The following is a 57,671-nucleotide window of genomic DNA, read 5'->3' as shown; positions in this document are numbered from 1 at the left end:
AGCGCGACCGCCGTGCTCATGGCGAGCCCCTCAAGCGCCGAGCCCGACATCGGGCCCCGCTCCATGACCGCGCGGTACAGCGTCGGCCCCGGCACGTACTCGGTCACGACGTACGCCGTCTCACCGTCCACATCGGCCTCGAGCACGGGAGCCGTGGAGAAGCGGGCGACCCGCCGCGCGGTCGCGACCTCGCGGCGGAACCGGCGGCGGAACTCCGGGTCACCCGCGAGGTGCCGGTGGATGACCTTGATCGCCACCGGTCTCCGCGCACGGCCCTCCGCGAGGTAGACGATGCCCATCCCACCCTCGCCGAGCCGGCGGATGATGCGATGGCCGCCGACCCACCGGGGGTCGTCGCCGGTTCTCCTGTCCACCGCGTCGCCGTGCTTGGTGCCGTGTGCCATCGCCCGCCCATCTGGAAAGACGCCGGGGTCCTCCTGAGACCTGAACGCAACAGGACTTCGGCAAGAGGTACGGCTCCGGCGGCACCCGGGTTCAGGTGCCACCGGTAAGGGGCGTGGTCAGTCCACCTCGATCGGCAGCTCGTAGATCTCCGAGGTGGGGTGTCCAGCCTTCTCGTGCACCCGCTGCACCGCTTCCTTCGACGGTCCGGACGACAGGCAGAACACCTTGCCGGACTCGGGGTCGAGCCAGGCGCGCTCGAAGTGCACGCCCTCCTCACCTTCGACCGCGAGGTCGCGCTCGTGAGCCTCGCGCAGCTGCTCCTCGGTGACGCCCACGAACCCGCTGTGCACATCCATGAACTTCGCCATCGTGAACTCTCCCTCGGTCTCCCCTTCTCTGCTAGGAGGGCGTTCCATCCCGTTCCATCGCCGTCCGGTCCGGAGCGCGCAGGACACAGCGGACGAGGTGCTCCTCTCCGTACACAGGAACCTCGCCGCCGCACGCGTCGGTGGCGTACGGGCAACGGTTGCGGAACAGGCACCCGCCTGCGAGGGGTGGCCCGTTCCTGCGCTCCTGCCGGGGTGGCCGCTCGCCCTCGTGCGCCGCCCAGGGGTCGGGGGCGGCCTCGGCCAGCAGCCGGGTGTACGGGTGCTCCGGCGTGAGGATGACGTCGTCGGCCGGGCCGCGTTCGACGATCTGCCCCCGGTACATGACCATGATGTCGCGGGCGAAGTGCCGGGCGGTGGCCAGGTCGTGCGTGACGTAGAGGACGGCCAGGTCCTCCTCGCTCTTGAGCCGGTCGATCAGGTTGAGTATCTCCAGCCTGATCGACACGTCCAGCATCGAGACCGGCTCGTCGGCCAGCAGCACCTTGGGGCGCGGGGCCAGCGCCCGGGCGATCGCCACCCGCTGCCGCTGGCCGCCGGACAGCTCGTGCGGATATCTGCGGGCGAACGCGGCGGGCAGGTTGACCCGTTCCAGAAGCTCCTCGGCCGTGCCCGGCGTCTTGTGGATCTCCAGGGGGCGGCGCAGGTGGTAGCCGATCGTGTGGGCCGGATTGAGCGACGCGAACGGGTCCTGGAAGACCATCTGTACGTCTTTGCGGTAGTTCGAGGTCGCCAGCAGGATCTCGCCGGAGGTGGGCGTGACGAGCCTGGCCAGCATGCGGGCGATCGTGGACTTGCCGCTGCCGCTCTCCCCCACCAGCGCGGTGGTCTCGCCGGAGCGCAGCTCGAAGGAGACGTCGTCGACCGCCCTGAGGCGCTCCTTCCGGTTCAGTTTGAAGGTCTTGCTCAGGTGGCTGACCGTCATCGGCGTCACGGGGTCACCTCGTACTCGAAGCGGCGTTCCAGCAGGCGCCGGTCGGGGCGGGCGGGGTGCAGCCTGCGGTCGTACTGCAGGCAGGCCACGAAGGAGTCCTGGATCGAGTCGAGCTCGGGCTCGTACTTGTGGCAGCCCTCGAACGCGTACGGGCAGCGGGGGGCGAACGAGCAGCCCGTCACCTCCTTCGACAGGTCGGGCGGGCTGCCGGGGATGCCGTGCAGCGCCTGGCGTTCGCCGCGCAGGCTGGGGAAGGAGTTGAGCAGGCCCACCGTGTAGGGGTGGCGGGGCTGGAGGAGGGTGTCCTTGCTGGTGCCGTACTCGACGATGCGGCCGCCGTACATGATCGCGAGCTGGTCGCTGATCTCCAGCAGCAGCGACAGATCGTGGGTGATGAAGACGACGGCGAAGCCGAACATCTCCCGCAGCCGGTCGATCTCCTCCAGGATGTCGCGCTGCACCACCACGTCCAGCGCCGTGGTGGGCTCGTCCAGGACGACCACGTCGGGGTTGAGCGCCATCGCCATCGCGATCAGCACCCGCTGGCGCATGCCCCCCGACAGTTCGTGCGGGTAGGAGCCGATGCGTCCAGGGTCGATGCCGACCAGCTTCAGCAGTTCGCGGGAGCGCTCCTCCCGCTCGCGCTTGGACATCGACGGCTCGTGGGTGGTGAACACGTCGTGGAGCTGGCGCCGGACGCTGAGCACGGGATTGAGCGCGTTCATGGCGCTCTGAAACACCATGGCCACCCGCCGCCAGCGGAAGCGCCGCAGCGCCTCCCCGTCCAGGGCGAGCACGTCGATCGGGTCGCCGTCCTGGGGGTGGAAGACCACCTCGCCGGCGGTGGTCCTGCCGGGTGGCTGCAGCAGCCGGTTGATCGCGTACGCCAGCGTCGACTTGCCGCAGCCGCTCTCGCCCGCGATGCCGAGGACCTGGCCCCGGCCCAGCTCGAAGCTGATGTCGCGGACCGCGCGGGTCTGTCCGTAGGCCACGCTCAGGTTGCGTACGGACAGAACGGTGTCGTTCATGCGGCCGCCTTTCGCAGTCGCGGGTTCATCAGTTCGTCGATGCTGAAGTTGATCAGCGAGAGTCCGGTGCCGAGCGCGGCGATGCACAGCCCCGGCGGAACGAACCACCACCAGGCGCCCAGGGAGAGCGCGGAGCCGTTCTGGGCGAAGTAGAGCATCCCTCCCCAGGACGTGACGGAGCCGCCACCCAGGCCGAGCGCGGACAGTCCCGACTCGGTGAGGATGGCCCCGATCACCGCCCAGACGAACCCGGAGGCGATGACGGGGGTGAGGTTCGGCAGGATGTGAAAAATCATGATCCGCCAGCCCGGCTCGCCGCTCACCCGGGCCGCGTCCACGTAGTCGCGGTTACGCAGCGACATGACCTGCGACCGGATGACCCGCGACGGGCCCGCCCAGCTGATCAGGGAGATGATCAGTGCGTAGGTGACCGGGCCGCTGTCCTCGACGTAGTCGGCGACCACGATCAGCAGCGGCAGCGTGGGGATGACCAGCGTGACGTTGCTGAGCAGGGAGAACGCCTCGTCCAGCCAGCCGCCGACATACCCGCCGACGACGCCGACGATCAGCGAGGCCGCCGTGGCCAGCACCCCGGCGACCAGGCCGATCAGCATCGACCCGCGTGTGGCGTGCAGCAGCTGGGCCAGCACGCTCTGCCCGGTGTCGGTCGAGCCGAGCCAGAGCTGCGCCGACGGCGAGTCGAGCCGTCCGGCCACCAGGGCCTCGGGGTCGCCGACCAGCAGGGGCCCGATGACGGCGAGCAGGGCGAAGAAGCCGACGATCGCCAGGCCGGTGACGAGCTTGCCCGATCTCGGCAGGCCGAGCAGCCGGTCCCGGGGAGCGGCCAGGCTTACAACGACGGTCACGGCCTCAGCCCGCCTTCCGCACTCGGGGGTCGATCAGCCCGTACAGCAGATCGACCAGGAGGTTGGCGGCCAGCACGGCCGCCGAGATCATGAGGAAGAGGCCCTGCATGAGCGGGTAGTCGGCGCTGCCGACGGCCTGCAGCAGCGCGAAGCCCACGCCGGGGTAGGAGAAGACCACCTCGGTGGCGACCTGGCCGCCGACGAAGAAGCCGAGCGTGATCGCGAACCCGGTCACGCTGGGCAGCACGGCGTTGCGGGCCGCGTACGCGATCATCACCCGGCGCGGGCGCAGCCCCTTCGCCCGCGCCATGACCACGTAGTCCTCGGCCATGGTCGAGACCATCATGTTGCGCATGCCCAGCAGCCACCCCGCGACCCCGGAGATCACCAGCGTGAGCGCGGGCAGCACACCGTGGTAGAGCACACTGCCGATGAACTCGCCGGTGAGGCCCATGCGCACGTGGGCGTAGTCGTAGGCGCCGTTGAGCGGGAACCAGCCGAGCCCCCCGCCCAGGAGGAAGAGCAGGAGCAGCGCCAGCCAGAAGTACGGGATCGCGGCCAGGAACGTCGTGGACGGGATGAGATTGTCCAGCCAGCTCCCCCGCCGCCACCCGGCCACCATGCCCAGCCCGACGCCCAGCGCCATCGTGATCAGCAGCGAGATCGAGACCAGCCCGAGCGTCCAGGGGATCGCCTGGCCGATCACGGTGGTCACCGGGGCCGGGTAGTAGGTGACGGAGGTGCCCAGGTCGCCGGTGGCCAGGTGGCGCAGGTAGGCGAGGTACTGGATCCACAGCGGGTCGTCGTTGACCCCGAACATGACCTCCAGGGTCCTGCGGAACTCCGGTGGCGGCGGTTGCCTGGTCTGGAAGCGCGCCAGGATGATGTCGACCGGGTTGCCCCTGATGAGGCGCGGGATGAGGAAGTTGATCGTCAGTGCCGCCCACAGCGCCACCGCGTAGAACCCGAGCTTGCGCCAGAGATATCCCATGTGATTACTGCGCCGGCTGGAGGTTCTTGGCCACGATGCCGTTGTCGGGGTGGGAGAACGGCAGGCCGAGCGCGTACGGGTTCTGCTCGGTGGGCCACCCGGTGACGTTGGTGGTCCGGAACTCCGCCAGGGAGCTGGACTGCTGCAGCGGGATGTAGGGCAGGTCGGCCACGACCGCGTCCTGGATGGCGTAGAGGGCCTGCTTGATCGTGTCCGCCTGCTCCGGCGGGGTGTTGGCGACGAGCTCCAGCGCCTCGTCCACGGCCGGGTTCTTGTAGCGGGCCATGTTCTGGTTGGCCGGGGGCACGCTCTTGCTGTTGAGGATGTTGTTGTACATCTGGAACGGGAGGGGGCCGCCCCAGGCGTTCCACAGCATCGCCTGGAAGTCGCCCTTCTGCTGGATGTCGACGAAGGCGTTGAAGGAGACCTCCTTCGCCTTGAACTCGATGCCGACCTCCTTGAGCTGCTGCTTCATGACCTGGGCGGCGGAGATGTAGTCGGTCCAGCCGGTCACCAGGTGGCAGGTGATGGACAGGCGCTTGCCGTCCTTGGCGTAGTAGCCGTCGCCGCCCTTGGTGTAGCCGGCCGCCTCAAGGAGCTGGCGGGCCTTGTCCTGGTTGTACTCGAGCTTCAGCGAGGCGTACTTCGGCGAGACGTAGTCCTGGAAGAGCGGCAGCACCAGGCCCAGCGGGCTGACCGGCTTGCCGAGCCCGGCGAACGCCAGGTCGATGATCTTGTCGCGGTCGAGCGCGACGTTGACGGCCTGGCGTACGGCCAGGTCGTTCAGCGGCGCCTTGGTGAGGTTCGGGATCAGGTTGGTGATGTAGAGGTGGGCCTCGTTCTTGTACTGGTTGTGCTGCGGGTCCTTGGCCACGAACTGCTTGTCCGGCTCGGGCATGAACATCCCGGCCCAGTCGAGCTGCCCGGCGACCAGCGCCTGCATGGAGGCGTCGTTGTTGTTGTACGTCCAGAACCGCAGCCCAGCGATCTTGGGCTTGCCGGTGTCCCAGTGCAGCGGGTTCTTGAGGAAGGTGTAGCTCTGCGGTGTGAACTCGCCCACCATGAACGGCCCCGTGCCGACCGGCTTGGGGTTGGTCTCCTTGCTCGGCTTGTCGATCTTCTCCCAGATGTGCTTGGGCACCATGTAGGTGGGGGCGCCCGCGACGTCCGAGAGCTTGGTGTACATCCGCTCGGTGAAGGTGATCTTCACTTGGGTGGGACTGAGGACCTGCGCGTCCTTGATGTTGGTGCCGGCCGCGTTCAGGTCCTTCTTGTCCCGGCGGTAGAGGAAGTTGAACGCCACGTCCTCGGCGGTGAACGGCTTGCCGTCACTCCACTTCACGCCCTCGCGCAGGGTGAAGGTGAGCGACCTGCCGTCGTCGCCGAACTCGTACTTGGTGGCCAGCAGCGGCTGGACGTCGCCGGACTTGGACTGGTTGAAGAACATCAGCGGCTCGTAGATCATCCCCCACGTGCCCATGAGGTTGGGGACGCCCTGGACCAGTGGGTTGAAGTTCTCGGTGAACTGGCCGGTCGCGGCGGCGACGTTCACCATCACGTCCTTGGCGGCGCCGCCCGGGGCCGACGCGGAGCTGGGCGCGGTGCTGCCGGCGGTCAGCGGCACCCCGCCGCCCGAACAGGCGGTGAGTACGGCAAGCGCGGCGCCTGCCATGATCTGCTTGACTCTCATCTACATCTCCATGTGGGGGGTATGGGCATTCACCCAGGTGATCGGCACACTCATTCCGATGTCGCGATTCAGCCGGAACCGATGGCTCTCGCCGGGCAGCAGCGTGATGAGCTGGTCGTCCACCTCGGCGTCGGGGTGGACCCGGTCGGGGAAGATCGCCAGGTCCCGGACCAGCGTGTGAGCGTCAACCGTGACGTCAAGCCCCTCGACCGTCACCGTGCACCGCCCCTCGGGCAGGTCGAGATCCTTGTCCGGCAGGAAGAACCACAGCGCCCGGCGCTCCCCCGCGCGCACCGCGACCAGCTCTCTGGCGGGGTCGGCCGGTTCGCCCACGCCTAGGGGCACGGTGACCGCGCCGCGCGGCGGCACCTCGATGTCGAAGCTCTCGGCCTGGAGCTCAACGCCGTCCACGCCGAGCCGCGCGGCCACCGCCGTGCTCACCCACGGCTCGTCGGTGTCGTTGACGGCCACCAGGGCCAGGCCGCCATCGCGCGGCTGCATGGTCAGCAGCCGCTCGGCGTAAGCCCGGCGCAGCGCGTGGAACAGCGGCTTCCTGCGCCCGTCGCCGTCGATCGCGGACCACGACGTGACCGGCCAGCAGTCGTTGAGCTGCCACACGATCGTGCCCGCGCAGTGCGGCCACAGGGACCTGAAGTGCTCCACGCCGAGCTGGATCGCCCTGGCCTGGTTGACCTGCGTCAGGTAGTGCCACTCGGCGAAGCTCGTGGGCGGCGGGAAGTGCGGCTTGAGCCCGGCGGCCAGTTTGAGCTCGCCGTCGATCGCCTTCTGGTGGTGCCGCATGCCGGGCGAGTCGGGCGTGAGCGGCTCGTCGCCGATGGCCCGCCTGATGGTCGCGTACGTGGCGGGCCCCTGGAAGCCGAACTCCGAGACGAACCGGGGCCGGTATTCGCGGTAGGCCGTGTAGTCGCGTTCGTTCCAGACATCCCAGATATGAATGTTGTGGTGGTCAGGGTCGTTGGGATGCAGGTCCATCGACCCCGAGTACGGGCTGCCCGGCCAGTACGGCCTGCCCGGGTCGAGCTCGGCCACGATGCCGGGCAGCAGGTCGAGGTAGTAGCCCCCGCCCCAGCTCCGCCCGGCCAGCTTCGCGCGCCAGCCCCAGTCGAACAGGCCCCAGATGTTCTCGTTGTTGCCGCACCACAGGGCCAGGCTCGGATGCGGCATGAGGCGGGTGACGTTCTCGCGGGCCTCGGCCTCGACCTCCGAACGCAGCGGCTCCTCCTCCGGATAGGCGGCGCAGGCGAACGCGAAGTCCTGCCAGACCAGCAGCCCCAGCTCGTCGCACAGGTCGTAGAAGTCGTCGCTCTCGTAGAGCCCGCCGCCCCAGACGCGCATCAGGTTGACGCCGGCCTCGCACGCCTGCGCGAGCCGCTCGGCGTAGCGGGCGCGGTCGATCCTGGCCGGGAAGCAGTCGTCGGGGATCCAGTTGACGCCCTTGGCGAAGATCGGGCGGCCGTTGACCTCGATCGTGAAGGCGCCGTCCGCCGTGTCCAGCTCGACGGTCCGGAACCCGATCTTCGACTGCCACGCATCGAGGTCGTCTCCGAGCGTCACGGTCAGCTCGTGCAGCGGCTGCGCGCCGTACCCCCGAGGCCACCACAGCTCCGGTTGGGAGATTTCGAGCTCAAGCAGCGCTTTGTCCTCTGGGAGCGCTCCCATAACAGACCTGCCGCAGACACTGGCGGTGATCAGCAGGTTCTCCTGTACGGCCCGCTCGACCTCGACGTGCACGGCGACCCGGGCGACACCGTCGGCGACGCTCACCACCGGCCGCACGGCGGCCAGCCGGGCACCGGTCCACTCGTGCAGCCCGATCGGCCGCCAGATGCCGGCCGTGACCAGCGTCGGCCCCCAGTCCCAGCCGAAGTCGCAGGCCATCTTCCTGATGAAGTTGAAGGGCTCCGTGTAGGTGCTCGGCCGGTCGCCGAGCTCGTCCTTCAGCCGCTCGGCGTACTCCCGCGCCGGCCGGAACGTGATCGCCAGCCGGTTACTTCCGACACGCAACGCCTGGCGGACATCGAACCTGTAGGAGCGGTGCATATTGGCGGTCTCGCCCACGAGAACGCCGTTGAGCTCGATCTCGGCCACGGTGTCGAGCCCTTCGCAGACCAGGTCGGTGTGCTCGTGCTCGGTGCCGTCCCACGAGAACTCCGTCTCGTAACGCCACTCGGTACGGCCCACCCAGTCCACGCGGTTCTCGTTGTCGTCGAGGTAGGGATCCGGGATCAGCCCGGCGGCGAGCAGGTCGGTGTGCACGCAACCGGGGACCGTGGCCGGAGCCCGCACGTCGCCGCTCGCCGAGCGGACGGTCCAGGATTCATGCAGGGGGCGGAACGATGTCATCAACCCTCCGGGCTTGAGCAGCGGGGATTGGCTGACATGCCATCACTAAACCCGTTTAGTTGCAATGATTAGTCGGTGAGATTTCCGCTCGGTTACTGAACCGGGTCAGCGCAGGGGGCGGTGCTCCCCCTGTCCACCAGGCGCGGCTCGGCCTGCCGCGAGTCGCCGACCTCGCGGCCCTCGACCAGGTCGAGCAGCGACCTGGCGGCCTGGGCGCCGAACGCGGCGATGTCCCTGCTCACCGCCGTCAGGTGGGGCCGGGACAGCAGGCACAGGGCGGAGTCGTCCCAGGCCACGACGGACAGCTCGGCGGGCACCGAGATCCCCGCCTCGCGAGCGGCGGCGGTGCCCGCCACGGCCATCACATCGTTGTCGTACACGATGGCGGTCGGCCGCCCTGGCCCGCGCAGCAGGTCGAGGGTGATCCGCTCGGCGCTCTCGCCGCTGTAGTCGGCGTACACGGTGACGGCCGCCACCCCCAGCCTGGCGGCCGCCTCCCGCATCGCGCCGGTCCTGACGCGGGTGTGCCTGAGCTCCTCCTGCCCCGCGACCCTGGCGATCCTGCGGTGCCCCAGCGCGGCCAGGTGCTCCATCACGACGCCGATCGCGCCGGCGTCGTCGCTCCAGACGGCGGGCAGCCGCCCCGTCCCCTCCGGTCCGCCGATCACCACGGCGGGCAGCTTCAGCTCCTCCAGCACGGCGATCCTGGCGTCCTCGGCCCTCAGATCGACGACGAACACCCCGGCCACCCGGTGCTGCGCCCACCATTTCCGATAAATCGCGATTTCGTGCTCGGGGTCCTCGGTCATCTGCAGCAGCAGTCCGACGGACGCCGCCGACAGCGTGGCCTCGATGCCGGAGATCAGCTGCATGAAGAACGGCTCCAGCCCCAGCGTGCGCGCCGGCCGGTCCACCACGAGACCCAGCACGTCGGGCCGCCCGTCGGACAGGGCCCGCGCCAGGCTGTTCGGCTGCCAGCCCAGCTCGGCGGCGATGGCCTGGATGCGGCGGCGGGTCGCGCTGGAGACGCCGGGACGGCCGTTCAACGCGAACGACACCGCACCCTTCGAGACACCGGCCCTGCGGGCGATGTCGTCGATCGTGGGTCGCTTCATACGGCCGCCCCTGAATTTACCGGTTCACTTTCGCCGCGCACGCGACCTTACGTGAATCCATCTCAATGAAGGTCGGCCGCTGGCGCAAGCCCTCGGAGGAGGTCGGCGGTGGCTCGGGTGATCGTCCATCATCGCGGCTCCGGGGCGGAGCGGCCTCACGACGGGGCGGCCTCACGACGGAGCGGCCTCACGACGGGGCGGCCTCACGACGGAGCGGCCTCACGACGGGGCGGCCTCACGACGGGGCGGCTTCAGGCGGGGCGAGGCCGGCGAGGGACTCGCGGACCCGGGCGGTCAGCTCCTCGTCGGAGAGGTCGCCGGGCTCGCGAAGGTCCGGGTCGGCCGTGTAGTCCTCCAGGGCGTAGAAGACGTCCAGCAGTGCCCGTTCCAGGCCGTCACGGACCCGATCTCCCTCCTCAAGGGAGCGTCGGCGGGCGGCCAGCCAGGCCGGCGCGAAGGATGCGGCGGGCAGGTCGCCGCACGCCAGTGCCCTCATAAGAGCCAGTTGCTCGGCCACCCCGGTGCCCGGAGCGACCTCGGCCGGCGTGGACGCCGACGGATGTCGCGGAGGGAACCGCGCGGCGATCGTCGCCAGCTCCGGCCGCGAGCCGGCCAGCCTTTTCGCGTATCTGGCGAACCTCACCCTGGCCTCGTCGATCCCGGTGTCCAGGCACGCCCGGACGAACCGGGCGTCCCCCGCGACCAGCGCGTATCCCTGCCCCGTGACGAGGACGGCGCCGGACAGCCCGGGAAGGGCGAGCAGGAGGCCGCTGTCGGACCGGGGCAGCCCGGCCAGCGGCACCCGCAGCTCAAGGACGCCTTCGGCGGCATGCCGCGCGCCGACCCGCCCGGCGAGGACGTGGTCCACGCCGGACGCCCGGGCGCCGGCGGAGACCCGGCCCGCGAGCCGTTCGTCCGGCGGCCAGGACGCGGGCACCGGCACCACCGCCTTGGCGCCCTCGTCCAGCCACCGGCCGCCGAACCGGTGGGGGCCGTCGAGGAGCGCCTCGGCCAGCTCCCCACTCGTCGCGGGGTCGCCTCCGCCTGCCGTCAATACAGGTAACCCTTGTCTATGATGCCCGCGAGCTGCTTGCTTCCGAGGTTCCAGGCGGACCAGAACGACCCGTCCGCGTGGAGCATCACCATCTTGCCCGTACTGGGATCGATGAAGCCGACCGCCGTGCCCTGTCCCCGGTAGTTGAACCGGTAGATCTTGGTTCCCGGCGCGGCCATGTGGTCCCGCATGGCCTTCTCGAACGCCTGCATCGAGGCCTTGTTGCGGGTGCCCTTGATGCCGAAGTCGGCGGCGTGCGCGTCGAACTTCTTGCTCATCGTCTTCTGGCTGGTGAAGTTGGCCTTGCCGAGCCAGGACGCCTTCGGGCAGGCGCCGTTGTGGACCAGCAGGTTCGCCGCGCCGGCGGCCACATAGAACGTGTGCGTCCCGCCGACCGTGAGGTTGTAGACGCGGTCCCATCTGAAGAGCTTGCGGACCGCGCTGACCTGCACATAGGTGCCGGCGGAGGTCCGCAGCCACGTGCCGGGGACGAGGTCGCCGGCCTCGACCCATTCGCGGCGGTCCGGGACCCAGAACGGGTGCCCGTCGGTCGCGGTGACCGTGCCCCGTTCTCCGTCCAGGTTCACGGTCAGCTCGACGAGGCTCTTCGACCCGAGGCCCTGGATGAGCGCGGTGACGGGCTCGCCGCGGGTGGCCCCGGTCGCCGGATCGGTCACCATGACCAGCTCGCCGACCCGCACCTCGCTGATCGGCTTGCGTGTCCCGTCCGCCATGAGGACCGGGGTGTCGCCGGTGAAGCTGTTGCCCACGCACTGCGCGACCTTGCCGAACTGGAACGCCTTGCCGAACATCCCGAGCCCGCAGCCGAGCAGCGCCTGCGCGCCGACGCTGCCCCACTCGACCTTGCGGCCGGACAGCCGCTGGGTCAGGTACTCCAGGCCGCCGCCGAACAGCGCGCCGCCCAGGCAGGCGGCCAGCATCGGGCTGTTGCCGCTCGGGTCGGTCGCGTTGACCGGGTCGCCGGCCGCGTAACCGTAGAGGTTGGCCCCGCCGTCGACGCCGACCGGGTCCTCGCTGATGAACCGGCCGAGCGTCGGGCTGTAGTAGCGGGCGCGGTAGAACAGCAGGCCGGTGCCGTCGTCCTCGCGGCCGGTGTACGTGAACCCGTTGCCGCCCGGATCACCGGTGGCCGTCGTGCCGCCGTTGGGGTCGTAGGAGTAGGCCGTCTTCAGGCTGCCGTCGTCGGCGCCGAGCGCCAGCGTGCTGCCCTGGAGATCGGTGAGATAGGTCTGGGTCCCGGCCCCGCTGGTGCGGCCGAACCACTGGTCGATCGCGCCGGACATCAGCTCGGCCGTGACGTTCCCCGACGCGTCGGTCTCGGCGATGGGGTTGTCCCCGCCGGCCAGGTAGCCGGTCACGGTGCCGTTGACCGTGCGGCGGTCCCGCTGCCCCTCGGCGTCGTAACGGAACCCGGCGGTCAGGCCGGCCCGGCTGAGGCCCTTGAGCTGGCCTCGGGCGTTCCAGTCGTAGGTGGTGGTGCCGTCGCCGGTGAGGTTGCCGTCGGGGTCGTACGACAGCGTCTGCCCCGAACGGCTGGTCAGCCGGTTGGCCGCGTCGTAGACCATCCCGCTGACCGCCGCCGGCAGCGCGACCTTGGCGAACGAGCCGGTGACGTCGGCGATCTGGCCGAGCGGGTCGTAGCCGTAGGCCAGGCCGCCCTTGTCGGTCGTACCGTGGCGGTAGGTGATCCCGGTGACCCGGCCCGCGTCGTCGTAGCCGTAGTGCTGGCTCCAGCCCCCGGGCAGGTCGAGGCGGTCCTCCCGGCCCGCGTCGTCGTAGTGCGGGGCCACGGCCACGTTTCCGCGGGCGATCCGCTTGACCGCGCCGGTGTCGTCGTAGTCGTAGGTGACGGGCGCCCGGCCGAGGACGGTGACGCTGGTCCGCTGGTCCGCCGCGTCGTACCCGTAGTCGACCTGCCCGGCCGGGCGCGTGACCCGGGTGACCCGGTCGAGGTCGTCGTAGGTGAAGACCGTGTCGCCGCCGGCGGCCGTGTCCGCGATGCGCTTGAGCCGGTCGGCCTCGTCGTAGGTGAAGACCACGGTCGATTCGGCGGTGGTGCCGCTGACGCCGTAGTCGACCTGCTTGGTCCGGCCGAGGGCGTCGTAGGCGAACTTGGTGAGCTTGCCGTTGCGGCTGGTCGTGGTGGCGACCTGCCCGGCCTTGTCGTAGGTCGTGATCGTCGATCTGCCGAGCGGGTCGGTGACCTTGGTGACCCGGTCCGAGGCGTCGTACTCCCAGGACATCGAGTTGTTGCGCGGATCGGTGAGCTTGGTGCGGTTGCCGTTCTCGTCGTAGCCGAAGGCGAACGTCCGGCCCAGCGGGTCCGTCACGGAGCCGATCTGGTTGCGGGCGTCATAGGCGATCGTCGAGACGGCTCCGGCCGGGTCGGTGGTCTGGGTGATCCGGCCGGCGTTGTCGGTGAAGAAGCGGGAGACGCGGCCTGTCGGATCGGTGGAGGTCTTCAGGTCGCCGAGGCTGTAGGTGTTGGTGGTGACCTTGCCGGCCGCGTCGGTGACGGTGAGCACCTGGCCCGCGGAGTTGTAGCGGGTCTTGCTGACCCGGCCCAGCGGGTCGGTCTCGGTGAGGAGGTTGCCCTTGTCGTCGTACTCGTACGTGGTGGTCTTGCCCAGCTCGTCGGTGACGGCCGAGGGCAGGTCGAAGGGCCCGCCGTAGACGGTCTTCACGCCCTTCGCCTCGGCCGGGGTGCCCGACAGCCGGGTGGACTGGGTGAGCCGGCCTTCGCCGTCGTAGGACATGGACGTGGTCCGGCCCGTGGAGTCGGTCATCGAGTCGATCCGCTGGCCGCTGCCGCGGGTGAAGGTCGTCGTGCTCGCCTCGGGCGTGCCGTACGCCTCGGTCTGGCTGGTCGCCGCGCCGGCCGCGTTGAAGGTGATCCGTTGCACCGCGCCGTTCGGCTGGGTGACCCGGGTCTCGGTGATCTTCCCGGCGGTGTCGGTGACGTAGTCGAACGTGTAGATCTGCCCGTCCGTCAGCGTCTGCTTGGCCACGCGGCCCGCGGCGTCGTACTCGTTGGTCAGGTAGGTGATGCCCCGGGTGTCGGTCGCGGTGAACATGCGGCCGGCGGAGTCGTAGGTGTACCTCATGACCTTGCCGCCGGTGTCGGTGACCGTCTCCAGCCTGCCACCGGTGTTGTACGTGTAGCCCACCGTGCGGCCGATGTTGTCCCGCAGGCCGGTGACCCGGTTGTTCGCGTTGTACGCCAGCTTGATCCACTTGCCGTTGGGCGAGGTGATCTGGACGAGGTTGAGCTGGCCGTCGCGGGTCAAGGTGATCGTGTTGTCGTTGCGGTCCCTGATCTCCGCCAGCGGCTGGTACTGCGGGAAGTAGTACCGCATGCCGTCGCGCCGCCACAGTTCCCAGCCGTCGCGCGTGTTGTCGCGTCTGATGGTCGAGCCTCGGTACTCGCCGGGAGTGTTCACGGCGGCGAAGACCGCGTCTCCGAAGCCCGTTCCTGGAGAGGTCCGGACGTAGTGGATGATCGCGCCGCCCGGGATGTAGAGGTCGACCTCCTGGTACTGCTGCTCCGAGTGCAGGAAGGCGTTGTAGGCCCCGATCTGCCCGATCCCGAAGTCACGGTTGGCGGTGTCGCCCTGGTAGAGCGTGCGGGTGACCTCGATCGGCAGCACGTCGTCGACGGCGAGGTCGGTGCGCGAGTCCATGAGCTGACCGGTGGACAGCTGCACCGGGTCGCCGTTGATCCAGTCCCAGACGTCCTTGAACCAGCCCTGCAGCCACTTCGGCAGCGACGCGGTGTTGAACATCCCACCGTAGAACGACCACACCTTGGTGCCGGGATCCGGTACGACCTGCGTCGCGTCGGCACTCACCTTGCCGTGACCGTAGACGTGCCAGCCCTGCCGCTCCGGGTCGTAGTTCCAGAAGTCCACGGTCTGGCCCGGCGGCAGCTTGGTGTAGTTCGGGTAGACGACGCGGGCGCCGTCGGGGAAGACGAAGGTGCCGCCGGGCTGCACGGTGAAGTAGACGGGCACGATGCCGTTCGGCGGCAGCGGGAAGGGCGGCCGGTCGATCGGGATCGGCGTGATGCCCAGCTCGGTGATGACCTTGCCGAACTTGTCGCGGATCACCGACCCCGCCGGGATGCGCACCTCCAGGCCGGGGATCTTCGGCGTGGTGAGCACGACCTCCTTGGTGGCCGGCGAGTCGAACTTCACCATGTACTGGGTGTCGAGCCGCTGCATCCAGATGGTGTACGGGAGCACGGTGGTCCGCCCGGCGGCCAGGTCCACCTTGACCGAGTAGAAGCCGTAGCGGTGGCCCTTCGTGCTGGCCGCGGCACCGTCGACGTCGAGCGTCGAGGTTCCGGCGGGCAGACCGGTGAGCAGGAAGCGGCCCTTGCCGTCGGTGGTCCCCTTGACCCGGCCGACGGTCAGCGCGACCTTCGGCAGCGGCTTGCCGTCGATCGTCCGGATCACGCCGGACAGTGCCGTGACCCCGGTGGAAGCCAGCGCCGGCTCGATCGTCGCGGGCTCGGCCCGCCGGATGTTCCAGTCGACGCCTTGCAGGTTGCCCTTGTCGGGCTTCCAGTCCCCCTCGCCGTACGGTGTCTCACCGGCGAAGGTGGCGGGCCGGATCGCCGGGGTGGCCGACGGGGTCGGGGACGGCGAGGCGGCCGGACCCGAGGTCGCGTCCGTGGCGGCGGGCGCCGGCGGCGCGAGCGTGGTCCTGGTGGCGAGCGCGAGGCCGACCTGCCCGGTCAGGCCCTTGGTCGGGTCGACCACGACCGTGTACGTCCCGGCCGCGGGAAGGTCCGCGACGTTGACGGTCGTGTTGGCGGACATGTAGGTGTTGCTGAGCTGGGTCCCATCAGGCTTGATGACGGCCACGTAGATCGGCCCGGTGAAGCTCGGCACCCCGGTGACGGCGAGCTTGACCTTCTGGGCGGCGGTGCCGGTGAAGGTGTAGGCCGCGTCCTGCCCGGCGCGGGCGATCGTGGCGTTGACGACGGCGCCGCCCAGGGTGAGCGAGCCGGCCGCGATCCGGTTGGAGAGCGTGGCCGTGACCGACCCCGTTCCCGCCTTCGTCGGGTCGATCACAACCTGGTACGTCCCGGTCTGCGGGAGTTTGGCAATGTCGATCTCGTCGGCCGTCGCGGCCGAGATATAGGTGTTCTTCACCACGACCGTGCCGTCCGGCGCCAGCACGTTGACGTACATCGGCTGGTTGACGGTGTTGGGGGTGAGGCCGATGCCGACGGCGCCGTCCGCCGTCCCGGCGAAGGTCAGGACCGCGTCCTGACCGGCGCGCGAGATCGCCGCCGCCACTCCGGCGCCGGTGGGCGTCAGCGTCCCGGTGAGCGGCTCGGACAGCGTGGCCGTGATCGAGCCGGTGACCGCCTGGGTGGGGTCGATCACCACTCGGTACGTACCGGTCTGCGGAAGTTTGACGATGTCGATCTCGTCAGCCGCCGCAGCCGAGACGTAGAAGTTCTTCACCGTGACCGTGCCGTCCGGCGCCAGCACGTTGACGTACACGGCCTTGGCCAGCGTGTTCGCCGTCAACCCCAGGCTCACGGCGCGGTCCGCCGTCCCGGCGAAGGTCAGGACCGCGTCCTGACCGGCGCGCGAGAGCGCCGACGTCACCCCGGCGCCGGTGGGCGTCAGCGTCCCGGTGAGCGGCTCGGACAGCGTGGCCGTGATCGAGCCGGTGGCCGCGTCATTGGGATCGATCACCACCCGGTACGTACCGGTCTGCGGAAGTTTCTCGATGTCGATCTCGTCGGCGGCCGCGGCGGACACGTAGAAGTTCTTCACCGTGACCGTGCCGTCCGGCGCCAGCACGTTGACGTACGCCGACTTGGTCAGCGTGTTCGCCGTCAGCCCCAGGCTCACGGGGCGGTCCGCCGTCCCGGCGAAGGTGAGGATGGCGTCCTGACCGGGCCGCGGGATCGGCAGCACCGCGGCCGCGCCCGTCGCCGTGATCTGGCCGCCGGACACCGGGCTCGACAGCGTCACCGTGACCGAGCCGGTGCTCGCCTGGTCCGGGTCGATCAGCACCTGGTAGGTGCCGGTCTGCGGCAGCTTGGCGATGTCGATCTCACCGGAGGTCGTCGAGGACAGGAACTGGTTGTCCACGACGACGGTCCCGTCCGGCGCCACCACGTCCAGGTAGATCGTCTTGCCGAAGGTGTTCGCGGTGAGACCGAGGCTCACCGCGGCGTCGGCGGTGCCCGCGAAGGTCAATCCCGCGTCCTGGCCCGGCCGGGCGATCGTCACGACCGACCCGGCCTCCGTCGCCGACAGCACGCCACTGGCCACCGGTACGGAGAGCGTCGCCGTGATCGAGCCGGTACCGCCCAAGTTGGCATCGACGACGACCCGGTAGGTGCCGGACGCCGGCAGCTTCGGAATGTCGATCTCCCCCGACGCGCCGGCGGCGAAGATCCGGCTGTCGACCACCGTCGTGCCGTCGGGGGCCGTCACGTTGACGATCCACAACTTGTCGATCGTGGTGCCGGTGAATCCCAGGCTCACGGCGGCGTCCGCGGCCCCGGTGAAAGTGAACGCCACGTCCTGGCCCGGCCGGGCGATCGTCGCGGTCGATCCCGCGGCCGTGGCCGACAGCGGGCCGCCGGACACCGGGGACGACAGCGTCGCCGTGACCGAGCCGGTCGCGGCGGAGGCGGGATCGATGACGACCCGGTAAATGCCGGATATCGGCAGCTTCGGAAGATCGAGGTCACCTGACGTGCCGGCGGAGTAATTGTAGTTGTCGACCACCGTGCCGTTCGGCCCCACCACGTCGACGTTCCAGTACTTGTCGATCGTGCTACCGGTGAATCCCACGCTCACGGCGGCGTCCGCGGCCCCGACGAAGGTGAAGACCGCGCGCTGGCCCGGCCGGGCGATCGTCGCGGTCGATCCCGCGGCCGTGGCCGACAGCAGGCCGCCGGACACCGGGAACGACAGCGTCACCGTGACCTGACCTGTCGCCGTCGCCGTGCTCGGATCGAGCAGGAGCTGGTAGGTCCGCCCTTCGGCGAGACCGCTGAGGTGCAGTGATCCACTGCTGCTGGAGACAGTGACGTTCTGGATTCTCGTGCCCGCGTAGTTGTAGACGGTCGCGTTGATCGTGCCCAGCGTGCTCCCCGTCAGCCCGACGTCGACCTCACCTGACGCCGGCGCGTCGAACACGACGAGCGCGGACTTGCCCGCGCTGGAGATGAGGACGGGCTGCGCCTCGCCGCCGACCTGCAGGCGGGTCGTGTTCTCGATGGTGGCCGGGTCCACCGCGGTCAGGGGGACGATGAAGTCCGCGGCTGAGGTCGCCTCTCCGGCGGGGGTCGCGACCAGCACCTTGCCGGAGCTCGCGCCGTTGGGAACCACGAACGTCAGCTGCGTGGCCGTGGCCGCCGTCACCTCGGCGCGCAACCCGTTGATGCTGACGATGTTGTCCGACAGCGCGCTCGCGAAGCCGGATCCGGTGATGGTGACCGCGGTGGTCGGCGGACCGGTCTGCGGAGTGACCGCGGTGAGGGCGGGTCCAGGACCGGCCACGGTGAACGTCCCGGCCTGCGCGGTGGTGCCGCCGACGGTGACGGCGACCGCACCGGTGGTCACGCTCGCCGGCACCGTCACCGTGAGCGAGGTGGCGGTGGCGGCGGTCACGGTGGCGGCGGCGCCGTTGAACGAGACGGCGTTGCCCGACGGAGTGGCGGAGAAGCCGGTGCCGGAGAGGCGCACGGTCGATCCGGGCCGGCCGGCGACCGGGACGACGCTCATCACCGAGAGCTGCGTCGCGGGGTACCGCTCGATGCCGGTCAGGTTGCCGGCCGGGTCGTAGCTGTACTTGGCGGCCTCGCCGCCGGGGTGCGTGACGCCGGTCAGCATGCCCGCCGCGTCATAGGCGTAGACGGCGGGACCCGCCGCGTCCGCGACGGCCGCCGTGGCCTTGACACTCGCCGGTGGTGGCCGGTCGTGATCGGGAAGTGCCGCGGGTAAGACGGTTCGGGAGCTCTGAGCCAGTACGGGAAGTGGCGAAAAGACGACACTAAGCCCGAGCAGTATCGCCAGGAGCTTTCCACGGACGAAACCCGACATATGGCACTCCCCCGCGACAATGCCCAAGGGAAGTCGGAATTATCCCGACTGTCCGCTTTATATAGGCTTTACTCGGCGATTGGGAACACTAAGCCGGACGATCACTGAAAACAAGACTGATTATTTACAGCGTCTCAGTTCGGCAACAGATCTTGACCCGATCGGCAACCTGATGTTTTGTGTCCTGTCGAACAGTACGGAGAATCTGTGACACCACGCCGGTCGGCAGCCCAGACGTCATCCACCGACCCCGGAGTCACCACCCGGCGCGGCGCCATGGCCCTCGCCGGCCTCGCGGCCGTCTGCGCGATGACCGCCGCCGACTCCGGCGACGAGCCGGCGTTCGAGGCCACCGACGTCGCTCCGCTGCCCGCCGTGCTCCTGCCCCCCGCTTCGCACGTCGTCCTCACCGCGCTCGACGTACCGTCCGGCGCCGATGCCGTACGCTCCCTCGACGCGCTGGCCCGGCTGGCCCGCGAGCCCGGCGGCGGAACACAGGCGGCCATCGCCCTCGGTGCGTCGTGGTTCGACAAGGCCGGCCTGGCGGCGGCTCGGCCCGTCGCGCTGACGCCGATGCCCGCCTTCGTCGGAGACGTGCTCGACCCCGCCCTGGTCCACGGCGACCTGCTCCTTCAGGTCAGTGCCGGCACCGCCGAGCTGGCCAGGCAGGTGAGCGGCTCGTTGCTGCGAGCCGCGCCCGGAGTTCGAGTCCGATGGGAGAAGCAGGGCTTCCGGGCGGGCGGCCAGCTGAGCGAAGGGCGGGCCCTGGCCCGCAACCTGTTCGGTTTCATGGAGGGCCACGGCAACCCCTCCTACCGGAGCAGCCCCGGCGCGGCGGAGGTGGCCCGCGTGGCGGCCGGCTCGGGCGAACCGCGATGGGCGGTGGGCGGCAGCTACCAGGTCGTCCGCATCATCCGTTTCGCCACCCGGCTCTGGGACCTCGAACCCGTGCCCGTACAGGAGCGGGTCATGGGACGCCGCCGCGACGGGACCTGGCTGGACGGCACCCACTCCACCGGCAGACCCGTGTTCGACGCCGACCCGGAGGGCCGGATCACTCCCCTGGACGCCCACACCCGCCGCGCCAACCCAGGCACCTCAGGGGTCGCCGCCCCCAGGATGCTCCGGCGGGGCTACTCCTACCATGACGGCCCCGAGGACCAGGGCATGCTGTTCGTGGCCTTCCAGGGCGATCTTGAGCAGGGGTTCGCCGGGGTCCAGCGCCGGCTGGCCGGGCAGACGCTCGACAGGTACACGCTCACGGTCGGCGGCGGATACTACTTCCTGCTCGACCTCTCCCGTGGGCCGGCGAATATCGCGGTGTGATCGGCGGCTTTTTCACTATCGGCTATTGAGCAGTTACTCAAACAGGTCCCTTTACTTGATGACGCGGCCGACGAGTTTCCCGCCGTCGAACGGGACGGCCAGGCAATACGCCGTTCTGTACCTCGGCCAGTCCGCCTCCGTCGGAACGATTACGGTCGCACCGGCCTCACCTATTCTCGACTCCACGTACCGCATCTTCGGCCCGCACCCCATCGCGGCCAGCCCCACCACTTCGCCGGAGCCCGGCCACGGGCCGTTCGGAATGACGTAGGTGGTGGCGAACTCCGCCGCATGCGGCACCGAACAAGGCACCACCGTCACCATGGCGTTTTCGGGCATGGGCTCGATGCAGTCGCCGGGACGCAGTTCGGTGGCGTGATACCGCTGCCCGGCAACGGCAGGGGCGGCGGTGCAGCCGAGGAGCGCGCTCACCAGGCACGCGCCCGCGAGCAAGGGACGGATCATGAGGCTGGATGGTGCCAGGTTGAGATCACGCAACAGTTTCGGGCAGCGCTGGTCCGGCGATCGTCACTGTGGGTGAAAAGCCAACGGTGACGATCACCAACCGTGTGCTGACACGCTGTCAACACGCCATTTGGCCGTATTCTTCGCATCTGGAGCTTGAAGTGCATGTGCCCCATCGGCATAGTGGACGCACCACAGGCGTACGTACCAGTCGTGGCAGGCAACCTGGGGGGCCACCACCAGTTCACGACGGCTAAGCGGCGCACACCACGCGCGGAATTGGACATGATGGATGAGCTCGCCCCCGCCGATCCGTACCAAGCTGCTCAGGATCCTCCTGCTTCCGCTGGTCTCCATGATCGCCCTGTGGGGGTTCATCGCCTACTCCAGCGTGGACGAGATCTCCTCGATCTCCCAGACGCAGGACCGGTGGGAGGCCATCGGGTCGCCGGTGCTGGAGTTGATCATCGAGTTACAGCAGGAGCGCCAGCTTTCGGCGGCGGCACCGCGCAGCACCGGGTCGTACGCGCCACTGGCCGAGCAGCGGCCGATCACCGACAGCAAGGCCGACCGCCTGCGCGAGGTCATCGGATCCGTTGACGTCGGGCCGGAAGGCGAGACCCCGGCCGAGGTGCAGGCGCTGGTGAAGGCGCTCGACGGCCTCCAGTCGCTGCGCGCGTCCGCGGACGACGGCGCGTTGTCCCCGCGGCTGAAGGTCATCAACGCGTACAACGACCTGATCGACGTCGCCTACCGGCAGTTCAGCGACCGCGACGCGTTGAGCGGCCTCTCCTCCGCCCGTGCGGTGCGTGGCATGGCGGCCTACAGCGCCACGTCGGAGTACCTGGGCCGGGAGCACGCCGTGCTCACCAACACGATCGTGCACCACAAGATGACCCCCACCGACCGGGCCTCGTTCGTCGAAGCGATGACCAGCCGCAGGATCTTCTTCGCCAACGCCGCGCGCGACGCGGGTCCCGCCCTGAAGGCGAGCTACGACAGGCTGGTCGACAGCGCCCCGTACAAGCGACTGGAGGCGGTGGAGGACCGGCTGTTCGTGTGGGACACCAACGGATCACCGCCGGTGGAGCCGGCCGAGTGGAAGAGCGACGCCGAGTCCCTCCTCAGCGTGATCAACCGGGACACGCACACGGAGCTGGGCCGCACCTCGATCGAGTCCGAGGATCTGAAGGCCGGAGCCTACTGGCGGATCGGCCTGGTCCTGGTCCTGGGCCTGCTGGCGGTCGTCGGGTCGGTGGCGCTGTCCTTCCGGTTCGGCCGTTCGCTGATCTCCGAGCTCAAGCGGCTGCAGTCGTCCGCGGTGGAGCTGGCCGAGGAGCGGCTGCCCCGGCTGGTCGAGCGGCTGCGCCGCGGCGACGACGTGGATCCGGCCACCGAGGCGCCCGGCCTGGACCCGGCGCACACCGCCGAGGTCGATCGCGTGGTGAACGCGTTCGCCGCCGTACGCCGCACGGCGGTCGAGGCCGCGGTGGGCCAGGCGACCCTGCGCAAGGGCGTCGCCCAGGTCTTCCTCAACCTGGCCTGGCGCAACCAGGCGCTGCTCCACCGCCAGCTCGCGCTGCTCGACACCATGGAGCGCCGGATCGAGGAGCCGGAGGTCCTGGAGGACCTGTTCAAGCTCGACCACCTGACCACCCGCATGCGGCGGCACGCGGAGAACCTGATCATCCTGTCCGACTCCGCCCCCGCGCGCCGCTGGCGCGACCCCGTGTCGCTGTTCGACGTCGTACGCGCCGCGGTGCTGGAGGTCGAGGACTACACCCGCGTCACGATCGCGCCGATGCCGAACGCCCCGATGCTGGTCGGCGCCGCGGTCACCGACGTGATCCACCTGATCGCCGAGCTGGTGGAGAACGCCGCCGTCTTCTCCCCGCCCGACACGACCGTGCACATCCGCAGCATGACGGCGGCGAACGGCTTCGCGCTCGAGGTGGAGGACCGGGGCCTGGGGTTGAACCAGGCCACCCTCGACGAGCTCAACGCCCGGCTGGCCGACCCGCCGGAGTTCGACCTGGCCGACAGCGACCGGCTCGGCCTGTTCGTGGTCTCCAGGCTCGCGGTCCGGCACAGCATCAAGATCGCGCTGCGCCGCTCGCCGTACGACGGGACCACGGCGATCGTGCTGCTGCCCACCGCCCTGCTCGCCCTCTCCGAGCCCCCGGCCGTCACCACGGCGACGCAGACGGCGACGCACACGGCGGAACGCACCACGGGCCGCGCGGGCAGGCCCATGCGCGCGCTCGGCACGGGGCCCGCCGACGGCCGGCCCCGCGTGGTGTCCGTGGCCCCGGAGCCCTTGCCCAACGACGCTCCGGACCCCTTCCCGAGCGTCGCTCCGGACCCACTCCCCAGCGTCGCTCCGGACCCCTTCCCGAGTTTCCCCTCGGATGCCTTCCCGAGCCTCGACCCGGAGCCCTTCTCGGCCCGCGGGCCGGAGGCCGCGAACGGCCGGGAGTTCCCGGGCGCCGACGGGGACGCGGGCGGCCTGGGCGGCCTCCCGGACTGGCCCGTGGATGACTCGGAGCCCGAGCGCGTGGCCTGGTTCGAGGCCACCCCAGCATCGCCGAGGCAGACCCCGCCGGCCGGAACCGGCCCGGCGAACGGACCGGTGATCGACCCGGCGAACGGACCGGTGAGCCCCTCAGCGAACGAGGCCGGTAGCGGGTCCGTCGCCGAGCCGAGGACCGGCCCCGTCACGCGACGGGTGCCCGGCGCCTCCATCCCCGGTCCGTCCGTCGAGTGGAGCGTCACCGTACCGGCCCAGGATGCCGACGAAGACCTCGACGGGTTGCCGATGCGCGTGCCGCAGGCGAATATGGCTCCGCAACTACGTGCCGCCAAGCGCGCGGACCGGAGCTCCGTCTCGGTGCGCTCGCCGGAGGAGCTCTCACAGCTCATGTCGTCCATGCAGCGCGGCTGGCAGGAAGGCCGCAGCCAAACGGAGCAGGGACAAGACGTATGGAATCGAAAGGACGACCATCCCGATGCCCGACCCCAGAAGTGAACTGAGCTGGCTGCTCGACGACCTCACCCAGCGAGTCCCCGGCATCCGGCACGCCATCGTGCTGTCCGCCGACGGGCTGGCCATGGGCGGCTCCCGGGAGCTGACCCGGGAGGACTCCGAGCACCTGTCCGCCATCTCCGCCGGCAGCCACAGCCTCGCCATGGGCGCGGGACGGCACTTCGGTCTGGGCGGCGTACGTCAGACGATCATCGAGATGGAGGGTGGCTTCCTGTTCGTCACCGCCGCCGGCCAGGGCGCCCGGCTGGCCGTGATCGCCTCGGGCGACGCCGAGCTGGGCATGGTCACCTACGAGATGGCGCTCATGGTCAAGCGGGTCGGCGAGCACCTCTCCTCCCAGCCGAGGGGAGCGGCACCGGCACCCGCCTGGAACGGCGCCAGACCGTGACCGGGGAGGATCCCGGGCCGCTGATCCGGCTGTTCGGGCTGACCGGCGGCAGGGCGCGCCCGCGGGGCGAGACGTTCGACCTGGTGGCCATCGTCACCACGGTCGGCGGCTCCCACGCGCACGTGGACCTGATCCCGGAGCATCACACCGTGCTGTCGGTGTGCCGCAGGCCCACGCCCGTGGCGGATGTCGCGGCGCACCTCAAGCTGCCGCTCAACATCACCCGGGTGATCCTGAGTGACCTGCGGCGAGAGGGCCTGGTCACCATCGAACGCCCGCGTCCGGCGGCGCAGACCATCGACGAACGCATCTACAGGGAAGTGCTGCATGGACTACGCAGCCTCTGAGCCGGGGGCGACCTCGGTCGCCTCGGCCTTGGCACTCAAGATCCTCATCGCGGGCGGCTTCGGCGTCGGCAAGACGACCTTGGTCGGCACGATCAGCGAGATCCGGCCGCTGCACACCGAGGAGCTGCTGAGCGAGCGGAGCATGGGGGTGGACGACACCTCGGGCGTGGAGTCCAAGACCACCACCACGGTGGCGCTGGATTTCGGCCGCATCACGATCCGCGACGGGCTGTGGCTGTACCTGTTCGGCACCCCCGGGCAGGACCGGTTCTGGTTCATGTGGGATGAGCTGTCCGTCGGCGCGCTCGGCGCCGTCGTGCTGGCCGACACCCGCCGCCTGCAGGACTGCTTTCCGGCGGTGGACTACTTCGAGCAGCGCGGCATCCCGTTCGTGGTCTGCGTGAACTGCTTCGACGGCGCCCGCCGCCACGACCCGGCCAAGGTCCGGCGGGCGCTCGGGCTCAGCGAGACCATCCCGATCGTGCTGTGCGACGTGCGCGAGCGCGACTCGGTCAAGGACGTGCTCACCACACTGGTCATGTACGCGGTGGAAGGCGCCTCCGCGTCGCCGAATTGAGTAGGGGGGTGCTCATGCCCTCCCCCCTCCCCGCTCCCACGATCGAGGTGATCGATCGACTCTGGGGGGAGACGACATGGGCGACCCATCGATGCCGTACAGCCGGCGCGCCGTCCTGCACGCGGGCGCCGCGCTGGGCGCGCTCATCGGCCTGGACAGGGGCGGGATGGTGCCGGCGGCGGGGTTCGCCGAGCGCCTCGCCGCCGGTACGACGCGAGCCGCTGGCCCGTTCGCCTGGGTGGCGCGGCACAACCTGACCGCGGCGCAGTACCAGGCGGAGTTCGACCGGCTGAACGGCCAGGGCTACCGGCTCACGCACGTGGACGGCTATGAGGCGGGCGGGCAGGCCCTGTACGCGGCCATCTGGGAACGCATGCCAGGACCGCCGCTGGTCGCGCGCCACGGCCTCACCGGGGCGCAGTACCAGGCCGAGTTCGACCGGCTGAACGGCCAGGGCTACCGCCCGGCGCACGTGGTCGGTTACCAGGTCGGCGGGCAGGCCCTGTTCGCCGCCATCTGGGAGCAGACCGGCGGCCCGCCATGGGTGGCCCGCCACAACCTCACCGCCGCCCAGTACCAAGCCGAATTCGACCGATTGACCGGCCAGGGCTACCGCCCCGTGCAGGTGGACGGTTACCAGGTCGGCGGGCAGACCCTGTTCGCCGCCATCTGGGAGCAGACCGGCGGCCCGCCATGGGTGGCCCGCCACAACCTCACCGCCGCCCAGTACCAAGCCGAATTCGACCGGCTGAACGGTCAGGGCTACCGCCCCATGCGCGTCAGCGGCTACACCGTGGGCGGCACCGATCTGTACGCGGCGATCTGGGCACGCGGCGCCGGCCCGCGCTGGTCGGCCCGCCACGGCCTCAGCTCCGCCGACTACCAGCTCGCCTTCGACGCGCACCAGAGCCAGGGCTTCCGGCCCGCGCGGGTGAGCGGTTACGGCAGTGGCACGCCCCGGTTCGCGGCGATCTGGTGGAACCAGGCACCGGCCGCCGGCGACTTCGCCCCCGTCGACGCGGTCGTCAACCGCTACCTGACCAGTGCCGGCGTCGCGGGCATCTCGCTCGCGATCGCCCGCCGCGGCGCGCTCGTCTTCGCCCGGGGGTACGGCCGGGCCAACCGGGAGACCGGCGAGCAGCTCACCGAACGGCACCTGCTCCGCGTCGCCAGCGTCTCCAAGCCGGTCACGTCGGTCGCGATCATGCGGCTCGTCGAGGCCGGGCGGCTGAGGCTCGGGCAACGGGTGTTCGGCACCGGCGGCGTCCTCGGCACCCGCTACGGCACCCAGCCGTACGGCACGGGCATCGAGGCCATCACCATCCAGCACCTCCTTCAGCACACCGCCGGCGGCTGGACCAACGACGGCAACGACCCGATGTTCACCAACCCCGGCATGGACCACGCGCAGCTGATCGGCTGGGTGCTCGACAACCGGCCCCTGCAGCACACCCCGGGCACCACCTACCTGTACTCCAACTTCGGCTACTGCGTGCTCGGCCGGGTCATCGAACAGGTCACCGGGCAGGCGTACGCCGATCACATACGCCAGAACGTGCTCGCGCCCAGCGGGATCACCAACATGCACCTCGCCGGCGACACCCGCGCCGAGCGACGCTCCGACGAGGTGGTCTACTACGGCGCCGACGACCCGTACGGCATGCGCGTACGACGGATGGACTCCCACGGCGGCTGGCTCGCCTCGCCCACGGACCTCCTGCGGTTCGCGGTGCGGGCCGACGGGTTCGCCACGGTGCCCGACCTGCTGCGCAGGGACACGATCAGCACGATGACCACGCCGTCGGCGGCGAACTCCGGATACGCCTGCGGCTGGGCCGTCAACTCCAGCGACAACTGGTGGCACACGGGACACCTGCCCGGCACCGAGGCCGTGCTCGTGCGTACCGGGAACGAGTTCTGCTGGGCGGCGGTGGCCAACGGCAACGGCGTCGACCTCGACGCGATGATGTGGGACGTCTACCGGGCGGTCGCCGCCTGGCCGGCGCACGACCTGTTCTAGAGGCCGGGTTACTGCTTATCCTGGCTCTTCGCACCACGACATCGAGATGATCGAAGGTGGGCCGTGGGCCCGCGTCCCCTGGATCCGGACGAGCCTGAGCGGATAGGCGACTACCGGTTAACCGGCGTGCTCGGCCAGGGCGGGCAAGGGGTGGTCTACCTCGGAGAGGCGCCGTCGGCGGGCCGCGTCGCGATCAAGGTGTTGCACCACAGCGCCTCGATGGACGCCGAGAGCCGCCGGCGGTTCCTGCGCGAGGCGGACACCGCCCGGCGGGTCGCCCCCTTCTGCACCGCGCGGGTGCTGGGCGTGGGGGACGTCCACGGCCGCCCCTACGTCGTCAGCGAGTACATCCCCGGCGGGTCCCTGGCCGAGGCGGTCGCCACCGACGGCCCGCGGACCGGCAGCGGGCTGCACCGTCTGGCGGTCGCCACGCTGACGGCTCTGACCGCGATCCACCGGGCTGGGATCGTGCACCGCGACTTCAAGCCCGGCAACGTGATCCTCGGTCCCGAGGGTCCGGTGGTCATCGACTTCGGCATCGCCCGCGCCCTGGACCACACCACCATCGAGTCCGGCGTGGTGGGCACCCCCGCCTACATCGCCCCGGAGCAGTTCGCCGGGCAACCGCCCAGCCGGGCGTCGGACGTGTTCAGCTGGGCGTGCACGATGGCGTTCGCGGCGACGGGGCGTCTAGCCTTCGGCGGCGCGACGATTCCCGCGCTCCTGTACTCCATCTCCACCCGCGACCCCGACCTGGCCGGTGTGCCCGGCGACCTCCGCCCGCTGCTCGCGGCCTGCCTGAGCAAGGACCCCGCCGCCCGGCCCACCGCCGCCGACCTGCTGCGCGACCTCACCGGGAGCGACCCGCAGAGCCGGCCCACCGCCGCCGACTTGCTTCGCGAGCACTCCGGCAGCGACCCGCGCACCTCGGCGGACGCCCAGCCGCCCTTATCGGCGGGGCCGGATCCGTCCACCGCGATCCCCCCGACGTCGCGCGCCGCCATACAGAAGACCACCCCGGGAAGGACGCGGTCACGGCGGTGGATCCTGGGTGTCGCGGCCGGTCTGGCGGCGGTGCTCGTCGCGGGCGTGATCCTCGTGCCGAAGTTCAGCTCGCACGAGGCGCCGGCGAACGGCCCGCTGCTCTACGCCGACGACTTCAGCGACCGTGGCAACTGGGACGGCTACACCTTCAACCCCACTGCCGAAGGCGACAACCGGACCGTGCACGGGTACGAGATCGACCGCGGTGTCTACTCCCTCTTTGCCGACAAGGGCTACCCGAACAACCCCGCCCTCTCCCCCGTGCCGGCCAAGAACCCGGCCTCGCCGGCCGCGGTCGAACGCGACGTGCTGATCGGCGCGACGGCCGAGGTGCGGGCGGGCTCGACGGGCCGGGCGAGCTTCGGGCTCCTGTGCCGATGGGACGAAGAGGTACCCAACGGGTACGCGTTCCTGCTCGGCCTCGACGGCACCGCGCGCGTCGTCAGGAACGCCCAGGGCACCAATCTCGACGTGACGCCTCCCGTACAGGCCGGGGCGCCGGCCGCCGGGCGGCAGGTCCGCATCCAGGCCGCCTGCCGGCAGTCCGGCACCGGAACCCACCTGACGCTCTGGATCGACGGAACCCAGACGATCGACGTCGTCGACTCTCAGACGCTGCCGGACAGCTCGATCAGTCAGGCGGGCGTGGTCGCGCGGGTGCCGGAGGCCGGCGGCGGTGTCATCACCGTGTCGTTCGACGACTTCAGCGTCCATCGGGCGCAGTGACGCACCCGTTCAGCGTCCATCGGGCACAGTTAGCGCTGGTCAGGCGGTCACCGCGGTCACCGCCTCCGCCCAGATCGCGCCGGCCTCCTTCACCTGCTCGGAGTTGACGACCAGCGCGGGGATGAACCGGACGACCTCTCCCCAGGCGCCGCAGGTCAGCAGCAGCAGGCCCCGCTTGGCGGCCTCCTGCTGGGCCGCGGCTGCGGTGGCGCCGTCCGGGTCTCCGTTCGCGTCGCGGAACTCGTTGCCCAGCATCAGGCCCAGGCCGCGTACGTCGGTGATGTTCTTGTGCCGGGACGCCACGTCCTGCAGCGCCGCGCGGAGTTCGGCGCCGCGGTCGGCCGAGTTCTGGACGAGTCCTTCGCTCAGGATCACGTCGAGGGTGGCGATGGCCGCGGCGCAGGCCACCGCGTTCGCGCCGTAGGTGCCGCCCTGCGATCCGGGCCAGGCCTTCCCCATGAGATCCGCGCGGGCGGCGATCGCCGACAGCGGGAACCCGGAGGCCAGGCCCTTGGCGGTGATCAGGATGTCGGCGCGGGCGGCGAAATGGTCGCCGCCCCAGAACTTGCCGGTGCGCCCCCAACCGGTCTGCACCTCGTCGAGGACCAGCAGGATCCCGTGCCGGTCGGCGCGCTCGCGCAGGCCGGCCAGGAACCGGGTGTTGGCCGGCACGTAGCCGCCCTCCCCCAGCACCGGCTCGACGAAGAAGGCGGCGGTCTCGGCCGGCGTCGTCACGGTCTGAAGGAGGTAGTCCAGCTCGCGCAGGGCGAAGTCGGTGGCTTCCTCCTCGCTCCATCCGTAGTGGGTGGGGTTCGGGAAGGGCGCGATGACGACGCCGCCCATGATGGGGCTGAAGCCGGCGCGGAACTTGGTTCCTGAGGTGGTCATCGAGGCGGCCGCGACGGTCCGGCCGTGGAAGCCGCCGTGGAAGACGACGACGTTCGGGCGGGCGGTCGACTGGCGGGCCAGGCGGAGGGCCGCCTCCACCCCTTCGGAGCCGGAATTGGCGAAGAACATGCGGTCGAGGCCGGTGGGCAGCACCTCGCCGAGCCGGTCGACCAGGTCGAGCAGCGGGCGGTGCATGACCGTCGTGTACTGGGCGTGGATGAGGGTCGCGACCTGGCGTTGGGCCGCCTCGACCACGCGCGGGTGGCAGTGCCCCGTGCTGGTGACGCCGATGCCGGCGGTGAAGTCGAGATAGCGGCGGCCGTCCTCGTCGTAGAGGTGCACGCCTTCGCCGCGGGCGGCGATGACTCCGGTTGCCTGCTTGAGGATCGAAGAGAGTTCTGCCACGAGTACCCCTCTGGTAGATTGTCGACAATCAAACTGGTAGATAACTTACAACGGCTCGCGGGCCGCGTCAGCCCCCGGAGCGGCGCCGGCGCCCAGCGGCCTCTGTCGGAAGGGACGAGAAATGACTGATCAGGCCCGTGAGCGCTCAGTCGTCGAGGCGGCTCCGAAGCAGCTCTTCATCAACGGCAAGTGGACTGACGCGTCGTCAGGAGCCACCTTCGACGTACTGGATCCCTCCACGGGCAAGGTGCTGTGCGCCGTTGCAGACGCGTCGCCCGAAGACGGGATGGCCGCCCTCGAAGCCGCCGCCGCGGCGCAGACCGCGTTCGCCGCCACCCCGCCACGGGCGCGGGCCGACATGCTCATGCGCGCCTTTCACCTGCTGCACGAGCGCATTGACGCCCTCGCCCTGCTCATGACGCTGGAGATGGGCAAGCCCCTGGCGGAGTCACGAGGCGAGATCGCCTACGCCGCGGAGTTCTTCCGCCACTTCGCCGAAGAGGCCGTCCGCGTCAACGGCGGCTACCAGGTCGCACCGGCCGGCGGCGCCCGTTTCCTGGTGACCAAGCAGCCCGTCGGGCCGTCACTGCTGATCACGCCGTGGAACTTCCCCATGGCCATGGGCACCCGCAAGATCGGTCCCGCGATCGCCGCCGGCTGCACCAGTGTCATCAAGCCGGCCGCGCAGACCCCGCTGTCCATGCTGGCCCTGGCCGAGATCCTGGCCGAAGCCGGTGTGCCCGAGGGCGTGGTCAATGTCGTGACCACGGACAACGCGGGCGCGGTCATGGAGCCGCTGATCCGCTCCGGCGTGGCGCGCAAGCTGTCGTTCACCGGTTCCACCGCAGTGGGCCGCCGGCTGCTCGAGCAGTGCGCCGACAAGGTACTGCGCACCTCGATGGAGCTCGGTGGCAACGCCGCGTTCATCGTCTTCCCCGACGCCGACCTCGACGCTGCCGTCGACGGGGCGATCGCCGCGAAGATGCGCAACTCCGGCGAGGCCTGCACCGCCGCGAACCGCATGTACGTCCACACCGACGTCATCGACGCCTTCGGTACGAAACTGGCCGAGAAGATGGCCGCCCTGCCCGTCGGGCGCGGTGTCGACGACGGCGTCCGCGTCGGCCCGCTCATCGACGCCGCCGCGCAGCGGAAGGTCCAGCAACTGGTGACCGACGCCGTCGAGCGTGGCGCCAAGGTGCTCACCGGCGGAGAGACCGGGAACGAGCCCGGCTTCTTCTACCCGCCGACGGTTCTGACCGGCGTGCCCGAGTCGGCCCGGATGCGGCACGAGGAGATCTTCGGCCCGGTCGCGCCGCTGACGCCGTTCACCAGCGAGGAAGAGGTCGTGGCGGCCGCCAACGACACCGAGTACGGCCTGGTCAACTACCTGTTCACCAACGACCTGTCGCGCGCGCTGCGCGTCGCGGAGGCGCTGGAGACGGGCATGGTCGGCATCAACCAGGGTGTGGTGTCCAACCCCGCCGCGCCGTTCGGCGGAGTCAAGGCCTCGGGGCTCGGCCGCGAGGGCGGGCCGACCGGTATCGAGGAGTTCCTGGAGACCAAGTACATCGGCATCGCCCTCGCCTGACCGGTCATGGTGGCGGCCCCCGCCACCCGAGGCCAGGTGGCGGCCCCCGCCACCCGAGGCTAGGTGGCGGCTCCCCGCGACCCGAGGCGGACCACCGCGTCGCGCATGTGCTCGATGAGCAGGCGGTCAACGAGTTCGGCATCGCCGGCGATGAACGCGTCGGCGATCTCGTTGTGCTCGGGGACGCGGTCGTCGGGCGCGGGGTAGGTCTCCTGCAGCGCGGTCACGCACATGCGGGTCTCGGTCAGCAGCGTGTGGTGCATACGGGACAGCCGAGGGCTCTGGGCCATCCGGACGAGCTCCTCGTGGAACTCCAGGTCCGCGGCGCCGATCTTCTCTCCGTCCAGCCGGTCGGAGGCCTTCTCCATCTTCTTGATGATCGCCGACAGTCGCTTACCCGCGTCGACGGGATCGCGGCGGAAGATCTCGGCGGCGGCGGCGCGCTCGACGGCGGTGCGTGCCACGTAGATGTCGTAGACGTCGTCATCGGTCAGCTCGATGACGAACAGACCGCGGTTGCGGATCGAGATCAGCAACCCCTCCTGCGTCAGGCGCTGCATGGCCTCCCGCAGCGGGCCACGGCTCACGCCGAGCTCGCGGGCCAGGTCGGCCTCGCCCAGCTGGGTGCCCGGCTGGAGCTCCCCGTGGGCGATGGCCTCACGGAGCTTGCGGGCGATGATGCTCGGCGTGGACTCGCGGTCCACGGGTCCGATGAACCTGCCCAGGGTGGTCATGCTGGTCTCCGATTCGGCTGCGACAGTGCGGCGCGGAGAGCCCGGCGTGCGTGTCGATTGTGGATTGTTCATCATCGTGATGCGGGAATCAACTGATGCCATGTCCGTGTCACCGGCGGAAGAGGGAACCCATGCCGTCGAGGCGCGTGCTCCCTCCCCCGATCCGGAGTCCTTCCCATACCGTGACCTGGTTGGCGGTGAGGACCGGCTTGCCGACGGCGCTTTCGAGGTCGTCCAGCCAGGCCAGCGAGTGCATCGCGGTGTCGGGGACCAGCACGGCCTCCGCATCGTCGACGTCACCGGAGCGCACCATGTCCGCCACCTGCTCCTTGCCGAGGGTGCCGACCTCGGCCGCCGTGAAGATGCCGTGGCTGCCCAGCGCCGCGACCTCGACCCCGCCGCGCCGCAGGAATTCCACGAAGTGCGTCGCGACGTCCTGCGGGTAGGACGCCGCGACAGCGACGCGGCTCAGGCCGAGCGCGTGCACCGCCTCGACGAAGGCGATCGAGGTCGATGAGACGGGCAGCCCCATGATCTTCGCCACCCCGTCCACCTGCTCGCGGGCGCCGTCCCAGCCGAAGACGAAGCTGCCCGAGGTGCACGCCCACATCACGGCGTCCGGAGCGTGACCGACCAGCTGCCGGGCGCCTTCGGCCAGGCGCTCGGGGCTGCCGAGGTCCAGCAGCGCGTCGACCCGGTGGGCGTCCTCACCGACCGACGTGTGCACCAGCGGCAGGCGCACGGCGCCGCCCAGCCGTCGCTCGAGGGCGGGGAAATCGTCCTCGGCGCCGAAGCCTGGGTACAGCAGACCGACGGTCGTATGACGGAGTTTTTCGTTCACGGATGACCTTTCGGCTGAGCGGTAATGCCGAGCAGAGCATGTATCGCGAGTGTTTCGAGCGCGTTCCAATATCCCGAGGGATCAATAAGATTGTTGACAATGCTACACCAGCTGATTAGCTTCGGTCAGCAACAAAGAGGCCTCGCGCCGTACCTGGCGAATCCCGGCTTCCCAACGCTGTCCCCCAGGACGGCCGCGACGATATCGGAGTCGACATGACCTACGACCCCTCGCGGAGAGCCCTCCTTCGCGGCCTCGGCGCCGCCGCGATGGCCGCGCCGCTGACCGGATTCCTGGCCGGCTGCAGCCGGACCGAGATCCCCGGCTCCGCGAGCGCCACCCAGGACCTGCTCGCGACCGGGCGAAAGCAAGGCTTTCTCCGCGTGGGCATCGCGAACGAGCCGCCGTACACGCAGGTCACCGCGGACGGAAACGTCACGGGCGCCGAGCCGGACGTGTTCCGGGCCGTGTGCAAGCGGCTGGGCATCAACGACGTCCAGGGAGTCATCACTCCGTACGCGTCGATGATCCCCGGCCTGAAGGCCAACCGATGGGACGCCATCGCGGCGGGCCTGTTCATGAAGCAGTCACGCTGCGCCGAGGTGCTCTATTCGGAGCCGGTCATCGTGTCGACGGAGTCCTTCGGGGTCAAGCCCGGCAACCCGAAGAAGATCACCACCGTCGCCGGCGTGCTCGCGAACGCGGAGCTGAAGATCGCGGTGCTGCCCGGCGGGTTCGAGGACGGGATACTCAAGACGGCCAAGGTGCCCGACGGGCAGCTGGTCAAGGTGGACGACGGGCGCAGCGGCATCGAGGCGCTGCGGGCCGGACGAGCCGACGCCTTCTTCCTGCCGACCCTCTCGCTGAAGGCCCTGCAGGAGAAGGACAAGGACTTCGAGGTCACCGAGCCGGTGGGTGACGCGCCACGGACCGGGTCCGGAGCGGCCTTCCGCCCCACGGACAAGACGTTCCTGGCCGAGTACAACAAGGAGCTCGCCGCGTTCAAGGCGACCAGCGAGTTCGCCGCGATCCTCACCAAGTGGGGCTTCGACGCGCAGATCACCAAGGGCGTCACAGCCGCCGAGCTGTGCAAGAACGCCGGCTGACCCGAGTGGGCCACCCCAGCCTCACCCCTACGGCCCAGGAGATCGACGACCCATGTCCGATGTGATCACCTACGCGCCGCTGCTGCTGCAGGGGCTGCTCATCACGCTGCTCGTCACCGTTCTCGGCGCCATCCTCACGGTGGTGACGGCGTTCACGGCGGGTCTCGCCCGCCTGTCGCAGCACTGGTGGCTTCGGTGGCCGGCCGGCGTCTTCGTCGAGGTCTTCCGCGGCACCTCTCTGCTGGTCCAGATGTTCTGGTTCTTCTTCGCGCTGCCCTTCTTCGGCTTCCAGCTCGCCCCGCTCACCGCGGCGGTGCTGGCGCTGGGGTTCAACGAAGGGGCCTACGGGGCCGAGATCGTACGTGGCACGATCAGCTCACGCGCCGCCGGGCAGAACGAGGCGTGCATAGCCCTCGGAATGGGCCGGGCGCTGCGGATGCGGCGGGTGCTGATACCCCAGTCCATCCCGGCCATGTTGCCGCCGTTCTGCAACGTGATGGTCGATCTGCTGAAGAACACCTCGCTGGTCTCGCTCGTCACGGTCGCGGATCTCACCTTCCGCGGGCAGATGGTACGCAACACCACTGGGCAGACGACGGCCGTGTTCCTCACGATCCTCGTGCTGTACTTCTTGCTCTCGACCCTGATCTCCCAGCTGATGAAGTGGCTGGAGCGGCGATTCGCCCTGGACCGCCAGTCCAAGTCGCGCCGGGATCAGCCGGGTCCGCTCGTGAAGGCAGGGATGCCCGTATGATCTGGGACTCCAAATTCGCGCTGTCGATCCTGCCGGATCTGCTTCAGGGACTGTGGGTGACCGTCCAGATCACCCTCGCCGGCACGGTCATCGCGATGCTCCTCGGCCTGGTGGTCGCGGTCATCCGGTTCTCGCGCCTGCCGGTCCTGTCAAAGCTGTTCGACTTCTATGTTCAGTTCGTCCGGGGGACGCCGCTGCTGATCCAGGCGTACTGCGCGTTCTTCATCCTGCCCAACTACGGCCTGAGCTTCAGTCCGATGGCCACCGGCATCGTCGTGATCGGCATCAACTACAGCGCCTACACGGCCGAGGTCTACCGCTCCGGAATCCACGACGTGCCGCCCGGGCAGTGGGAGGCGGCGAAGGCGCTCAATCTGCCCATCGGTGCCACCTGGACCCGGATCGTCCTTCCGCAGGCCGTCCGGTCGGTGATCCCCATCCTGGGCAACTACCTCATCCAGATGTTCAAGGACTCGGCCGTGCTGTCGGCCATCACCGTGTTCGAACTGCTGGCCCACGCTCAGGCGATCGGATCGAACAACTTCCGCTACCTCGAGCCGCTGACCATCGCGGGTCTGCTCTTCCTCCTGGTCAGCTACCCGGCCTCTCAGATGGTCCGGAGATTGGAGCGTCGACTTGCCCCCTCACATTGACACCGAGTCTGCCCCCGTACCCGAATCGACGCCCGCGGCGGACCGCGAGGTCATGATCTCCTTCGACGACGTCAGCAAGCGGTGGGGCGACAATGAGGTGCTCCGCTCGCTGAACTTCGACGTCAAGTCGGGCGAGAAGGTGTCCATCATCGGGCCGTCCGGATCGGGCAAGACCACGATCCTGCGGATCCTGATGACCCTGGAGACCCCCGACACGGGACTCGTGACGGTCAACGGCGAAACCCTGTGGGACGTCAAGCCCGGCTCGCGGCCCAAGGAGACCAAGCAGATGCGGGCGACCCGCCGGCACGTCGGCATGGTGTTCCAGCAGTTCAACCTCTTCCCGCACATGACCGCCCTGGAGAACGTCCTCGAGGCGCCCACCCGGGTGCTCAAGCTGGACAAGGAGGAGGCCCGTCAGCGCTCGGTCGAACTGCTGGAGATGGTGGGCCTGTCGAAGCACCTCGACCACAAGCCGCCGAAGCTGTCCGGCGGGCAGCAGCAGCGGGTGGCCATCGCCCGCGCGCTGGCGATGCGGCCCAAGGTGATGCTCTTCGACGAGCCCACATCGGCCCTCGACCCCGAGCTGATCGGCGAGGTGCTCAACGTCATCCGGGAGCTCGCCGTGAGCACCGACATGACGATGCTCATGGTGACCCACGAGATGCGCTTCGCCGAGGAGATCTCGGATCGCGTCGTGATGTTCGACCATGGTTCCGTGGTCGAACAGGGTCCGCCCGGAGAGATCTTCAAGGCGCCGAAGGAAGATCGCACCAAGAGCTTCCTGCACGCCGTCCTGAGCCATTGACCCGCCACTCGACGGCTTTCGACGTCGAGTCGCTGGCCACGCGGCTGACGTCCGTCCTGCGGGGGACGGCCCGCCACGACCCCGGGACCAAGGCCCTGTACAGCACGGACGCCTCCAACTACCGGCTGGTGCCCGACCTGGTCGTCGTGCCCGCCGACGTCGACGACCTCGTGGCCGCCGTGTGCATCGCGGCCGAGGTGGGCGCGCCCGTGGTGGTCCGCGGCGGCGGTACGTCCATGGCCGGCAACGCCCTCGGCGGCGTGGTCATCGACGTCTCCCGCCACGTCAACCGGATCCTCGATCTCGACCCCGCCAGTCGCACCGCCGTGGTCGAACCGGGTGTCGTACTCACCGACCTGACCGCGGCGGCGGCCCGCCATGGCCTCACCTTCGGCGCCGATCCCTCCTCGGCCAGCCGGGCGACCCTCGGCGGGATGATCGCCAACAACGCCTGCGGCGCCCACTCGGTGGCCTGGGGGACCACCGCGGACAACCTCATGGGTCTTGAGGCACTGCTCGCGGACGGCTCCCGGCTGGACCTCACGGTGCCGGCCGCCGATGCCGACACGCGGCGGCGGATGGCCGAGCTGGCCGCCCGGCCGGGCCGCGAAGGCGAGCTCCACCGCGCGATGCAGGAGCTGGCCCAGCGGAACGCCCTCGCGATCGGCCGGCGCTTCTCCGGTCTCAAACGCCGCATCTCCGGGTACGCGCTGGACCGGCTGCTGCCCGAGCACGGCTACGACGTCGCCCGGTTCCTCTGTGGCACCGAGGGCACCCTGGCGACCACCCTGCGGGCGACCGTCGGCCTGGTACCGCTGCCCGCCGCCAAGGCCCTGCTGGTGCTGGGCTTCCCCGACTCGTTCAGCGCCGCCGAATGCGTGCCCCACGTGCTCCCCCACCGGCCACTGACCATGGAATCGATCAATGACGCGCTGGTGCGGCGCCTGCCCGACCAGGTCAGGAACGACGCGGTCGCGGCGGGCCTGCCGGAGGGCGGCGCCTGGCTGCTCATCGAGGTAGCGGGCGACGACGCCGAGCACGCCGCCCGCGCGGGCCGCGCGATCGTCGCCGACCTCGACGGCGCGGGCATCCCCGCGACGTCGGCGCTGGTCACCGACCCGCGGGCGCAGGGCGTGCTGTGGCGGTGCCGGCGCGACGGCACCGGCCTCGCCACCCGCCGGGCCGACGGCGCGGAGGCCTGGGGCGGCTGGGAGGACGCCGCGGTCCCGCCGGACCGGCTCGCGACGTACCTGCGCGAGCTCGACGAGCTGATGGCGGCCCACGACCTGTCGGGCGCGTCGTACGGGCACTTCGGCGAGGGTTGCATGCACATGCGCATCGACTTCGACCTGATGAGCCGGGCCGGTCTGGCCACCTTCCGCTCGTTCGTCGAGCAGGCCACCGACCTCGTCGTACGCCTGGGCGGCTCGGTCTCCGGCGAACACGGCGACGGACGAGCGCGTTCCGAACTGCTGACCCGCATGTACGGCACCGACATCATGGGCCTGTTCCGCGAGGTCAAGCAGCTCTGGGATCCCTCCGGGGCACTGAACCCGGACATCATCGCCGACCCCGCGCCGATCGACGCGAACATCCGGCATGCCGGAGCGGCCGACCCCAAGCGTTTGCTTACGGTCTTCGCCTACCCGCAGGACGCCGGCAGCTTCGCCCAGGCACAGCGCCGCTGCGTCGGGGTGGGCAAGTGCCGGGAGTCCTCGGGCGGTGTGATGTGCCCCAGCTACCAGGTCACCCGCGAAGAACAGCACTCCACGCGGGGCCGGGCCCACCTGCTGTGGGAGATGCTCCGGGGTGAGGTCATCACCGACGGGTGGCGCTCCACCGAGGTCCGCGACGCCCTCGACCTGTGCCTGTCGTGCAAGGGATGCCTGTCCGACTGCCCCGTCAACGTCGACATGGCCACCTACAAGGCCGAGTTCCAGTACCACCACTACCGGCATCGGCTCCGGCCGCTGTCGCACTACTCGATGGGCTGGCTGCCGCTGTGGTCGCGCCTGGCGGGGCGCATGCCGAGGGTGGTCAACCGGGTGACGTCGTCCGGTCTCGCGGGCCTGCTCAAGCGGATCGGCGGGATCGCGCCCGAACGGGCCATCCCGCGCTTCGCCGACCAGCCGTTGACGGCGTGGTTCCGCCAGCGCAGCCGACCGGCCGGCGCCAGCAGCAGCAGCGGCACGCGTGGCAAGGTCGTGCTGTGGCCCGACTCCTTCACCACCTACCTCTCCCCCGAGGTCGGCCGGGCCGCGGTCCGGGTGCTGGAGGCGGCGGGGTTCGAGGTGGTGCTGCCGCGCGGCCAGGTGTGCTGCGGGCTGACCTGGATCTCGACCGGGCAGCTCGGGGTCGCCAAGCGGGTGCTGCGCCACTCTCTCGGTCTGCTCGACGACTACCTGCGGGCGGGTGTGCCCGTCGTCGGGCTGGAGCCGAGTTGCACGGCCGTCTTCCGGCACGAGGCCGTCGATCTGCTGCCCGGTGACGAGCGGGCCCAACGAGCCAAGCGGCTCACCCGCACGCTGGCCGAACTGCTGGCCGCGTACGCACCGGACTGGCGACCGCCCGACGTGGGCGGGAAGGCACTGGTGCAGCGGCACTGCCACCAGCATTCGGTCATGGGCTTCGAGGCGGACTCCGCGCTGATGCGGGCGGCGGGCATCGATGCCGAGGCCCCGGACTCCGGCTGTTGCGGCCTCGCCGGAAATTTCGGGTTCGAGCGGGGTCATTATGAGGTGTCGCGGGCGGCCGGCGAGCGGGTGTTGCTACCCGCCGTACGCGCGGCTGACCCTGAGACGGCGATCGTCGCGGACGGCTTCAGCTGCCGTACGCAGATCGGTCAGGGCACCGACCGGACCGCGCTACACCTGGCACAGGTACTCGCGGCGGCCTTGGACGCCGGTGCCGCCCGCGAAGGCGGCCCCGGCTCAGTCGGTGAGTAGCCGCATCGCGCACAGTGCGTAGGTGCGAGCCGCGACCAGGAGCTCTTCGAGGCTGACCGACTCGTCGGCCCGGTGCGCCTGCTCGGCGACCGAGCCGGGGCCGAGCACGATCACCGGAACCCCCGCGTCTCGGGCGATGAATCCGCCGTCGCACGCGGCGGTCCATCCCGCCAGCGGCAGATCGGGCCCGCCGGCGTCGCTCACCGCCCGCCTGGCCGTGGCGACCAGCCGATCGTCCGGCGCCGTCTCGAACCCGGGCATCTGCATCGTCATGCTGACCCCGACGCCCAGCCCACGCTCGTCCAGGCGCAGGGCCTCGATCCGGCCGGTCGTCTCGGCCAGCACGGTCTCCCCCTTCTCATCGGGCAGCAGGCGCCGGTCGGCGGTGATCAGGCACTCGGCCGGGACGGTGGACGTCCCGGTGCCGCCGGCGATCTGACCGACGCTCCACGTGGCGGCCCCGACCAGCGGGTGCCGCGCGTCCGACAGCTCACCGTGCCAGCGTTCGAGCTCGGTCACCACCGCGGCGGCGCCGTAGATGGCGTTGAGCCCGTCGGAGGGCTTGCCGGAGTGGGCCGCCCGCCCGGTGACCGCGATCTCGACGTACGAATCACCGCGCGCCGCGATGATCGTCTGCAGGTCGGTCGGCTCCGCCACGACGCACCCGGCGAAGCCGGAACGGTCACCGTCGGCGAGGTAGGCCCGGATGCCCTTGCCGGTCTCCTCCTCGTCGACCACGGCGGCCAGCTCGACCGGACCGGTGAGGCCGACACCGGCCCGGCGCAGCGCGGACAGCGCCACCACACACGCGGCAAGGCCGCCCTTCATGTCCGCCGAGCCGCGCCCGAACAGCCGTCCGTCGCGGACCTGGCCGCCGAAGGGGGGCACGGTCCAGTTGTCGCCAACGGGCACCACGTCGGTGTGCCCGAGCAGCAGCAACCCGGGCCCGGATCCCCCGGCGAGGACCGCCGACACGTTGGACCGGCCGGGCTCCACCTCGGTGACCGTCACCGCCAGGCCGCGCGCCTCGCAGGCGGCGGCAAGCACGTCCACGGTCGGCCCCTCCTCGCCGGGCGGGTTCTGCCCCACCGCCCGGACCAGGTCCACCGCGAGCTCGCGGATCTCGTCGAGCGTGATCAGGTCGAGGATCGCCTGTTCGGCCGCGGTGATCGCTTCCCGGTCAGCCACGCTGAGCCCCCGTCGTCACCAGGTCGATCGCGCGGCGCAACCGGCGTACACCCTCCAGGGTGCGCTCCGGGGTGGTCGACGCGAAGCACAGCCGCAGGGCGTTGCGGAATCGGCCGCCGGGCGAGAAGGCCGAGCCGGGGATGAAGGCGACCCCTTCGGCCAGCCCCACCTCGAACAGCTCCTGCGCGTCGACCTCCTCCGGCAGCGTCACCCACAGGAAGAAGCCGCCGTCCGGGCTGGTCCATCGCGCGATGTCGCCGAGGTGCTCGGTGAGCGCCCGCTGCATCCCGATCTTGCGGCGCAGGTACTCCACGCGCAGGCCGCTCAGGTGCTCGGTGAGGTGACCGTCCTCCAGGAACCGGGCCACCAGGAGCTGCGCGGGCAGGTTGGCGCAGGTGTCCATGGCCTGTTTGGCGTTGATCAGCAACTGGCCGAGCTCGGGGGCCGCGTCGACCCAGCCCACCCGCAGACCCGGCGCCAGCACCTTCGAGAAGGTACGCACCGAGAACACGTTCGCGCCCCCCTCACCCAGCTCGCGCAGGCTGGGCAGGTCCTCGCCGGCGAAGCGCAACCAGCCGTACGGGTCGTCGTCGATGACGATCGCCCCCCAAGCGCGGGCCAGCTCGATGAGCGCGAGCCGCCGCGCGAGCGACATGGTGGTGCCGGAGGGGTTCTGGAAGTTCGGGATCGTGTAGATCGCCTTCGGCAGGCGGCCGGCCCGCTCGACGAGCTCCGGCAGGGCCTCGACGACCAGCCCGTCGTCGTCGACGGGCGCTTCGAGCACCTCTCCGCCGTACGACATGACGGTGGCGCTGCCGTTGGTGTAGGTCGGCGACTCGACGACGACCAGGTCGCCGGGGTCGACGAAGAGTTTGCAGGCCAGGTCGATGCCCTGCATCCCGCCGCTGGTGATGGTCAGCCGGTCGGGGGTCGTCGCCTCGCCGGTGCCCGACAGCATGCCGAGCACCGCCTCGCGCAGCCGGGGGTCGCCCTCGGTCGCGGCGTAGTCGTAGGCGTGGGCCGAGCCCAGTTCGGCGGCGCCGATCGCGGCCAGGAGCCGCGTGGGGACCGCTTCGGCGGCGGGGCTGCCCATCGCGAAGCGGACGATGTCGTGCGACTGCTTCTGCAGCAGCGACGTGCTCGAGTCGATGACCGACCCGACCAGTCCTGCGGCCCGTGCCGCGAGCGGCACCTGCGTGGCGGTCCGTGTCATCGTGTTCACCGTCCGATCGTGAGGTTCTGGGTGAGGTCGGTCAGCCGCTCGACCCCGTCGGCGGTCAGCGCGACGGGTTCGGACAGCTCGTATCCCCAGTCGTCCATCCACATGCCGAGGATGACGTGGAAGCACATACCGGCCTTGAGCACGGTGTGCTCGTCGGGCCGCAGGCTGATGGTGCGCTCGCCCCAGTCCGGCGGGTATCCCAGACCGATGGAGTAGCCGATCCGGGATTCCTTGGTCAGGCCGTGCGCGCTGATGACGGCGTTCCACGCGGCGTGGATCTCGTGGGCGGTCCGTCCGGGGCGGAGCGTGGCCAGCACCTCGGCCATGCCGTCGCGGACGATCGCCGCGGTGTCGGCGAGCCGGCGGGGCGGCTCACCGAGCATGATGGTGCGGGCCAGCGGCGCGTGGTAGCGCCGGTACACGCCCGCGAGCTCGATCGTCGTGGCCTCACCGACGCGGAACTCCTCCTCGGTCCAGGTCAGGTGCGGGGTACCGGCTCCCTTGCCGGTGGGCAGCATCGGCACGAGCGCCGGGTAGTCGCCGCCGTGCTCAGCCGTGCCGCGCGCCTGAGCCGCGGCGATCTCGGCGACGACGTCACACTGGCGTCGCCCCGGGGCCACGGCCGCCAGCGCCACCTCCATGACCTGCTGCGCGATCGACCCGGCGATCCGCAGCTGGGCGAGCTCGTGGTCGGACTTGACCACGCGCACCCAGTTGACCAGCTCCTGGCTGTCTTCGAGCCGGACGTGCGGGAGACCCGCCCGCAGCGCGAGGTAGCCGCGGGCCGTGAAGAACGCGGAGTCGCCCTCGATTCCCACGCACCTGTCCGGGCCGGGCTCGATCAGACCGCGTTCGCGGACGCGTTCGTCGATCCAGTCGTAGGGGTGCACCTTCGGGCGGTGGACCAGTTCCTCCGGGTAGCCCTCGATCTGCTCTGGCGGCAGCCAGGCGGTGAAACCGGCGCCGGCGGCGTCCATCGCGCGGGCGAACAGCACCGGCGGACCACTGGCCGGCACCACCAGACACTGCGGTGTATAGAAGGACCAGGCGTTATAGCCGGTGAGGTAGTACATGTTCGCCGGATCGGTCACCAGCAGGGCGGCGAACGAGCGCTCCTCCATGCCCTCCTGTACGCGGGCGAGCCGTTGCGCGTACTCGGCGGCATCCGGGCCGAGGGAAGACTGCTGCACTAGCAAAACCTCATTTCAGTGGTCACCGAGGAGACGCTGCCCCGGCCCTGTCGCCCGGCGGCCGATGGCCCGCAGCGCCGCCCACATGGTCGCCTGGTTCGCGCTGATCACCGGCTTGCCGAGCCGCGCTTCAAGCGGGGCGATGACGTCATAGGTCGGCAGATTGGTGCACGAGATCACAATCGCGTCGGCCTCGGCGTGGTCGGCCTGAGCGACGAGTTCGGCGGTGCGCGCGTAAGGGACCTTCCAGATGTCGGCGCTCAGCCCCAGGTGGGAGCTGCCGACGACGTCCACGCCGGCCTCCCGCAGGAACAGCCCCAGCCGCTCGGTCACGTCCGGGTCGTACGGGGTGGCGATCGCCACGCGCTCGGCGGCCAGCTGCCTCAGGGCCGCCAGCAGGGCGCCGGACGTCGTGACCGCCGCGGGGGCCCCGGCCGCGCACATCGCCTCGACCAGTTGCCGCTCTCCCCGTACGCCGCGCACGAAACTGCCCGACGTACAGCCGTAGGCGTACACCTCGGGCGAGACCGTGATCAGGTCCCGGGTGCAACGGCTGACGGCCTCGGCGTCACCGACGTGCTCCGCCATCTCCACCGTCACCGGCAGCGGTGAGAACGAGGTGCGGGTGAAGAACAGCGCCACGTCGTCGGGCGTCCAGCGCCACAGCTCCCGATCCAGCGCCATGTCGTATGGGACGATCACGCCGACGCCGGTCTGGACCGGCGGTCCGGGCGGTGCGGTGCTCGTGTTCGTGGTCATGGACAGGTCTCCTGCGATCGTGGGGGCCGGCCCCGTGCGAGTGTGGAGCCGTGTCGCCATCATGCAGGATCGATGCATTGTTGACAATCATACGTAGCTCTCCTACGTTGGGCCGCGGCCCAGGTGGCGAGCGAACGGGGAGGCGCCCATGGCAGGATCCGACGGCAAGCCGATCATCGCCGTGCTCTGCGCGGCCGGGGGCCCGCCTCCCCCGCACATGCGCGCCATCGAGGAGCGTGCGACAGTCCGCTACTGCGACGCCGACGGCCTGGCCGCCGCCGTGGCGGACGCGGACGCCCTCTTCCTGTGGGACTTCTTCTCCAGCGCCGTACGCCAGATCTGGGAGCACGCCGGGGCACTGCGGTGGATCCACGTGGCCGCGGCCGGCGTGGACAAGCTCCTCTTCGATGAGCTCAACGACTCCGACGTCATCGTCACCAACGCACGTGGCGTCTTCGACCGGCCCATCGCCGAGTTCGTGCTCGGCTCGGTGCTCGCCTTCGCCAAGGACCTGCACCGCAGCCACGATCTGCAGCTCGCCCGTTCGTGGAAGCACCGGGAGACCCTGCCGGTGGCCGGCACCACGGCGTTGATCGTGGGCACCGGCGCCATCGGGCGCGAGACCGCCCGGCTGCTCCGCGCCGTCGGCATGGACGTACGGGGGGCCGGCCGCACAACACGGGCCGACGACCCCGACTTCGGCACCGTAGTCGCCAGCGGCGAACTGGCCGCGCACGTCGGCTGGGCCGACCACGTCATCATGGTCGCGCCCCTGACCGAGGCGACCCGGGGGCTCATCGACGCCACCGTACTGGCCGCGATGAAGCCCACCGCCCACCTGATCAACGTCGGGCGCGGCCCCTGCGTCGTCGAGGACGACCTGGTCGCGGCCCTGGCGGGCGGGCAGATCGCGGGGGCGTCGTTGGACGTGTTCGCGACCGAGCCGCTGCCGGCGAACCATCCGCTGTGGAGCGCGCCCGGCGTGGTCGTGTCCGCGCACATGTCCGGTGACACCGTCGGCTGGCTCGACACGCTGGCCCGGCAGTTCACCGACAACGCCGTCCGCTGGCTCGACGGCGAGGAGCTCGTCAACGTCGTCGACAAGCGGCTCGGATTCGTACCCGCCCACCCCCAACCGAGCCACGCGCAGCCGAGCCGCCCGTAGCCGCGTCCCGTAGACGAGTAGGGAGCCCTGATGACCGACCTGACCCGGCTGAGCGCCACCGAACTGATCGCCGGCTACCGCGACCGCAGCGTGTCCCCGGTGGAGGCCACCCGCGCCGCGCTCGCCGCGATCGAGGCCGCCAACGACGACGTGAACGCCTTCGTCCTGGTCGACGCCGAGGCCGCGCTGTCCGCAGCGGAGGAGTCCGAGGCCCGCTGGCGCGAGGGCCGCACCCATGGACCCGGCGACGGTGTACCAACCTCGATCAAGGACATCCTGTACACCCGCGGCTGGCCGACCCTGCGCGGCACCAACCTCATCGACGAGCAGGGACCGTGGCCGGAGGACGCCCCGGCCGTGGCCCGGCTGCGCGAGACCGGAGCCGTGCTGCTGGGCAAGACCACCACGCCCGAGTTCGGGTGGAAGGGCGTCACCGACTCCCCGCGACACGGCGCCACCGGAAATCCGTGGAACCCCGAGCTGACCGCCGGCGGATCGAGCGGCGGCAGCGCGGCGGCGGTCGCGCTGGGCATGGGGGCGTGGTCGGTCGGCACCGACGGCGGCGGATCGGTGCGCATCCCCGCCGCGTTCACCGGAACGGTCACCATCAAACCGACGTACGGCCTCATCCCGATGTGGCCCGCCAGCCCGTTCGGCACCCTGTCACACGGCGGGCCCATGACCCGCACCGTCACCGACACCGCCCTGATGCTCGACATACTCACCGGTTTCGACGCACGCGACTGGTCGGCGCTGCCCACCCCGGCGACCTCGTTCCGCGACGGACTCGACGACGGCGTCCGCGGCCTGCGCGTCGCGTTCTCCCCCACGCTCGGGTACGTGCGCAACGACCCCGAGGTCGAGGCCGCCGTCCGTACCGCCGCGGCCGTGCTGGCCGAGGCGGGGGCCGAGGTCGAGGAGGTCGATCCCGGCTTCGCCGACCCCGTCGAGGCCTTCCACGTCCTGTGGTTCACCGGCGCGGCCAAGGTCGTCGACGCCTATGGCCCCGGCGCCCTGGAGCGGGTCGACCCCGGGCTGCGCCGCGGCGTCATGCGCGCCCTGGCCGCGAGCGCCGCGGACTATCTCGACGCCACGGCGGTGCGGATGGACCTCGGGGTACGGATGGGGCGCTTCCACCAGACGTACGACCTGCTGCTGACGCCGACCCTGCCGATCACCGCGTTCCCCAAGGGAATGGACGCCCCGAAGGGCTGGCACTCCGAGGACTGGACCAGCTGGACCCCGTACACGTACCCGTTCAACATGACCCAGCAGCCCGCCGCGAGCGTGCCCTGCGGATTCACCTCCGCCGGGCTGCCCGTCGGCCTGCAGATCGTCGGCCCCCGGCACGCCGACGCGCTCGTGCTGCGGGCCGCCCGTTCCTATGAGGCGGCCACCGACTGGACCTCCACGCGGCCGCCGCTCGCCCGCCCCTAACCATTGAGGAGACTCCCCATGGCTCGCTACATCACGGTCACGCTGGAATCGCGCGGCGTTTCCTGCACCGCCCGGCTGCTCGACGACGAGGCGCCGCGCACCGCGGCCGCCGTCTGGGACGCGCTGCCGCTGTCCGGTCAGGTCTTCCACGGGAAGTACGCCCGTAACGAGATCTACAACTTGGTGCCGGCGTTCGCGCGGGTCGAGCCCGGGAAGGAGAACACCACGGTCACGCCCATTCCCGGCGATCTCTGTTACTTCGCGTTCGACGCCAATGATCTCGCCACTCCCTCGCACGGCTACGAGAGCGGCGGCGGTCCCAAGGACCTGTCCCACATCATCGATCTGGCGCTGTTCTACGGGCGCAACAACCTGCTGCTCAACGGTGACCAGGGCTGGGTGCCGGGCAACGTCTTCGGCACCGTCGTCGAGGGGCTCGCGGAGATGGCCGTCGCCTGCCAGGACATCTGGATGGCCGGCGCCCGGGGCGAGACACTGACGTTCGCGCGCTCCCACGAGGACTGACGAAGGCAGGGCGTCACTGGCTGACCGCTCGCTTGTACAGGCGCGTGGCCAGCGGGACGAACACCACCAGGATCAGCACCGACCAGCCCACCGACACCGGCACCGCGTGCTGGAGCGGCCACGCGTCGGGCACCGGCCTGAGCGGCGTGGTGTTGCCGAACAGCTCGCGCGCCGCCTGGACGAACGTCGAGACCGGGTTCCATTCGGCGACGGGCTTGAGCGGGCCGGGCAGCCGCGCGCTGTCGACGAAGGCGTTGGACAGGAAGACCAGCGGGAATGACACGAGGGTGGCGATGTTGTTGAACACCTCGGGCGTGCGCAGGGCCAGCGCGACCGTCGCCGTCACCCAGGAGAAGGCGTACGAGAAGAACAGCAGCAGCAGGAACCCCCCGGCCGCCTCCAGCGGCGACGTGTGGACGCGCCAGCCGACCAGCAGCCCCACCAGCGCCATTACGACGATGCTCGTGATGTTCATGAGCATGTCGCAGAGCGTCTGCCCGACCAGCACCGCCGTCGGCGCCATCGGCAGCGTGCGGAACCGGTCGAAGATGCCCTTCTGCAGGTCCTGGGTGAGCGTGTAGCCGGTGATCTGCGCGCTGGTCACGATCGTCTGGACGAAGATCCCCGGCAGCAGGTACTCCTGGTAGGAGATGCCGGGCAGGTCGATCATGCTGCCGAACACGTACGCGAACAGCAGCACGAACACGATCGGGAGGATGATCACACCGCCGAGCAGGTCGGGGGCTCGCCTGATCTTGAGCGCGTTGCGCTTGCTGATCGTCATGCCGTCGGCGACCGCCATCTGAAGGGCGTTCATCGGACCGTCTCCTTGGTGTCGTCGGTGGCGGCCTGGTGGCCGGTGAGGCTCAGGAAGACCTCGTCCAGGGTCGGCCGCCGCAGCCCGGCGTCGCGTACGGCGACGCCCTCGGCGGCCAGGCGGCCCAGGGCGGTGGTGAGCGAGGCGGCGCCACCCGCCACCGGGATGGTGACGCGCAGGGCGGTGGGGTCGGTCCAGACCTCGGCGACGGCCAGCGGCGCCAGGACCCGGTGTACGGTCTCCAGCTCGGCGTGACTGGTCACCGAGAGTTCGATCCGGTCGCCGCCGACCTGGTCCTTGAGCTCGTTGGCGGTGCCGAGCGCGATGACCCGTCCGTGGTCGACCACCGCGATCCGGTCGGCGAGCCGGTCGGCCTCCTCCAGATACTGGGTGGTGAGCAGGACCGTCGTGCCGCCGGCGACCAGGTCGGCGATGACCTCCCACAGGCTCACCCTGGCGCGGGGGTCCAGGCCGGTCGTCGGCTCGTCCAGGAACAGCACCGGCGGATCGGCCACCAGCGCTCCGGCCAGGTCGAGCCTGCGCCGCATGCCGCCGGAGTAGCCCTGCACCGGGCGGTCACCCGCCTCCGACAGGTCGAAGCGGTCCAGCAGCTCTCTGGCGCGCTGTTTGCTGCGTTTGGTGCCCAGGTGGTAGAGACGGCCGACCATCTCCAGGTTCTCCGCGCCGGTGAGGTGCTCGTCCACCGCCGCGTACTGCCCGGACGCCCCGATATGAGAGCGCAGCCGCTGCGCGTCGGCCACCACGTCCAATCCGGCGACCGTGGCATGTCCGGCGTCCGGCTTCAGCAGCGTGGTCAGGATCCGCACTGTCGTCGTCTTGCCGGCGCCGTTCGGGCCGAGTAATCCGAACACCGTTCCTTCCGGGACCGACAGATCGATCCCGTCCAGGGCGACCACATCGCCGTATCTCTTGACCAGGCCTTCGGCCACGATCGCTGGGGGCATGAGATCTTCTCCTCTTGATGTTCTGTTTCACGAACGGTGGATCACGATGTCGCCGTAGGCGGTGTGGGCCCGCACCTCGACGGTCTCGTCGGACTGGCCGGGGCCGGAGCAGTCGTCCAGGGAGACGTCCACGCTGCCGTACTGCGAGCTCACGTCCAGCCAGGCGGCGGTGCCCTCCCGGATCCCGAGTTCGAGCCGGCCGCCGGCGGTCTCCATGACGACCGCGCCGGACACCACCTCGCCGATCCGGACACTGCCGTACGCGGTCTTGGCGGCGACTCCGGCCAGGGCGCGGTCTACGGTGATGTCGCCGTACGCGGTCTTCAGCCGGAGCTCGCCGGTGACCGAGCCGAGCCTGAGGTCGCCGTTGGAGGTCCTGACCACCGCCGTGCCGTCGATCTCGCCGATCCGGATGTCGCCGTTGGAACTGGTGATGTCGGCGTGCCCGACCGACCGGGTCACCGAGATGTCACCGGACCCCGTCTTCAACTGCAGCCGGCCGGCCTCCTCAAGCCGGATGTCGCCGTAGGAGGCGGCGAACTTCACCTCGCCGAGGCGGCCCCTGCACTGGAAATCCGCCGCCGCGTTCGCTTCGACGCGGGAGCCGGCCGGCAGGTCGATCGTCACGTCGACCGAGCCGCCCCAGCCGAGCAGCGAACGGGCCCAGGTTCTGGGCGCCTCGACCAGCTTGTCGATCGAGTCGCCCCACCCGGAGGGCGGAGCGGGCCGGTTCTTGTCCGCCTTCACGAGCAGCCGGCCGCCGGCGTACTCGACCTGGATCTGCTCGGCGGCGTGCCGGTCGGTCTCGCTGAACTCGTCGCCGGGGCGTACGTCGACGACGGTGTCGGTGCGATCGCTCGCGTTGATCCGGACTTTGGCGGCTGCGAGATCGATCATTACGGAGATGGGCTCGGGGGTGGCGAACGTTGGCATGACGGTCCCCTCATGGGTTCGGCGGGCGTTCCGGCTGTCGTTGGATGCTGTCTTTGGGTGCGGCGAGCGCCCTGGCTGCCGGAAGGCATGGCTTGGATGTGGCTAGCGGACCCAGCCGCTGTGGCTTCGCAGGGTCCGCGGGGCCGCGCGCCGGCCTCCGCCGTCGGGTTCGAGCGCCGCGGAGACGGCGCGGACGAGCCAGGTGTTGACCGAGAGCCCGTCTCGGCCGGCCGCCTCCTCGATGCGCGGCTTGAGCTGCTCGGGAACGCGGAGCGAGATCCGCGACGTCCCGCCCTCGTCGACGTCCTGCGGCCTGGCACCCCTCTCGGCTCCCCCGGCATGCCCTGGCTCCCCGAACGGCTGACCGATCGGTGGTGGCGTCACGACGAAGCCGGGATCGGGTCCGCGCAGGCGTACCTCGACCGAACCCGGTGCGAGGTCGCGGGTGATCTCGTCCGCGGCGGCGGAGAGCGCCTCCAGCAGGGCGAGCCGGGTGGCCGGCCCGAGCGTCAGGGCGAGACGCTCGGCGAGCACGCGAGCATCCTCACCGCCTGCCTCGGCGGCGATCGTGAGTTCACGGCGGAGCTGGTCGACATACGGCGCGAGGTCCATGACACAACTATGGCGTCATAATGGCGTCATTGCAAGCCCCAGATGCCCCGACTTGACGCCACCTAGGCATCACGGCCAGAAAGCGCAGGCGGTACGGCGCACCGCTCGGCCGCTCAGGTGCCAGCCGGAGGACCGGCGAGGGGGCCGGTGTGGCCGGGAAGGACCATGGCGCAACCGGGGCGCGCGGCAAGGAAGTCGGCGTAGCCAAGAAGGTCCATAGCGTGGCCGGGGTGCGCAGGGAGGGGTCGGCGTGGTCGAGGGCGGGCAACTCCCGACCGGTCCTCGCGAGGTCGTCGCGAAATGCCGCTATACCCGTTTGCGTATGCCTTGAGGAAGATTCATAGCGCCGTACGTACCTCCTGACGGCAGATTCCGGTTTCGGGAGGTATGTAATGCACCGCAGAGTCGCCCTGCTCTCCGCCGTCGCACTGACCGTGGCAGGTGCCCTGGTCCCCGCAGGTGCCGCCCAGGCCAGTGGTGGCAGGATCAGCGCGGACCCCACGCCCGTCAGGTGGTCCGCCACGGACTCCTGGTCGGAGCGCAGGACCGTCCTGCAGTACTGGACACAGCAGCGCATGATGGCGGCGCAGCCGCTGGACGACCCCACGCCGCGACGCTCCAACGGGTCGGGCTCGCCGACCCAGGGCACGCCGTGGGCCACGCGAGGCGCCTCCACCACCACGACCCAGCGCACCCCGTGGACCACCCGGGTCGCCACGGCCGGTGCCACCCAGGGCACCCCATTGAGGGTCCAGGGCGTCTCGGGCCAGGAGCAGGCCCGGGTGCCCAACAGCCCCGGCCTCCGGTGGACCGACGGCGGTGCCGTCGTGCGTACCACCGGACGCGTCTTCTTCACCACCGCCAACGGCGGCAACGCCTCCTGCTCCGGCTCGGCCGTGACCAGCGCCAACGAGAGCGTCGTGATCACCGCCGGGCACTGCGTGAAGGAGGGCGGTGCTTTTCACCGGAACTGGGTGTTCATCCCGGCCTTCGACAACGGCCGGCGCCCGTTCGGCACCTGGGTGGCCAGCAGGCTGCTGACCACGCAGCAGTGGAACGCTCGCGAGGACATCAACTTCGACGTGGCCGCCGCCGTGGTCGCGCCGCTCCAGGGCCGGACGCTGACCGACGTCGTGGGCGGGCAGGGGGTGGCGTTCAACCAGCCCAGGCAGCGGCAGATGTTCTCGTTCGGCTACCCGGCGGCGCCGCCCTTCGACGGGTCGAAGCTGGTCTACTGCAGCGGGCGCGCGTTCAATGACACCGTGATGACCAGGGACCAGGGGCTGCGCTGCAACATGACCGGCGGGGCGAGCGGCGGGCCGTGGTTCCAGGGGTTCAACGAGTCCACCGGGCTCGGGTGGCTGAACTCGGTCAACAGCTTCAAGTACGACTTCGCCCCCGATTTCATGTTCGGCCCCTTCTTCGGGAACGAGGCGATGGCCGTCTACCAGGCCGCGCAGAACACCAACGCCCCCTGAGCCTCCCTCTGCCGGTGACCGCGATCCCGGCCTGGGTCTGCTTCAGATCCGGCCGGCGGTCCTTGGGCCGCTCACCTCAATGAGCCGGGCTCTCCGGTCACTGTCGGCGGGCCCAGATGAGTGATCCCCTCTTGGTCACCCGCAACGGGGTGGTCACGCGGTGCGCGGCGTCGCGCGCCGCCGGCTCGGTCAGGCCGCGGCCCCTGAGGTAGAGGGTGACGGCCTCCCGGTCGGGCATATGCAGCAGCGGTTCGTCCCAGGAGGTCACCGCCACCACGTCCAGGACCTCGCTGACGACGGCGGGCGCCACCTCCGCGTCGAAGCTCAACGGCTGCCCCCAATCCGGCAGGATCGACGACAGCTCGGGGTCGTTGTGCCGGCTCGGCGCCGAAACCGCCAGCAGCCCTCCGGGCCTCAGCACCCGGCGGACCTCGGCCAGCACCCGCGCGGGCTCGGCGAAGTGGTACAGCATCCACAACGCGGCCGCGCCGCCGAAGACGCCGTCGGTGAACGGCAGCGTCAACGCGTCGGCTCGCACCGCGGGCCGGGGCGCCTGTACGACGTGCGCCGCGGCGTCGAGCACGACCGTGGGCACACCGGCGTCGGCCAGCAGCCGTCCCAGCACGCCGGTGCCGCCACCGACGTCCAGCACCGGACGGACCCCCTCCGCCGCCAAGCGGGCCGCTACCAGGGGATGGATGTCTCTTGGCGTCGCCTGCCGGTTCGCCACGAAACGGCCCGGATCATCGTCATAGTCAACGGGCAGCGCCCTGCGACGCGATTCGGCCATGCAGCCACGATGCCGACCGAACCCAGCGCCCCGCCACCCGTTTTACCCGCACGGACCCACGCCGCACGAGCGCACCCCGGCGGGGAGTTGCAACGGGACTGCAACGGCGATCGGGACCATCTGAGCATCGGGTGGGCGGCGGACGCTGCCCCGGATGCGAGGAGTGATGTCATGTTTACTGCGATTCTCACGAGGGTGCGCGGGCTGTGGGTGGCCCTGGTCGCGGGGGTGGCTCTGATCGTCGGCGTCGGGCTGGCGGCCCCGGCGAACGCCGCGGTGCCGCCTGAGGTGATCATCGCCGACACGTTCGCCACCAGGACGGTGACGGCCGACACCTTTGCCGACTACCTGTTCAACGTGCCGGCCGGCAATTGGACGGCTGAGGCGACCCTCACGGCCCGCAACAACACCGCCACAGCGGCGGCCCTGGCCTGCTCATTCCTGATCATCAGCGAGAGCAGCACCAACAACACCAGTGTCGTCGCCACGGTCGGCCCCAACGGCCAGCTCGCGAGCCTGTCGACGGGCACCGCCCGTGCCGTGGCGACCACCGGGGTGGTTCGGCTACGGTGCGCCGCGACTACGGCCACCACCAACATGTCGGTGTTCAACGTGAACATCATGGCGACCCGGGTCAACGCGATTACCCGGGTGAATCTCGGTTGAGCGACTGAAGCACCGAAAGGGGTCGCAGGCCGCGGCCCCTTTCAGCGGGCCGGGCGCTACAGGTCGGTGGCGATGATCTTCTCGATGTTCCGTTCGGCGAGTGCCGTGATGGTGACGAACGGGTTCACGCTGGTGTTGCCGGGGATCAGTGAGCCGTCGATGACGTACAGGCCCGGGTAGCCGGCCAGGCGGCCGTAGTTGTCGGTGGCCTTGTTCAGGACCGCGCCCCCGAGCGGGTGGTACGTGAGGTGGTCGCCCCAGATCTTGTAGATGCCGAAGAGGTCGGTCCGGTAGATCGTCCCCTCCGTCGAGTTGATCTTGTCGAAGATCGTCTTGGCCATGTCGATGGCCGGTTGCTTCCAGGCGGTCTGCCAGTTCAGGTCGACCTGTCCCGTCGTGGCGTTCCAGGAGAACTGGGCGCGGTTCGGGTTCTTGGTGATCGACAGATAGAACGAGGCGAAGGTCTCGATCCCGGTGGGCAGCGGGGCGACTTCGGCGAACGCGCCACCGGCCGCCCAGTTGTCGATGCCGGCGCAGGGAATGGTCGACTGGTTGCTGCCGGTCGGGTCCCACAGGTGGTTGGCGCGGCCGCACATGACGTTGCCGTTGTCGCCCCAGCCCTTGCCGACCTCGGCGTTCAGGTTGGGCAGCGCTCCGGTGGCCTTCAGCTTGACCAGCAGCTTGCTGGTGCCGACGCTGCCGGCGGCGAAGAACACCCGGTCGGCGGTCACGGTCTTGGTGGCCGTGGTGTCGCCGGTGGTGTTGATCTGCTGGATGACGACCGTGTAGCCGCCACCGGCCGCCGGGGCGACCGAGGTGACCTTGTGCAGCGGCGAGATGGTGACCCTGCCGGTGGCCTTGGCCTGGGCGATGTAGGTCTTCTGCAGGGACTTCTTGCCGTGGTTGTTGCCGTAGAGGATCTCGCCGGCCAGGGCCGACTTGGTGGCGGTTCCGGCCGCCTCCTGCTCCATGTAGTTCCAGTCGTACACGTCGGGCACGAAGACGAACGGGAAGCCGGAGCGCTGGGCGTGCTTACGGCCGACCCTGGCGAACTGGTACCAGTCGGTGGAGTCGAACCAGGCCGATCTGATCGTGCCGACCCCGAGCCCGGCGTTGGCGCGCGGGTAGTAGGTGCTGTACATCTCGTCGGCGTTGACCGACGGGAGGACGGCGGCGAAGTTCTCCCGCTTGGGGGTGACCGCCATGCCGCCGTTGACCAGCGAACCGCCGCCGACGCCGCGACCCTGGTAGACGGTGATGCCGCTGAACTCCTCGGCGTCCAGGACCCCGGTGTAGCGGGAGATGTCGCGGTCGATCGGGAAGCCGAGGAAGTAGTTGAGGGGCGCCTTGGTCCTGGTGCGCAACCAGTAGGACCGGTTGTCCGGCGAGAGCGTGCTGCAGAAGATCTTGCCGTCGGAGCCGGGGGTGTCCCAGGCCATGCCCATCTCGATCATGTGTACGTCGACGCCCGCCTGGGCGAGACGGAGCGCGGCGACGGAACCGCCGTATCCGGTCCCGATCACCAGGGCCGCGACGTGAGCCCCGTTGCCGATCGGGCCGGCTGCCGCCCGGGCCGCGGTGGGGTGGGCTGTGAGGGCCAGGGCGCCCACGGTTCCCGCGATGAATCCGCGGCGCGAGACACCTTTGGAACCGGTACCGCGCGGGGTGTTGTCACTCATCCGATGGTCCTTACTCTCGGTGGGATGAGAACAGGTCCTGCATGTTGCTCGCGCCTTTGTGTTGGTCAGGAGGCCCGCTTGGGGGCGGGCGATGGGCCGCTGGGCAGTCTGCACACGGTGTCGAGGCCCAGGACGTGGTTGAGCCGGCCGAACGCCAGCCAGGAGCCGATGCTCATGCTCAGCTCGACGATCTCCAACTGGCTGTAGTGCGCGGTCATCCGCGTCCAGAACTCGTCGTCGAGGCCGTGGTGATCCAGGGCGTACCGCTCGGCGTACTCGGCGGCCAGCCGGGTGCGATCGTCGAAGGCGTCGGTGGTGCGCCATCGCGTGACCGCGTCGGCGAACTCCTCCTCGACCTTCTGCCCGTCCCGTTCGGTACGCCAGTCGAGGCAGAAGGCGCAGCCGTTGATCTGCGCGATCCGCAGCCGGGCGGCCTCGAACTCACGGAGCCCGAGGGTCGTGTGGGCGTACACCGACAGGGAGAAGTGCGAGGCGGCGATCCCGATGCCGGGCACCATCTCACCCCACACGTACTCGATCGCGTCCTTTCCCTCGGGGATGTCGAGGTTCATAGGTGTTTCCTCCGGAGTTTTCCGATCGCGGGGCGCAAGGGGACGTCGAGCGCGTCGTAAAGGCCGGGTTCGGCGTCCACGAGCCAGTCGATGGCGTTCACCAGGCGGCCGACCGCGGTGGCGTTCCCGCCCGCGGCCCGGTTGCCGTCCTCGTCGGTGGCCTCGACCGTGACCTCGATGCGCGGGCGGCCCTCGATGATCACCCGGTGCGCGCCCTGGCCGTCGGGCGGGGTCGGCCAGTCCGGCGCGCAGGACGGGTGGATGCGGGTGACGTGCTCGATGACGATGCGGGGCTCGCCCTCGACGACGCCCTGCACCTCGAACCGCACCGCGCCCTGGGTGCCCGCCTCGAACTCGCCCATCGTCTCGGTGCCCACCGTCGCGTCGAGCGGGCGCCGGTCCACGGTCTCGCGGATCTCGTCGAGTTCGACGCCGAGGGCTCTGGCCATCAGCCGTATCTGACCGCCCCACACCATGGTCGGGACCGTCGGCGCGATCATCGGCGGCTCGTAGTCCATCGGCTGGCCCATGCCGACCAGGTACCGGACCGAGTCGGGCTGGTCGTAGGTGGAGTAGTCGAAGATCTCCTGGCAGCGGACCACGTCCACGGTGCCGCCGAGTCCGCTGATCAGCAGGGGCAGCACGTCGTTGCCCCAGCCCGGGTCGACGCCGGAGACGAACAGCGAGCCGCCGCCGTCCGCGATGGCGGCCAGCACCGGTTCGCGCAGCTCCGGCGGGGCGTTGCGCTGGTCGTAGAGCGCGTACAACGAGGGGGTGACGACCACGGCTCCGGCGCGAATCGCCCTGATGATGTCGGCGAGGGCCTCATCAGGACGGATGTCGCCGGACGCCGCGTAGACGACGGCGCGGGGACCGGTGGCCAGCACCGCGTCGACGTCGTCGGTCGCCGCGATCCCCAGATCGGCGCCGAGTCCGGCGAGCGCGCCGGCGTCGCGGCCGACCTTACCGGGGTCATGGACGAGTACGGCCGCGAGCCGCAACGCCGGGTGGGCCTCGACGGCACGGATGGCCGCGCGGCCGACGTTGCCGGTGCCCCAGACGATCGTGGACAACATGATCGGAGCGTAGCAAGCGCTTGGTTAGGTGCATAGGGTCATCACGACCCCGCTGATGGCGATGTGAGGGCCGCCCTGGCCATGGCCTTCACCCTGCGTGCGGCGAAACTCCGGCACCGTAATAGTAGCGAGATACGCGAAATAACGGACACCTGTTCAATGCCTGGAGGATTTATTTCGACATTTCCCGCTGACGGATGAATTTTCCGGCTGGTGAACCATGGTCGTTGTTGTCCCGTACCTCAGGAAAACCGGGCTTTCCGGTTCACGTTCCGAACCCGAGAGGAGTTCCGCGTATGGCGAATGCCTCGGGGAGCAGACCATTCAGGCCATGGTTGGCCGTTGTTTCCGCAGTCGGAGGTATCACTCTCGTCCTTGCGGGGTCCCCCGCAGCAGGGCAGTCGATAACCTTGACGAGCATGTCCGCCCGCGCGGACACGATCAGCTGCCCAAGTGTGGCGGACAAACTTCCGGAGATTCCGGCAGCGGCGCAAGCTGAGGTCGACCGCAACCTCGCCCTGCTGAACACCCAGATCGCCGAAGCGAACAAACGGCTGGTCACCTCGGCCGGAGAGGGCGGCCCGAACTTCGTACAGAACGCCATCCTCGGCCCGCTGTCCGACAAGCGGACGGCCACGATCAACCGCATCGCCACGGCCATCGGCCGAGTGGCGGCACGCCCCGAACTCCAGGTGGCCTCTCTGTCCACCTGCAAGCTCGGCGGCGGCGCCACTGCCACCGAGGCCCCGGCGCCTGAGGCCTCCGCCTCGGCGACACCGGGGACCTCTGATGCGCCGGCGCCCGAGGGCACAGCCAAGACGATCACCTGCCCGAGCGTCGCGGACAAACTTCCGGAGATCCCCGCAGCGGCCAAGGCCGAAATCGACCGCAACCTCGCCCTGCTCGACACCCAGATCGCCGAAGCCAACAAACGCCTGGTCACCTCAGCCGGAGAGGGCGGCCCCAACTTCATCCAGAACGCCATCCTCGGCCCCCTGGCCGAC

The 57,671-nt window shown here is 70.2% G+C and carries 45 protein-coding genes and 1 pseudogene (1 of these 46 only partly in view); 19 read left to right on the top strand and 27 right to left on the bottom strand.

Going from position 1 to position 57,671, the window contains the following annotated elements; genetic code table 11:
• The 11 genes from AB0B91_RS10835 to AB0B91_RS10785 form a co-directional block, all read right to left on the bottom strand.
• A protein-coding gene (locus AB0B91_RS10835) for a glycoside hydrolase family 6 protein (RefSeq protein WP_358318071.1) crosses the window boundary here: on the bottom strand, window positions 1–404 show its 5' end (the start). It extends 1,927 nt beyond the left edge of the window; only the first 404 of its 2,331 coding nucleotides appear in the window; its start codon is at window positions 402–404; its stop codon lies off the left edge, out of view.
• Between the two features lie 117 nt (window positions 405–521).
• Window positions 522–773 carry an SCO4226 family nickel-binding protein gene (locus AB0B91_RS10830; RefSeq protein WP_358318070.1) on the bottom strand — a complete coding sequence of 84 codons (252 nt, stop codon included), beginning with the start codon at window positions 771–773 and terminating at the stop codon, window positions 522–524.
• Between the two features lie 31 nt (window positions 774–804).
• Complete coding sequence (locus tag AB0B91_RS10825) at window positions 805–1,716, bottom strand: oligopeptide/dipeptide ABC transporter ATP-binding protein (RefSeq protein ID WP_358318339.1); 912 nt, start codon at window positions 1,714–1,716, stop codon at window positions 805–807.
• Between the two features lie 5 nt (window positions 1,717–1,721).
• On the bottom strand, window positions 1,722–2,753 hold the full coding sequence (locus tag AB0B91_RS10820) for an ABC transporter ATP-binding protein (protein ID WP_358318069.1): 1,032 nt from the start codon (window positions 2,751–2,753) through the stop codon (window positions 1,722–1,724).
• Complete coding sequence (locus AB0B91_RS10815; protein WP_358318068.1) at window positions 2,750–3,619, bottom strand: ABC transporter permease; 870 nt, start codon at window positions 3,617–3,619, stop codon at window positions 2,750–2,752. The genes AB0B91_RS10820 and AB0B91_RS10815 overlap by 4 nt, the downstream gene beginning before the upstream one ends.
• A gap of 4 nt (window positions 3,620–3,623) precedes the next feature.
• Window positions 3,624–4,610 (bottom strand): ABC transporter permease, encoded by a 987-nt coding sequence (locus AB0B91_RS10810; RefSeq protein ID WP_358318067.1) that lies wholly within the window; start codon window positions 4,608–4,610, stop codon window positions 3,624–3,626.
• A gap of 4 nt (window positions 4,611–4,614) precedes the next feature.
• Window positions 4,615–6,300: an ABC transporter substrate-binding protein gene (locus AB0B91_RS10805; protein ID WP_358318066.1), complete on the bottom strand. Its 1,686-nt coding sequence runs from the start codon at window positions 6,298–6,300 to the stop codon at window positions 4,615–4,617.
• On the bottom strand, window positions 6,301–8,664 hold the full coding sequence (locus tag AB0B91_RS10800; protein ID WP_358318065.1) for a glycoside hydrolase family 2 protein: 2,364 nt from the start codon (window positions 8,662–8,664) through the stop codon (window positions 6,301–6,303). It abuts the gene before it with no gap.
• A 92-nt stretch (window positions 8,665–8,756) separates the two neighbouring features.
• Window positions 8,757–9,779, bottom strand: coding sequence for a LacI family DNA-binding transcriptional regulator (locus AB0B91_RS10795; protein ID WP_358318064.1), 1,023 nt, complete (start codon window positions 9,777–9,779; stop codon window positions 8,757–8,759).
• Window positions 9,780–10,014: 235 nt separating this feature from the next.
• A complete protein-coding gene (locus AB0B91_RS10790; protein ID WP_358318063.1) occupies window positions 10,015–10,833 on the bottom strand; it encodes a hypothetical protein in 819 nt (272 codons plus the stop codon).
• Entirely contained in the window at window positions 10,830–18,932 is an 8,103-nt protein-coding gene (locus AB0B91_RS10785) for an RHS repeat-associated core domain-containing protein (RefSeq protein ID WP_358318062.1), read from the bottom strand. Before AB0B91_RS10785 ends, AB0B91_RS10790 begins: the two co-directional genes overlap by 4 nt.
• Window positions 18,933–19,139: 207 nt before the next feature.
• Here AB0B91_RS10785 and AB0B91_RS10780 point away from each other — a divergent pair, with 207 nt between their 5' ends.
• Window positions 19,140–20,258: a Dyp-type peroxidase gene (locus AB0B91_RS10780; RefSeq protein ID WP_358318061.1), complete on the top strand. Its 1,119-nt coding sequence runs from the start codon at window positions 19,140–19,142 to the stop codon at window positions 20,256–20,258.
• 51 nt (window positions 20,259–20,309) lie between these two features.
• Here AB0B91_RS10780 and AB0B91_RS10775 read toward each other — a convergent pair whose 3' ends face one another.
• On the bottom strand, window positions 20,310–20,723 hold the full coding sequence (locus AB0B91_RS10775; RefSeq protein WP_358318060.1) for a hypothetical protein: 414 nt from the start codon (window positions 20,721–20,723) through the stop codon (window positions 20,310–20,312).
• Between the two features lie 292 nt (window positions 20,724–21,015).
• Between AB0B91_RS10775 and AB0B91_RS10770 the strand changes: the two genes are divergently transcribed.
• The 6 genes from AB0B91_RS10770 to AB0B91_RS10745 all read left to right on the top strand — a co-directional run bounded on the left by AB0B91_RS10770 (window position 21,016) and on the right by AB0B91_RS10745 (window position 28,868).
• Complete coding sequence (locus AB0B91_RS10770; RefSeq protein ID WP_358318059.1) at window positions 21,016–23,748, top strand: nitrate- and nitrite sensing domain-containing protein; 2,733 nt, start codon at window positions 21,016–21,018, stop codon at window positions 23,746–23,748.
• Window positions 23,729–24,154, top strand: coding sequence for a roadblock/LC7 domain-containing protein (locus tag AB0B91_RS10765; protein WP_358016687.1), 426 nt, complete (start codon window positions 23,729–23,731; stop codon window positions 24,152–24,154). The genes AB0B91_RS10770 and AB0B91_RS10765 overlap by 20 nt, the downstream gene beginning before the upstream one ends.
• Window positions 24,151–24,501 (top strand): DUF742 domain-containing protein, encoded by a 351-nt coding sequence (locus AB0B91_RS10760; RefSeq protein ID WP_358318058.1) that lies wholly within the window; start codon window positions 24,151–24,153, stop codon window positions 24,499–24,501. Before AB0B91_RS10765 ends, AB0B91_RS10760 begins: the two co-directional genes overlap by 4 nt.
• Window positions 24,482–25,078: an ATP/GTP-binding protein gene (locus AB0B91_RS10755; RefSeq protein WP_358318057.1), complete on the top strand. Its 597-nt coding sequence runs from the start codon at window positions 24,482–24,484 to the stop codon at window positions 25,076–25,078. Before AB0B91_RS10760 ends, AB0B91_RS10755 begins: the two co-directional genes overlap by 20 nt.
• A 76-nt stretch (window positions 25,079–25,154) precedes the next feature.
• Complete coding sequence (locus AB0B91_RS10750) at window positions 25,155–27,098, top strand: serine hydrolase (RefSeq protein ID WP_358318056.1); 1,944 nt, start codon at window positions 25,155–25,157, stop codon at window positions 27,096–27,098.
• Between the two features lie 63 nt (window positions 27,099–27,161).
• Window positions 27,162–28,868, top strand: a complete 1,707-nt coding sequence (locus tag AB0B91_RS10745) for a protein kinase (protein WP_358318055.1) — start codon at window positions 27,162–27,164, stop codon at window positions 28,866–28,868.
• Window positions 28,869–28,907: 39 nt separating this feature from the next.
• On the opposite strand, the gene AB0B91_RS10740 is transcribed toward AB0B91_RS10745, so the two are convergent.
• Complete coding sequence (locus tag AB0B91_RS10740; RefSeq protein WP_358318054.1) at window positions 28,908–30,161, bottom strand: aminotransferase class III-fold pyridoxal phosphate-dependent enzyme; 1,254 nt, start codon at window positions 30,159–30,161, stop codon at window positions 28,908–28,910.
• 121 nt (window positions 30,162–30,282) lie between these two features.
• Between AB0B91_RS10740 and AB0B91_RS10735 the strand changes: the two genes are divergently transcribed.
• Complete coding sequence (locus AB0B91_RS10735; protein ID WP_358318053.1) at window positions 30,283–31,752, top strand: NAD-dependent succinate-semialdehyde dehydrogenase; 1,470 nt, start codon at window positions 30,283–30,285, stop codon at window positions 31,750–31,752.
• Window positions 31,753–31,811: 59 nt separating this feature from the next.
• Here AB0B91_RS10735 and AB0B91_RS10730 read toward each other — a convergent pair whose 3' ends face one another.
• Both AB0B91_RS10730 and AB0B91_RS10725 read right to left on the bottom strand, forming a co-directional pair.
• Window positions 31,812–32,486, bottom strand: coding sequence for a GntR family transcriptional regulator (locus AB0B91_RS10730; protein ID WP_358318052.1), 675 nt, complete (start codon window positions 32,484–32,486; stop codon window positions 31,812–31,814).
• 109 nt (window positions 32,487–32,595) lie between these two features.
• The gene (locus AB0B91_RS10725; protein ID WP_358318051.1) at window positions 32,596–33,327 is read right to left on the bottom strand and encodes a maleate cis-trans isomerase; all 732 of its coding nucleotides are present in this window, start codon (window positions 33,325–33,327) and stop codon (window positions 32,596–32,598) included.
• 215 nt (window positions 33,328–33,542) lie between these two features.
• On the opposite strand from AB0B91_RS10725, the gene ehuB reads away from it, so the two are divergent.
• The 5 genes from ehuB to AB0B91_RS10700 are packed head-to-tail and all read left to right on the top strand — an operon-like array spanning window position 33,543 to window position 39,593.
• Window positions 33,543–34,433, top strand: a complete 891-nt coding sequence (ehuB, locus tag AB0B91_RS10720; protein ID WP_358318050.1) for an ectoine/hydroxyectoine ABC transporter substrate-binding protein EhuB — start codon at window positions 33,543–33,545, stop codon at window positions 34,431–34,433.
• A gap of 52 nt (window positions 34,434–34,485) precedes the next feature.
• Window positions 34,486–35,187, top strand: coding sequence for an ectoine/hydroxyectoine ABC transporter permease subunit EhuC (gene ehuC / locus AB0B91_RS10715; RefSeq protein ID WP_358318049.1), 702 nt, complete (start codon window positions 34,486–34,488; stop codon window positions 35,185–35,187).
• Window positions 35,184–35,840, top strand: coding sequence for an ectoine/hydroxyectoine ABC transporter permease subunit EhuD (gene ehuD / locus AB0B91_RS10710; protein WP_358318048.1), 657 nt, complete (start codon window positions 35,184–35,186; stop codon window positions 35,838–35,840). The genes ehuC and ehuD overlap by 4 nt, the downstream gene beginning before the upstream one ends.
• 52 nt (window positions 35,841–35,892) lie before the next feature.
• A complete protein-coding gene (gene ehuA / locus AB0B91_RS10705; protein WP_358318338.1) occupies window positions 35,893–36,648 on the top strand; it encodes an ectoine/hydroxyectoine ABC transporter ATP-binding protein EhuA in 756 nt (251 codons plus the stop codon).
• On the top strand, window positions 36,645–39,593 hold the full coding sequence (locus AB0B91_RS10700; RefSeq protein WP_358318047.1) for an FAD-binding and (Fe-S)-binding domain-containing protein: 2,949 nt from the start codon (window positions 36,645–36,647) through the stop codon (window positions 39,591–39,593). Before ehuA ends, AB0B91_RS10700 begins: the two co-directional genes overlap by 4 nt.
• Here AB0B91_RS10700 and AB0B91_RS10695 read toward each other — a convergent pair.
• The 4 genes from AB0B91_RS10695 to AB0B91_RS10680 are packed head-to-tail and all read right to left on the bottom strand — an operon-like array spanning window position 39,579 to window position 43,952.
• Window positions 39,579–40,781 (bottom strand): M20 family metallopeptidase, encoded by a 1,203-nt coding sequence (locus AB0B91_RS10695; RefSeq protein WP_358318046.1) that lies wholly within the window; start codon window positions 40,779–40,781, stop codon window positions 39,579–39,581. The two genes, AB0B91_RS10700 and AB0B91_RS10695, sit on opposite strands and share 15 nt — an antisense overlap.
• Complete coding sequence (locus AB0B91_RS10690) at window positions 40,774–41,994, bottom strand: PLP-dependent aminotransferase family protein (protein ID WP_358318337.1); 1,221 nt, start codon at window positions 41,992–41,994, stop codon at window positions 40,774–40,776. The genes AB0B91_RS10695 and AB0B91_RS10690 overlap by 8 nt, the downstream gene beginning before the upstream one ends.
• 5 nt (window positions 41,995–41,999) lie before the next feature.
• Window positions 42,000–43,193, bottom strand: coding sequence for a M24 family metallopeptidase (locus AB0B91_RS10685; RefSeq protein WP_358318045.1), 1,194 nt, complete (start codon window positions 43,191–43,193; stop codon window positions 42,000–42,002).
• A 15-nt stretch (window positions 43,194–43,208) separates the two neighbouring features.
• The gene (locus AB0B91_RS10680; RefSeq protein WP_358318044.1) at window positions 43,209–43,952 is read right to left on the bottom strand and encodes an Asp/Glu/hydantoin racemase; all 744 of its coding nucleotides are present in this window, start codon (window positions 43,950–43,952) and stop codon (window positions 43,209–43,211) included.
• 148 nt (window positions 43,953–44,100) lie between these two features.
• Here AB0B91_RS10680 and AB0B91_RS10675 point away from each other — a divergent pair, with 148 nt between their 5' ends.
• Genes AB0B91_RS10675 through AB0B91_RS10665 form a run of 3 tightly spaced genes read left to right on the top strand, consistent with a single transcriptional unit; the run spans window position 44,101 to window position 47,079 of the window.
• Entirely contained in the window at window positions 44,101–45,117 is a 1,017-nt protein-coding gene (locus AB0B91_RS10675; RefSeq protein WP_358318043.1) for a D-2-hydroxyacid dehydrogenase, read from the top strand.
• Between the two features lie 30 nt (window positions 45,118–45,147).
• Window positions 45,148–46,554, top strand: coding sequence for an amidase (locus AB0B91_RS10670; RefSeq protein ID WP_358318042.1), 1,407 nt, complete (start codon window positions 45,148–45,150; stop codon window positions 46,552–46,554).
• Window positions 46,555–46,572: 18 nt separating this feature from the next.
• Entirely contained in the window at window positions 46,573–47,079 is a 507-nt protein-coding gene (locus AB0B91_RS10665) for a DUF3830 family protein (RefSeq protein WP_358318041.1), read from the top strand.
• A gap of 13 nt (window positions 47,080–47,092) precedes the next feature.
• Here the strand turns inward: AB0B91_RS10665 and AB0B91_RS10660 are convergent, their stop codons facing one another.
• The 4 genes from AB0B91_RS10660 to AB0B91_RS10645 all read right to left on the bottom strand — a co-directional run bounded on the left by AB0B91_RS10660 (window position 47,093) and on the right by AB0B91_RS10645 (window position 50,406).
• Window positions 47,093–47,896 carry an ABC transporter permease gene (locus AB0B91_RS10660; RefSeq protein ID WP_358318040.1) on the bottom strand — a complete coding sequence of 268 codons (804 nt, stop codon included), beginning with the start codon at window positions 47,894–47,896 and terminating at the stop codon, window positions 47,093–47,095.
• Window positions 47,893–48,861, bottom strand: a complete 969-nt coding sequence (locus AB0B91_RS10655) for an ATP-binding cassette domain-containing protein (RefSeq protein ID WP_358318039.1) — start codon at window positions 48,859–48,861, stop codon at window positions 47,893–47,895. Before AB0B91_RS10655 ends, AB0B91_RS10660 begins: the two co-directional genes overlap by 4 nt.
• Before the next feature lie 27 nt (window positions 48,862–48,888).
• Window positions 48,889–49,794 (bottom strand): DUF4097 family beta strand repeat-containing protein, encoded by a 906-nt coding sequence (locus AB0B91_RS10650; RefSeq protein ID WP_358318038.1) that lies wholly within the window; start codon window positions 49,792–49,794, stop codon window positions 48,889–48,891.
• 102 nt (window positions 49,795–49,896) lie between these two features.
• Window positions 49,897–50,406 (bottom strand): hypothetical protein, encoded by a 510-nt coding sequence (locus tag AB0B91_RS10645; protein WP_358318037.1) that lies wholly within the window; start codon window positions 50,404–50,406, stop codon window positions 49,897–49,899.
• Window positions 50,407–50,798: 392 nt separating this feature from the next.
• Between AB0B91_RS10645 and AB0B91_RS10640 the strand changes: the two genes are divergently transcribed.
• Complete coding sequence (locus AB0B91_RS10640) at window positions 50,799–51,884, top strand: peptidase (RefSeq protein ID WP_358318036.1); 1,086 nt, start codon at window positions 50,799–50,801, stop codon at window positions 51,882–51,884.
• Window positions 51,885–51,981: 97 nt separating this feature from the next.
• On the opposite strand, the gene AB0B91_RS10635 is transcribed toward AB0B91_RS10640, so the two are convergent.
• Complete coding sequence (locus AB0B91_RS10635; protein ID WP_358318035.1) at window positions 51,982–52,674, bottom strand: methyltransferase domain-containing protein; 693 nt, start codon at window positions 52,672–52,674, stop codon at window positions 51,982–51,984.
• A 171-nt stretch (window positions 52,675–52,845) separates the two neighbouring features.
• Between AB0B91_RS10635 and AB0B91_RS10630 the strand changes: the two genes are divergently transcribed.
• The gene (locus tag AB0B91_RS10630; protein ID WP_358318034.1) at window positions 52,846–53,340 is read left to right on the top strand and encodes a hypothetical protein; all 495 of its coding nucleotides are present in this window, start codon (window positions 52,846–52,848) and stop codon (window positions 53,338–53,340) included.
• A 56-nt stretch (window positions 53,341–53,396) separates the two neighbouring features.
• Here the strand turns inward: AB0B91_RS10630 and AB0B91_RS10625 are convergent, their stop codons facing one another.
• The 3 genes from AB0B91_RS10625 to AB0B91_RS10615 form a co-directional block, all read right to left on the bottom strand.
• Window positions 53,397–55,019, bottom strand: coding sequence for a GMC oxidoreductase (locus AB0B91_RS10625; RefSeq protein ID WP_358318033.1), 1,623 nt, complete (start codon window positions 55,017–55,019; stop codon window positions 53,397–53,399).
• 65 nt (window positions 55,020–55,084) lie between these two features.
• Window positions 55,085–55,591 carry a carboxymuconolactone decarboxylase family protein gene (locus AB0B91_RS10620; protein ID WP_358318032.1) on the bottom strand — a complete coding sequence of 169 codons (507 nt, stop codon included), beginning with the start codon at window positions 55,589–55,591 and terminating at the stop codon, window positions 55,085–55,087.
• The gene (locus tag AB0B91_RS10615) at window positions 55,588–56,667 is read right to left on the bottom strand and encodes a dihydrodipicolinate reductase (protein WP_358318031.1); all 1,080 of its coding nucleotides are present in this window, start codon (window positions 56,665–56,667) and stop codon (window positions 55,588–55,590) included. Before AB0B91_RS10615 ends, AB0B91_RS10620 begins: the two co-directional genes overlap by 4 nt.
• Window positions 56,668–57,086: 419 nt before the next feature.
• Here AB0B91_RS10615 and AB0B91_RS10610 point away from each other — a divergent pair.
• A pseudogene (locus AB0B91_RS10610) lies at window positions 57,087–57,671 on the top strand (hypothetical protein); the annotation flags it as partial.

This window comes from Nonomuraea sp. NPDC049141 (assembly GCF_040648415.1).
Classification (GTDB): Bacteria; Actinomycetota; Actinomycetes; order Streptosporangiales; family Streptosporangiaceae; genus Nonomuraea.
This window is presented reverse-complemented; position numbering and strand designations above follow the sequence as displayed.

Coding starts and splice junctions, on each gene's coding strand:
- AB0B91_RS10830 (WP_358318070.1), bottom strand. CDS start 773: ATGGCGAAGTTCATGGATGTGCACAGCGGGTTCGTGGGCGTCACCGAG.
- AB0B91_RS10825 (WP_358318339.1), bottom strand. CDS start 1,716: ATGACGGTCAGCCACCTGAGCAAGACCTTCAAACTGAACCGGAAGGAG.
- AB0B91_RS10820 (WP_358318069.1), bottom strand. CDS start 2,753: ATGAACGACACCGTTCTGTCCGTACGCAACCTGAGCGTGGCCTACGGA.
- AB0B91_RS10810 (WP_358318067.1), bottom strand. CDS start 4,610: ATGGGATATCTCTGGCGCAAGCTCGGGTTCTACGCGGTGGCGCTGTGG.
- AB0B91_RS10805 (WP_358318066.1), bottom strand. CDS start 6,300: ATGAGAGTCAAGCAGATCATGGCAGGCGCCGCGCTTGCCGTACTCACC.
- AB0B91_RS10800 (WP_358318065.1), bottom strand. CDS start 8,664: ATGACATCGTTCCGCCCCCTGCATGAATCCTGGACCGTCCGCTCGGCG.
- AB0B91_RS10795 (WP_358318064.1), bottom strand. CDS start 9,779: ATGAAGCGACCCACGATCGACGACATCGCCCGCAGGGCCGGTGTCTCG.
- AB0B91_RS10785 (WP_358318062.1), bottom strand. CDS start 18,932: ATGTCGGGTTTCGTCCGTGGAAAGCTCCTGGCGATACTGCTCGGGCTT.
- AB0B91_RS10775 (WP_358318060.1), bottom strand. CDS start 20,723: ATGATCCGTCCCTTGCTCGCGGGCGCGTGCCTGGTGAGCGCGCTCCTC.
- AB0B91_RS10770 (WP_358318059.1), top strand. CDS start 21,016: ATGAGCTCGCCCCCGCCGATCCGTACCAAGCTGCTCAGGATCCTCCTG.
- AB0B91_RS10765 (WP_358016687.1), top strand. CDS start 23,729: ATGCCCGACCCCAGAAGTGAACTGAGCTGGCTGCTCGACGACCTCACC.
- AB0B91_RS10755 (WP_358318057.1), top strand. CDS start 24,482: ATGGACTACGCAGCCTCTGAGCCGGGGGCGACCTCGGTCGCCTCGGCC.
- AB0B91_RS10750 (WP_358318056.1), top strand. CDS start 25,155: ATGGGCGACCCATCGATGCCGTACAGCCGGCGCGCCGTCCTGCACGCG.
- AB0B91_RS10735 (WP_358318053.1), top strand. CDS start 30,283: ATGACTGATCAGGCCCGTGAGCGCTCAGTCGTCGAGGCGGCTCCGAAG.
- AB0B91_RS10730 (WP_358318052.1), bottom strand. CDS start 32,486: ATGACCACCCTGGGCAGGTTCATCGGACCCGTGGACCGCGAGTCCACG.
- ehuB (WP_358318050.1), top strand. CDS start 33,543: ATGACCTACGACCCCTCGCGGAGAGCCCTCCTTCGCGGCCTCGGCGCC.
- ehuC (WP_358318049.1), top strand. CDS start 34,486: ATGTCCGATGTGATCACCTACGCGCCGCTGCTGCTGCAGGGGCTGCTC.
- ehuD (WP_358318048.1), top strand. CDS start 35,184: ATGATCTGGGACTCCAAATTCGCGCTGTCGATCCTGCCGGATCTGCTT.
- ehuA (WP_358318338.1), top strand. CDS start 35,893: ATGATCTCCTTCGACGACGTCAGCAAGCGGTGGGGCGACAATGAGGTG.
- AB0B91_RS10690 (WP_358318337.1), bottom strand. CDS start 41,994: ATGACACGGACCGCCACGCAGGTGCCGCTCGCGGCACGGGCCGCAGGA.
- AB0B91_RS10680 (WP_358318044.1), bottom strand. CDS start 43,952: ATGACCACGAACACGAGCACCGCACCGCCCGGACCGCCGGTCCAGACC.
- AB0B91_RS10675 (WP_358318043.1), top strand. CDS start 44,101: ATGGCAGGATCCGACGGCAAGCCGATCATCGCCGTGCTCTGCGCGGCC.
- AB0B91_RS10670 (WP_358318042.1), top strand. CDS start 45,148: ATGACCGACCTGACCCGGCTGAGCGCCACCGAACTGATCGCCGGCTAC.
- AB0B91_RS10665 (WP_358318041.1), top strand. CDS start 46,573: ATGGCTCGCTACATCACGGTCACGCTGGAATCGCGCGGCGTTTCCTGC.
- AB0B91_RS10660 (WP_358318040.1), bottom strand. CDS start 47,896: ATGAACGCCCTTCAGATGGCGGTCGCCGACGGCATGACGATCAGCAAG.
- AB0B91_RS10655 (WP_358318039.1), bottom strand. CDS start 48,861: ATGCCCCCAGCGATCGTGGCCGAAGGCCTGGTCAAGAGATACGGCGAT.
- AB0B91_RS10650 (WP_358318038.1), bottom strand. CDS start 49,794: ATGCCAACGTTCGCCACCCCCGAGCCCATCTCCGTAATGATCGATCTC.
- AB0B91_RS10645 (WP_358318037.1), bottom strand. CDS start 50,406: ATGGACCTCGCGCCGTATGTCGACCAGCTCCGCCGTGAACTCACGATC.
- AB0B91_RS10640 (WP_358318036.1), top strand. CDS start 50,799: ATGCACCGCAGAGTCGCCCTGCTCTCCGCCGTCGCACTGACCGTGGCA.
- AB0B91_RS10635 (WP_358318035.1), bottom strand. CDS start 52,674: ATGGCCGAATCGCGTCGCAGGGCGCTGCCCGTTGACTATGACGATGAT.
- AB0B91_RS10630 (WP_358318034.1), top strand. CDS start 52,846: ATGTTTACTGCGATTCTCACGAGGGTGCGCGGGCTGTGGGTGGCCCTG.
- AB0B91_RS10625 (WP_358318033.1), bottom strand. CDS start 55,019: ATGAGTGACAACACCCCGCGCGGTACCGGTTCCAAAGGTGTCTCGCGC.
- AB0B91_RS10620 (WP_358318032.1), bottom strand. CDS start 55,591: ATGAACCTCGACATCCCCGAGGGAAAGGACGCGATCGAGTACGTGTGG.
- AB0B91_RS10615 (WP_358318031.1), bottom strand. CDS start 56,667: ATGTTGTCCACGATCGTCTGGGGCACCGGCAACGTCGGCCGCGCGGCC.